General features: G+C 72.7%; 49 protein-coding genes, 1 pseudogene and 1 riboswitch (2 of these 51 cut by a window edge). Of the genes and pseudogenes, 29 read left to right on the top strand and 21 right to left on the bottom strand.

Features of this window, described 5'->3' with window-relative positions; genetic code table 11:
- Both ABZT47_RS19990 and ABZT47_RS19985 read left to right on the top strand, forming a co-directional pair.
- Positions 1–257 carry the 3' end of a helix-turn-helix domain-containing protein gene (locus ABZT47_RS19990; protein ID WP_354843836.1) on the top strand. It extends 1,027 nt beyond the left edge of the window, so only the last 257 of its 1,284 coding nucleotides appear in the window; its start codon lies off the left edge, out of view; its stop codon occupies positions 255–257.
- 204 nt (positions 258–461) lie between these two features.
- Positions 462–1,295, top strand: a complete 834-nt coding sequence (locus tag ABZT47_RS19985) for an alpha/beta fold hydrolase (RefSeq protein WP_354843834.1) — start codon at positions 462–464, stop codon at positions 1,293–1,295.
- 77 nt (positions 1,296–1,372) lie between these two features.
- Here the strand turns inward: ABZT47_RS19985 and ABZT47_RS19980 are convergent, their stop codons facing one another.
- Positions 1,373–1,693, bottom strand: a complete 321-nt coding sequence (locus tag ABZT47_RS19980) for a co-chaperone GroES (protein ID WP_354843831.1) — start codon at positions 1,691–1,693, stop codon at positions 1,373–1,375.
- A 105-nt stretch (positions 1,694–1,798) separates the two neighbouring features.
- Between ABZT47_RS19980 and ABZT47_RS19975 the strand changes: the two genes are divergently transcribed.
- The 3 genes from ABZT47_RS19975 to ABZT47_RS19965 all read left to right on the top strand — a co-directional run bounded on the left by ABZT47_RS19975 (position 1,799) and on the right by ABZT47_RS19965 (position 6,181).
- The gene (locus ABZT47_RS19975; protein ID WP_354843828.1) at positions 1,799–2,359 is read left to right on the top strand and encodes a DUF1349 domain-containing protein; all 561 of its coding nucleotides are present in this window, start codon (positions 1,799–1,801) and stop codon (positions 2,357–2,359) included.
- A 236-nt stretch (positions 2,360–2,595) separates the two neighbouring features.
- Positions 2,596–3,414 (top strand): SAM-dependent methyltransferase, encoded by an 819-nt coding sequence (locus ABZT47_RS19970; RefSeq protein WP_354843825.1) that lies wholly within the window; start codon positions 2,596–2,598, stop codon positions 3,412–3,414.
- A gap of 202 nt (positions 3,415–3,616) precedes the next feature.
- The gene (locus ABZT47_RS19965; protein ID WP_354843822.1) at positions 3,617–6,181 is read left to right on the top strand and encodes a penicillin acylase family protein; all 2,565 of its coding nucleotides are present in this window, start codon (positions 3,617–3,619) and stop codon (positions 6,179–6,181) included.
- Positions 6,182–6,193: 12 nt separating this feature from the next.
- Here ABZT47_RS19965 and ABZT47_RS19960 read toward each other — a convergent pair whose 3' ends face one another.
- From ABZT47_RS19960 to ABZT47_RS19950, 3 genes are all read right to left on the bottom strand, one after another.
- On the bottom strand, positions 6,194–6,451 hold the full coding sequence (locus ABZT47_RS19960; protein WP_354843819.1) for a hypothetical protein: 258 nt from the start codon (positions 6,449–6,451) through the stop codon (positions 6,194–6,196).
- Positions 6,452–6,600: 149 nt separating this feature from the next.
- A complete protein-coding gene (locus ABZT47_RS19955; protein ID WP_354843816.1) occupies positions 6,601–8,982 on the bottom strand; it encodes a helicase-associated domain-containing protein in 2,382 nt (793 codons plus the stop codon).
- A gap of 215 nt (positions 8,983–9,197) precedes the next feature.
- Positions 9,198–9,719, bottom strand: a complete 522-nt coding sequence (locus ABZT47_RS19950; RefSeq protein WP_354843813.1) for an ATP-binding protein — start codon at positions 9,717–9,719, stop codon at positions 9,198–9,200.
- Between the two features lie 205 nt (positions 9,720–9,924).
- Here ABZT47_RS19950 and ABZT47_RS19945 point away from each other — a divergent pair, with 205 nt between their 5' ends.
- From ABZT47_RS19945 to ABZT47_RS19935, 3 genes are all read left to right on the top strand, one after another.
- Complete coding sequence (locus ABZT47_RS19945; protein WP_354843887.1) at positions 9,925–10,746, top strand: helix-turn-helix transcriptional regulator; 822 nt, start codon at positions 9,925–9,927, stop codon at positions 10,744–10,746.
- Positions 10,747–10,983 (top strand): DUF397 domain-containing protein, encoded by a 237-nt coding sequence (locus tag ABZT47_RS19940; protein ID WP_248959591.1) that lies wholly within the window; start codon positions 10,747–10,749, stop codon positions 10,981–10,983.
- 133 nt (positions 10,984–11,116) lie between these two features.
- Complete coding sequence (locus ABZT47_RS19935) at positions 11,117–11,377, top strand: hypothetical protein (protein WP_354843809.1); 261 nt, start codon at positions 11,117–11,119, stop codon at positions 11,375–11,377.
- Between the two features lie 62 nt (positions 11,378–11,439).
- On the opposite strand, the gene ABZT47_RS19930 is transcribed toward ABZT47_RS19935, so the two are convergent.
- Entirely contained in the window at positions 11,440–11,991 is a 552-nt protein-coding gene (locus tag ABZT47_RS19930; protein WP_354843806.1) for a TetR family transcriptional regulator, read from the bottom strand.
- Positions 11,992–12,091: 100 nt separating this feature from the next.
- Here ABZT47_RS19930 and ABZT47_RS19925 point away from each other — a divergent pair, with 100 nt between their 5' ends.
- Both ABZT47_RS19925 and ABZT47_RS19920 read left to right on the top strand, forming a co-directional pair.
- Positions 12,092–13,243 carry an FAD-dependent oxidoreductase gene (locus ABZT47_RS19925; RefSeq protein WP_354843803.1) on the top strand — a complete coding sequence of 384 codons (1,152 nt, stop codon included), beginning with the start codon at positions 12,092–12,094 and terminating at the stop codon, positions 13,241–13,243.
- Between the two features lie 192 nt (positions 13,244–13,435).
- A complete protein-coding gene (locus ABZT47_RS19920) occupies positions 13,436–14,422 on the top strand; it encodes an LLM class flavin-dependent oxidoreductase (RefSeq protein ID WP_354843800.1) in 987 nt (328 codons plus the stop codon).
- 89 nt (positions 14,423–14,511) lie between these two features.
- Here the strand turns inward: ABZT47_RS19920 and ABZT47_RS19915 are convergent, their stop codons facing one another.
- Positions 14,512–15,099: a histidine phosphatase family protein gene (locus tag ABZT47_RS19915; RefSeq protein ID WP_354843798.1), complete on the bottom strand. Its 588-nt coding sequence runs from the start codon at positions 15,097–15,099 to the stop codon at positions 14,512–14,514.
- 202 nt (positions 15,100–15,301) lie between these two features.
- Here ABZT47_RS19915 and ABZT47_RS19910 point away from each other — a divergent pair, with 202 nt between their 5' ends.
- Complete coding sequence (locus ABZT47_RS19910) at positions 15,302–15,940, top strand: HD domain-containing protein (RefSeq protein WP_354843795.1); 639 nt, start codon at positions 15,302–15,304, stop codon at positions 15,938–15,940.
- 40 nt (positions 15,941–15,980) lie between these two features.
- Here ABZT47_RS19910 and ABZT47_RS19905 read toward each other — a convergent pair whose 3' ends face one another.
- On the bottom strand, positions 15,981–16,409 hold the full coding sequence (locus ABZT47_RS19905) for an ATP-binding protein (protein WP_354843793.1): 429 nt from the start codon (positions 16,407–16,409) through the stop codon (positions 15,981–15,983).
- Positions 16,410–16,932: 523 nt separating this feature from the next.
- Between ABZT47_RS19905 and ABZT47_RS19900 the strand changes: the two genes are divergently transcribed.
- Both ABZT47_RS19900 and ABZT47_RS19895 read left to right on the top strand, forming a co-directional pair.
- Positions 16,933–19,671 (top strand): AAA family ATPase, encoded by a 2,739-nt coding sequence (locus tag ABZT47_RS19900; RefSeq protein WP_354843790.1) that lies wholly within the window; start codon positions 16,933–16,935, stop codon positions 19,669–19,671.
- 3 nt (positions 19,672–19,674) lie between these two features.
- Positions 19,675–20,553: an alpha/beta fold hydrolase gene (locus tag ABZT47_RS19895; protein ID WP_354843788.1), complete on the top strand. Its 879-nt coding sequence runs from the start codon at positions 19,675–19,677 to the stop codon at positions 20,551–20,553.
- Between the two features lie 159 nt (positions 20,554–20,712).
- Here the strand turns inward: ABZT47_RS19895 and ABZT47_RS19890 are convergent.
- The 9 genes and pseudogenes from ABZT47_RS19890 to ABZT47_RS19850 all read right to left on the bottom strand — a co-directional run.
- Positions 20,713–21,141: pseudogene (locus ABZT47_RS19890) on the bottom strand (aldo/keto reductase); the annotation flags it as partial.
- 167 nt (positions 21,142–21,308) lie between these two features.
- On the bottom strand, positions 21,309–22,103 hold the full coding sequence (locus ABZT47_RS19885) for an SDR family oxidoreductase (protein WP_354843785.1): 795 nt from the start codon (positions 22,101–22,103) through the stop codon (positions 21,309–21,311).
- Positions 22,104–22,266: 163 nt separating this feature from the next.
- On the bottom strand, positions 22,267–22,875 hold the full coding sequence (locus tag ABZT47_RS19880) for an ATP/GTP-binding protein (protein ID WP_354843782.1): 609 nt from the start codon (positions 22,873–22,875) through the stop codon (positions 22,267–22,269).
- The gene (locus tag ABZT47_RS19875; RefSeq protein ID WP_354843779.1) at positions 22,856–23,245 is read right to left on the bottom strand and encodes a DUF742 domain-containing protein; all 390 of its coding nucleotides are present in this window, start codon (positions 23,243–23,245) and stop codon (positions 22,856–22,858) included. Before ABZT47_RS19875 ends, ABZT47_RS19880 begins: the two co-directional genes overlap by 20 nt.
- Positions 23,242–23,670, bottom strand: a complete 429-nt coding sequence (locus tag ABZT47_RS19870) for a roadblock/LC7 domain-containing protein (RefSeq protein WP_354843777.1) — start codon at positions 23,668–23,670, stop codon at positions 23,242–23,244. The genes ABZT47_RS19875 and ABZT47_RS19870 overlap by 4 nt, the downstream gene beginning before the upstream one ends.
- A gap of 112 nt (positions 23,671–23,782) precedes the next feature.
- Positions 23,783–26,158: a nitrate- and nitrite sensing domain-containing protein gene (locus ABZT47_RS19865; protein ID WP_354843774.1), complete on the bottom strand. Its 2,376-nt coding sequence runs from the start codon at positions 26,156–26,158 to the stop codon at positions 23,783–23,785.
- Between the two features lie 246 nt (positions 26,159–26,404).
- Positions 26,405–28,171, bottom strand: coding sequence for a prenyltransferase/squalene oxidase repeat-containing protein (locus tag ABZT47_RS19860; protein WP_354843771.1), 1,767 nt, complete (start codon positions 28,169–28,171; stop codon positions 26,405–26,407).
- On the bottom strand, positions 28,168–29,046 hold the full coding sequence (locus ABZT47_RS19855; protein ID WP_354843768.1) for a terpene synthase family protein: 879 nt from the start codon (positions 29,044–29,046) through the stop codon (positions 28,168–28,170). Before ABZT47_RS19855 ends, ABZT47_RS19860 begins: the two co-directional genes overlap by 4 nt.
- Positions 29,046–30,347: a cytochrome P450 gene (locus tag ABZT47_RS19850; protein WP_354843766.1), complete on the bottom strand. Its 1,302-nt coding sequence runs from the start codon at positions 30,345–30,347 to the stop codon at positions 29,046–29,048. Before ABZT47_RS19850 ends, ABZT47_RS19855 begins: the two co-directional genes overlap by 1 nt.
- Before the next feature lie 475 nt (positions 30,348–30,822).
- Between ABZT47_RS19850 and ABZT47_RS19845 the strand changes: the two genes are divergently transcribed.
- From ABZT47_RS19845 to ABZT47_RS19815, 7 genes are all read left to right on the top strand, one after another.
- A complete protein-coding gene (locus ABZT47_RS19845; protein WP_354843764.1) occupies positions 30,823–31,674 on the top strand; it encodes a Gfo/Idh/MocA family oxidoreductase in 852 nt (283 codons plus the stop codon).
- A 102-nt stretch (positions 31,675–31,776) separates the two neighbouring features.
- Positions 31,777–31,831, top strand: a riboswitch (cobalamin riboswitch).
- A 98-nt stretch (positions 31,832–31,929) separates the two neighbouring features.
- Entirely contained in the window at positions 31,930–32,886 is a 957-nt protein-coding gene (locus ABZT47_RS19840) for an ABC transporter substrate-binding protein (RefSeq protein ID WP_354843761.1), read from the top strand.
- 268 nt (positions 32,887–33,154) lie between these two features.
- Positions 33,155–34,159: an iron ABC transporter permease gene (locus ABZT47_RS19835; protein WP_354843884.1), complete on the top strand. Its 1,005-nt coding sequence runs from the start codon at positions 33,155–33,157 to the stop codon at positions 34,157–34,159.
- A gap of 16 nt (positions 34,160–34,175) precedes the next feature.
- Positions 34,176–35,156: an ABC transporter ATP-binding protein gene (locus tag ABZT47_RS19830; RefSeq protein ID WP_354843758.1), complete on the top strand. Its 981-nt coding sequence runs from the start codon at positions 34,176–34,178 to the stop codon at positions 35,154–35,156.
- A complete protein-coding gene (locus tag ABZT47_RS19825; protein ID WP_354843755.1) occupies positions 35,144–35,989 on the top strand; it encodes an adenosylcobinamide amidohydrolase in 846 nt (281 codons plus the stop codon). Before ABZT47_RS19830 ends, ABZT47_RS19825 begins: the two co-directional genes overlap by 13 nt.
- Before the next feature lie 101 nt (positions 35,990–36,090).
- Positions 36,091–36,336, top strand: a complete 246-nt coding sequence (locus ABZT47_RS19820; RefSeq protein ID WP_354843752.1) for a hypothetical protein — start codon at positions 36,091–36,093, stop codon at positions 36,334–36,336.
- Positions 36,333–36,746 carry a PIN domain-containing protein gene (locus ABZT47_RS19815; RefSeq protein ID WP_354843749.1) on the top strand — a complete coding sequence of 138 codons (414 nt, stop codon included), beginning with the start codon at positions 36,333–36,335 and terminating at the stop codon, positions 36,744–36,746. Before ABZT47_RS19820 ends, ABZT47_RS19815 begins: the two co-directional genes overlap by 4 nt.
- 42 nt (positions 36,747–36,788) lie before the next feature.
- On the opposite strand, the gene ABZT47_RS19810 is transcribed toward ABZT47_RS19815, so the two are convergent.
- Complete coding sequence (locus ABZT47_RS19810; protein ID WP_354843746.1) at positions 36,789–38,579, bottom strand: protein kinase; 1,791 nt, start codon at positions 38,577–38,579, stop codon at positions 36,789–36,791.
- On the bottom strand, positions 38,576–40,276 hold the full coding sequence (locus tag ABZT47_RS19805; RefSeq protein WP_354843743.1) for a hypothetical protein: 1,701 nt from the start codon (positions 40,274–40,276) through the stop codon (positions 38,576–38,578). The genes ABZT47_RS19810 and ABZT47_RS19805 overlap by 4 nt, the downstream gene beginning before the upstream one ends.
- Positions 40,277–40,564: 288 nt before the next feature.
- Between ABZT47_RS19805 and ABZT47_RS19800 the strand changes: the two genes are divergently transcribed.
- From ABZT47_RS19800 to ABZT47_RS19790, 3 genes are read left to right on the top strand one after another with little or no spacing between them, the layout of a single operon-like run.
- The gene (locus tag ABZT47_RS19800) at positions 40,565–42,625 is read left to right on the top strand and encodes a DUF6421 family protein (protein WP_354843740.1); all 2,061 of its coding nucleotides are present in this window, start codon (positions 40,565–40,567) and stop codon (positions 42,623–42,625) included.
- On the top strand, positions 42,622–43,302 hold the full coding sequence (locus tag ABZT47_RS19795) for an SDR family NAD(P)-dependent oxidoreductase (RefSeq protein ID WP_354843737.1): 681 nt from the start codon (positions 42,622–42,624) through the stop codon (positions 43,300–43,302). Before ABZT47_RS19800 ends, ABZT47_RS19795 begins: the two co-directional genes overlap by 4 nt.
- 47 nt (positions 43,303–43,349) lie before the next feature.
- Positions 43,350–44,411, top strand: coding sequence for a low specificity L-threonine aldolase (locus ABZT47_RS19790; RefSeq protein ID WP_354843881.1), 1,062 nt, complete (start codon positions 43,350–43,352; stop codon positions 44,409–44,411).
- Positions 44,412–44,458: 47 nt separating this feature from the next.
- Here ABZT47_RS19790 and ABZT47_RS19785 read toward each other — a convergent pair whose 3' ends face one another.
- A complete protein-coding gene (locus ABZT47_RS19785) occupies positions 44,459–45,091 on the bottom strand; it encodes a DUF305 domain-containing protein (RefSeq protein ID WP_354843734.1) in 633 nt (210 codons plus the stop codon).
- A gap of 124 nt (positions 45,092–45,215) precedes the next feature.
- Between ABZT47_RS19785 and ABZT47_RS19780 the strand changes: the two genes are divergently transcribed.
- Positions 45,216–45,947, top strand: coding sequence for a DUF3105 domain-containing protein (locus ABZT47_RS19780; RefSeq protein WP_354843731.1), 732 nt, complete (start codon positions 45,216–45,218; stop codon positions 45,945–45,947).
- A gap of 147 nt (positions 45,948–46,094) precedes the next feature.
- Here ABZT47_RS19780 and ald read toward each other — a convergent pair whose 3' ends face one another.
- Complete coding sequence (gene ald / locus ABZT47_RS19775) at positions 46,095–47,210, bottom strand: alanine dehydrogenase (RefSeq protein ID WP_354843728.1); 1,116 nt, start codon at positions 47,208–47,210, stop codon at positions 46,095–46,097.
- 371 nt (positions 47,211–47,581) lie between these two features.
- Here ald and ABZT47_RS19770 point away from each other — a divergent pair, with 371 nt between their 5' ends.
- Complete coding sequence (locus ABZT47_RS19770; RefSeq protein WP_354843725.1) at positions 47,582–49,093, top strand: excalibur calcium-binding domain-containing protein; 1,512 nt, start codon at positions 47,582–47,584, stop codon at positions 49,091–49,093.
- Positions 49,094–49,229: 136 nt separating this feature from the next.
- Here ABZT47_RS19770 and ABZT47_RS19765 read toward each other — a convergent pair whose 3' ends face one another.
- Entirely contained in the window at positions 49,230–51,485 is a 2,256-nt protein-coding gene (locus tag ABZT47_RS19765; protein WP_354843722.1) for a molybdopterin cofactor-binding domain-containing protein, read from the bottom strand.
- Between the two features lie 115 nt (positions 51,486–51,600).
- Between ABZT47_RS19765 and ABZT47_RS19760 the strand changes: the two genes are divergently transcribed.
- From ABZT47_RS19760 to ABZT47_RS19745, 4 genes are all read left to right on the top strand, one after another.
- A complete protein-coding gene (locus tag ABZT47_RS19760; RefSeq protein WP_354843719.1) occupies positions 51,601–53,292 on the top strand; it encodes a helix-turn-helix domain-containing protein in 1,692 nt (563 codons plus the stop codon).
- Between the two features lie 220 nt (positions 53,293–53,512).
- Entirely contained in the window at positions 53,513–54,814 is a 1,302-nt protein-coding gene (locus tag ABZT47_RS19755; protein WP_354843716.1) for a helix-turn-helix transcriptional regulator, read from the top strand.
- A 246-nt stretch (positions 54,815–55,060) separates the two neighbouring features.
- Positions 55,061–55,675, top strand: a complete 615-nt coding sequence (locus tag ABZT47_RS19750; protein WP_354843713.1) for a copper resistance CopC family protein — start codon at positions 55,061–55,063, stop codon at positions 55,673–55,675.
- Positions 55,672–56,398 carry the 5' portion of a cytochrome c oxidase assembly protein gene (locus ABZT47_RS19745; RefSeq protein ID WP_354843711.1) on the top strand. 1,265 nt of this gene lie beyond the right edge of the window, so only the first 727 of its 1,992 coding nucleotides appear in the window; it begins with the start codon at positions 55,672–55,674; the stop codon falls past the right edge of the window. Before ABZT47_RS19750 ends, ABZT47_RS19745 begins: the two co-directional genes overlap by 4 nt.

The raw sequence follows: 56,398 nt of genomic DNA, 5'->3' as shown, positions 1-56,398 counted from the left end.
CCCCGCTCCGCGCGCTGCGCCCGGCCCAGCGCGACCGCGTCGCCGAGACGCTGCTGGCGTGGCTGCAGTGCGGCCACAACGCCAACGAGGTGGCGGCCCGCCTGCACGTGCATCCGCAGACCGTGCGCTACCGCCTGCGGCAGGCCACCGAACTCTTCAGCGACCAGCTCACCTCTCCCGACGACCGTTTCGAGCTGGAAATAGCGTTGCGCGCCCGGGCCCTGGCCGCGCCGTCCACATCGCAAGCCATGCGCTGAGACCCGGGGAGAACGCGGCGGAAAAACGCGTCCGGGGCATGTGGTGAGTTCTTCTCGGCCTGCCCGATACGCGGTTTTGTCATCCACGTGACAGCCTGACGGGTGCGTTTCATCGCCACGGACAAGTCGTCCGGACCCTTTTCGATTTACTTTTCTGCCATTCACCCGAAACGCCCGCTCAATGGGTGGGAAGGCGGGAAAGTCATGCGTTTTCGAGCCGTCCTCTCGGTGCTGGCCGGCGCTGTGCTGATCACCTCAGCCCTCACCGGCACCGCGCGGGCCGAGACCTCGCCGCAGGGGGCGAACGACTGGGCCTGCCGGCCGGCCTCGGCCCATCCGCGCCCGGTGGTCCTGGTCCACGGCACCTTCGCGAACATGGCCGTCAACTGGCCGGCGATCTCGCCGGTGCTCAGGCGGGCCGGGTACTGCGTCTTCGCGCTGGACTACGGCGGCACGCCGGGGGCGCTCATCCAGGGCACCGGCGACATCGCCCGCTCCGCGCAGCAGCTCTCGGCCTTCGTCGACCGCGTGCTCGCGGCCACCGGGGCGCAGCGGGTCGACATCGTGGGGCACTCCCAGGGCGGCATGATGCCGCGCCACTACCTGAAGTTCCTCGGGGGAGCGGCCAAGGTGCGCAAGCTGGTCGGCATCGCGCCGTCCAACCACGGCACCACACTCAGCGGTCTGGTGACTCTGGGCAACCTGCTCGGCCTGACCGGGCCGATCACCGACGCCTGCCCCGCGTGCGGTCAGCAGATGGCCGGCTCGGCGTTCCTGGCGGCCCTGAACTCCGGGGGCGAGACCGTTCCCGGGGTGGAGTACGCCGTGATCGCCACGCGCTACGACGAGGTGGTCACGCCCTACGGTTCGGGCTACCTCAGCGGCCCGGGCGTGCGCAACGTGCTGTTGCAGGAGGTCTGCCCGCTGGACTTCAGCGCCCATCTCGGCGTCATCCTCGACCCCGTGGTGCAGCGGCTGGTGCTGGACGAGCTCGGGGCGCCGCGCGGGCGGATCAACTGCCTCAACCCCCTCGGCTGAGGCACCTCAAGTCCGGCCTCGCCGAGCGCGGCGAGGCCAGGCTCCAGATACAGACCGGGCTACAGATGCAGGCCGGGCTACAGATACAGGCCGGTGCCCTGCTCGGACTGCTGGGTGGCGATGGCGTGCAGGTCGCGCTCGCGCATGACCAGGTAGACCTGGCCGTGGACCTCGACCTCGTATTGGTCCTCGGCGTTGAACAGCACCTTGTCGCCCACCTTCACCAGGCGGGCGCTCGCGCCGACGCCGCACACCTCGCCCCAGATGAGGCGGTTGGCCATCTTGACGGTGGCCGGGATGACGATGCCCGCCGAGCTTCGGCGCTCCTCGGACTCCGGCTCGACCTTGACCATGACGCGATCATGGAGCATCTGGATCTCGAACTTCGGGTCAGCCACATCTGAAGCTTATTCGGCCCGGGCGTGAACGGTGACCCACAGTGCGGACCGACTCCAGGGAGCGCTCCCCCTCCGGTGATCGGTAAGGTGACCGCAGGAGGCACCATGAACCAGGATTTCAGCGGCTGGCAGTGGACCAACGAGCCCGCGAAGTGGTCGGCGGACCCGGCGGACGGCGTACTGCGGGTGACCGCGGACGCCCGCACCGACCTGTGGCGGGTCACGCACTACGGGTACAGCTATGACACCGGCCACGTCTTCGGCACGCCCGTCGCCGGGGACGTTCGCGTCGTCGCCACGTTCGCCGCCGACTACGCCGAGCAGTACGACCAGGCGGGCGCCGCGCTGCGCGTCGACGAGGAGAACTGGGTCAAGGCGGGCGTCGAGTATGTTGACGGGCGCCTCCACGTCGGCGCCGTGGTGACCAGGGGATTCTCCGACTGGTCGGTCACGCCGCTGGCCGGCCCCGTCGAGGCGGTGACGGTCGAGTTGGTCCGCGAGGGCGACACCGTGATCGTGCGGTACGGCGTCGACGGCGGCGAGCCCACCATCCTGCTGCGCCTGGCGTACTTCCCGCCGGGCGTCCCCGCGCTGGCGGGCGTCATGTGCGCCGCGCCCGAGGGCCAGGGCTTCGAGACCCGCTTCACCTCGGTGTCCGTCGCCTGAGACCTCGGGGCCCATCTGCCGGTGAGGTCCGCCCGTGCCTGGACAGCGGCCGTAACCCGGATTTAACCCGCTTTGTTCGGTCTTTCATGGCCAACCTGCCCAAGTGTCAGCCCGTACCATGTATATCGTGGTCTTCTGTGATGGCTTGGGAGTGACCGCCGGGTTTGCCGGATGAGTCACCGTGTGCGGCCCGTCGGGACGCCCGTGCCGGGCCGTCGGCGAGGGGAGGTGGCACCGTGACGGACGAGGCCCCGCGCTTGCGGGCGATCCTGGACACCACGGTGCCCAACCAGGCCCGCATCGCCAACTACTTCCTCGGCGGCAAGGACAACTTCGCCGCCGACCGTGAGGCCGCGGAGCAGATCCTGGCGGTCGCGCCGGAGATCCGCGTCATGGCGCGCGAGAGCCAGGCCTTCCACGCCCGCACGGTGCGGTACATGGTGGAGCAGGGCGTCACCCAGTTCCTCAACATCGGCGCCGGCATCCCGTCCGAGCACAACACCCACCAGATCGCCCGCTCGCTGGCCCCCGAGGCCCGGGTCGTGTACGTCTCCAACGACCCCGTGGTGCTCTCGCACTCCCGCGCGCTGCTGGCCACCGACGCGAAGACCGGGGTGGTGGAGGGCGACATCATGCACCCCGCCGAGCTCATGGCCGACGCCGGGCTGCGACGGGTGATCGACGTCTCGCGGCCGGTGGGCATCGTGGTGCTCAGCTCGCTGCAGTTCATCCCCGACGAGGACGACCCGTACAAGCGGGTGGCCGAGCTGCGGGACCTGCTCGCGGCGGGCAGCCATCTCATGATCGTGCACGCGGTGTTCGACTCCCGGCCCGAGGTGGCGCCGCCGATCGTGGACGTCTACCGGCGGGTTTTCGGCCGCATCGAGGACGCCTCACGCAGGCGCGCCGAGGTCATGGGCTTCTTCGACGGGTTCGAGATGGTCGAGCCGGGTCTGGTGTACATCCGCGCCTGGCGCCCGGACAACCCGCTCAACGTCCACAATCCGGACAAGGCGTGGCTGGTCGGCGGCGTCGGCAGGAAACCGGCCCCCTGACCCTGGCCCCGGACGCACCGGTAGGGGATGGACGTCCCGAACAGTGATCGATCAGCGGCCGGCCGGTGATCGACCGCACGGACGCGGTCCCTTACTGTGAGGTGCGTTTCCATGGTGAAAGGTCCGTGATTTGAGGTTCGCCCCCTTTGCTCGTCTGTCCCGTCCGCTCCGATGGGGGGCACGCTTCCTCACCGCCGTCCTCGTGCTCGCCCTCGTCCTGGCCGGCGCGGGCCTGTGGACGGTGCGGCGGTCCTTCCCCCAGGTCGACGGCGAGCTGCGGCTTCCCGGCCTGAGCGCGCGCGTCACGGTCGTCCGCGACGCCCACGGCATCCCGCAGATCTACGCGAGCACCCCGCGCGACCTGTTCATGGCCCAGGGATACGTCCACGCCCAGGACCGGTTCTGGGAGATGGACTTCCGGCGCAAGACCACCGCCGGCCGGCTGTCGGAGCTGTTCGGCCCCTCCACGCTGGAGGTGGACAAGGTGGTGCGCACCCTCGGCTGGCGGCGCACGGCCGAGCGGGAGCTGCCGCTGCTCGACCCGCGCACCCGCCAGGCGCTCGCCGACTACGCGGACGGGGTGAACGCCTGGATGCGGGCGAACGACGGCTTCGCCGCCAGGAGCCTGGAATACGCCGTGCTCAAGCTCACCAACGGCTCCTACGCCCCCGAGCCGTGGAGCCCCGCGGACTCGCTGGCCTGGCTGAAGGCGATGGCCTGGGATCTGCGCTCCAACATGGACGACGAGCTGGAGCGGGCCCTGGACGCCTCCGTCCTCCCCGTCGAGCGGGTGGACCAGCTCTTCCCGGGCTATCCCTTCGACCGGCACCAGCCCATCGTCACCACGGGCGCCGTCCACGACGGACGCTTCACCACCGCCCCGGCGGGCACGCCCGGCGGGAAGGCCGGCTCCAGGGCGGCGGGGCGGTCGGCGAAGCCCGTGTCGGCTCCGGCGCGGGTGCTGGCCGACGTGGCGCGCACGCTGCGGGCCGTGCCCTCCCCGCTCGGGACCGGCGGCGCCGACCGCGCCGGCATCGGCTCCAACTCCTGGGTCGTGGGCGGCGCGCACACCGGCACCGGCAAGCCGCTGCTGGCGAACGACCCGCACCTCGGGCCGCGCATCCCCTCCATCTGGTACCAGGCCGGCCTGCACTGCCGGGTGAAGTCGGCCGCGTGCCCCTACGACGTCGTCGGGTACACCTTCTCGGGCATGCCCGGGGTCGTCATCGGCCACAACGACCGGGTCGCCTGGGGGTTCACCAACCTCGGCCCCGACGTCACCGATCTGTACCTGGAGCGCACCAAGGGCGACACCTACCAGGCGGGGGACTCCTGGCGGCCCATGGAGACCCGCACCGAGGAGATCAAGGTCGCCGGGCGCCCCGCCGAGCGGTTGACCGTCCGGTCCACCCGGCACGGCCCGATCATCTCCGGGGTGCTCGGCGGCGCCACGAACGCCCTGCCGGGGGCCGCCGCCAGGGCCGAGGAGGGGGCGCCCGCCGGCGGCCGGCCGGAAAAGGACGGCAGACTCGCGGCCGCCGGGCACGACCTGGAGATCGCCCTGAGATGGACCGCTCTGGACCCTGGACGCACGGCCGACGCCCTGCTGCTGCTGGACACCGCGACCGACTTCGCGCACTTCCGCACGGCCGCGTCCTTCTTCGAGGCCCCCGCCCAGAACATGATCTACGCCGACGTCGACGGCAACATCGGCTACCAGGCGCCCGGGCGCATCCCCGTCCGGGAGGCGGGCGACGGCCGGTGGCCCGCGCGGGGCTGGACCGGTAAGGAGGAGTGGAAGGGGTTCATCCCCTTCGAGGAGCTTCCCATGGCCTACAACCCGCCCGAGGGCTTCATCGCCACCGCCAACAACGCCGCGACCGGCCCCTCCTACAGCCGCTTCCTCACCTCCGACTGGTCCTACGGCTACCGTTCGCAGCGCATCATCGAGCGCATCAGGCAGGCGACGGCCAAGGGAAAGATCACCTCGGCCGGCATGGCGGACATCCAGATGGACTCGGCCAACGGCCTGGCGCCCGTCCTGGTGCCGCACCTGCTGCGGGCCGGCGCGAAGGTGCCCGAGGCGCGGGAGCTGCTCGCGGGATGGGACTTCTCCCAAGGCCGCGACTCCGCGCCCGCCGCCTACTTCAACGCCGTCTGGCGCCACCTGCTCCAGCGCACCTTCGACGACGACCTGCCGGAGGGCGGCCGGCCCGGCGGCGGCGACCGCTGGTACGAGGTCGTGCGTCCCCTGCTCGACCGTCCCGGCGACCCGTGGTGGGACGACGTGCGGACCAAGGACAGGACCGAGACGCGGGACGACATGCTCGTGGCCGCCATGGGCGACGCCGCCGGGGAGCTTCGCGCCAAGCTGGGCGACTCACCCCGCGACTGGCGGTGGGGCGACCTGCACACCCTGGAGCTGACCAACGAGACGTTCGGCACCTCCGGCATCGGTCCCGTCGAGTGGCTGTTCAACCGGGGGCCGCTGCGGCTCGGCGGCGGCAAGGACGCCGTCGACGCCACGGGTTGGAACGCCACCACGGGCTACCAGGTGGACTGGGTGCCGTCCATGCGGATGGTCGTCGACCTGGCCGACCTGGACCGCTCGCGCTGGTCGAACCTCACCGGCGCCTCCGGGCACGCCTTCCACCGCAACTACGACGACCAGGCGCAGCTGTGGGCCGACGGCGCCACCACTCCCATGCGCCAGACCGAACGCGCCGTCCGCGCGGACGCCGCCGACACCCTCACCCTGACGCCCTGAGACCCCGGCGGATCAGCCGCCCTGGACGCGGACGCGGATGCGCCGGCAGGTGGCGCAGCGCTGGGTGACCACGTGGCCGATCGCCTCGACGGTGATCCACTGATGACGCAGGTGGATCTGCGAGGTGAGACCGGCCAGGACGCGGGTCACGCCCGCGCCGAGGCCGGGGGAGCCCTCCGTCTCAGGATGCTCGCTCGCCGGGCGGGGCGCCGAGCCGTCGAGGTGCCGCGATGTCCGGGCGGGTGAGCCTTCGTGCTGCACTGAGGACATGTCCTCGCCCCTCACGTAGGGCCGTCGGTGCACGGCGCGGCGCGCCGCCGTCCGGGCGGACTCTGCCCATGGATCGCGACCTCATGCATGACTGGGAAAAGTACCAGGCCAGGCGCCGCCTTCGGCTGAGGCGGCCCTGCGACCCGCCGTCAGCCGCTGGTGACCGAGGAGATCTCGGCCAGCGGGAACTCCAGGTAGTCGCCGGCCTCCTCGCACCAGGCGTCCAGCACCCCGCGCCGCAGCTCGCCGTGGCTGATCGTCGCGGTGAGGCCGTCGGACAGGGTGATGAGCGCGCGCACGCCCCGGTCGACGACGAAGCCGAGCAGGGACTGCTGGGCGGTCGGCAGCCGGGTGGCCAGGCGGCCGATGACGGCCCACGTCTGGCCGGTGTGCCGTTCCTCCGCGAGGGCGCCCGCCAGCCGCCGGGCGTGCTCGCGCGGGTCGGGCGGCGGCTCGGCCAGATGCACGTGCGGCTCCTCCAGCTCGGCCACCCGGCCGCCGGGCAGCAGGATGAGCCGCCCGCCCTGCGGCTCGCGCCTGACCGCGATCTCGCCGCTGTCGTCCACGGGAACCGGCGCGTACCCGGCGTCGCGCAGGGCGGCGAGCGTGCGCGCGGCCGGGGCGGCGCCGGCCAGGACGGTCGGGGCCAGCAGCCGCAGGCCGAGCCGGGCCAGGCGGCGGTGGCCGGCGATCTCGGCGAGCAGCGCCGGGTCGGAGCCCTGGATGATGCAGCCGACGGTGGTGACGGTGACCTCGCCGTACCGCCGGGCGACGTCTCTGACGAGGTAGGTGAGCGGCTGGGGGAGGGTGCCCGCCGCGCTGAGCTCCTCAAGGAGGGAGTCGGCGGTGTACCCGGCGTCCAGGGCCCGCCGCACGCTCGCGGGGCTGAACCGCCACACCGACGCGGCGCCCTGCGACTCGCGGTCGGCGGCGCGGTCGAGCAGGCCCGACAGCTCGGCGGCGGGCGGGCCGGTGACGACGGCGGTCAGGTCGGCGCCGAACAGGGCGGTGCGCTGCGCGCCCGCCAGCGCGTGGACCGAGGACTCGACGAGCCCGGGGGCCCGCTCGACCTCCGGGACGGTCTCGTCCTGCTCGTCTCCGGCCGAGGCCGAGCCGATCGCGGCCAGGGCCCGTCCGAGGGCGGTGAGGGTGTCGGAGGCGACCAGGCCGAGCAGGCGGGCCTCCGCCAGGACGGCCGGGCAGCACTCGGCGAGCAGGTCGCGGTCGAGGAGCGGCGCCCGCCAGTGCACGGCCTGCACCAGTTCGGGCATGCTCGCGAAGGCCGCGTCGGGCGGGAGGGTGGCCAGCGTGGCCAGCACGGCCCAGCGGATGCGCGCCACCGTCTCGCCGGAGGGGTCGTCGCAGAGCACGGTCGGGTATTTGCCGGCGGTGCGCCGCAGGGATGAGCGCTCCATGCGCCACCACGCCGCGAGGAGGGCGCGCAGCCGCGTGGGGGCGTCCTCCAGCCGCCAGGCGTCGAACCGCTTGGTCGGCACCAGGCCGCCCGCCGGCTCGTCCAGGGCGAGCAGCCGGGCGACGGCGCAGGCCTCCAGCAGCAGCCGGGACTCCTCCTCGGTGCAGCCGGTCTCCTTCACGACCCGGCGCACCTCGCGGACCCCGACGCCGCCGCCCTTGAGCAGCGGCAGCGGGGTCTTGTCGGTGTTCTCCAGCAGCGCGGCGGCCCGGTCGACGGCGTGCGGGGCGGCCAGGCACATCTGGTGGTCGACGGCCTCGGGCTCCACCGGGACCGTGCCGAGCTGCGGCGGCTCGGGGGTGAAGGGCGCGTGGTAGTCGGGGCCGCGCAGCGCGAGGGCGACCTCGCGGGGCATCTCGGCGATGTCCCACTGGGTGCGGTAGAGCAGGCCGTGGTCGGCGGCCCACTGCTCGGGGGAACCCGGGGCGACGAAGCGGTTGCCGTCCACCCCGCGCACCGGCCCGTCCCAGGCGAACTCGTCCAGCAGGCTGACGGTGCCGTCCGGGGCCTCGCGCAGCAGGGCCGACAACCGGTCGGCGTCGGACAGCACGCCGGTGATGCGGGTGATCAGCTGGCGCTTGCCGCCCTGCGAGGCCAGGCCGAGGCCGCGGCTCATGCGGCGCAGCCCGTCGGTGTTGAGCGTCCAGGAGTCCAGGTAGGACAGCAGGGGGTCGCCGAGCCCGCAGGGGGCCGTCCACCAGCGGGCGACGGCCCCGGCGAGGTGCAGGCGGCCGTCGGGGCCCGGCCATGCGAGGGCGTGGTCGAACAGGTCGTCCAGCCAGGGGAGCACCTCGGCGGTGGTGACGCCGAGGAAGCGGGCCAGCTCCTCGGCGTTGGCGCGCTCGCCGATGACCAGGCAGGCCTGCAGGATCTCGAGGGGAGGCAGGGGAAGGCCGCGCATGACCTCCATCACCGCGAAGGTGTCGTTCAGACGCCGGGCGAGGGTGTCCAGGCGGCGGGGCCAGGGCGCGGCGATCGCGTCCGGGCGGTTGGCCAGCAGGCGCGCGAGCCGGTCTTCATCGAGGGTCGTCAACCAGCCGAGCAGGTGATCATCCATCACAGCTCTTTCAAAGGTCTCGCGGGAGTCACCAAGAAGCAACCGTAATGCAGAGCACCCGCTTGACGGATCGACCTTGCGGAATACACCCCCGAATCCTTGACGCGTTTCCCACGGCGCGGGACGGTGCGCCGGCCATGGCGGTGGAGGGGACCGGGCCGCGTCGCCGGCGTCCGGCGCCGCTCACCTGCTCAGGAGGGCCCCCGCGACCTCGATCAGCTCTTCAGGACGGCCCACACGACCTTGCCGTAGGGCAGCAGGGGGTTCCACCCCCAGCGCAGGCTCATCGACTCGACGATGTGCAGGCCCATGCCGCCGACCTCCAGCGGCGAGGGGTCGCGCATCACGGGGGCCGCCGACCCCGGGTCGGCGAAGACGCAGCCGACCAGGGAGCCCATGCGGATCATCGACATGCGGATGGGCTCGCAGACGCTGTGGCGCGGTTCGCACGGGCCGGGCATGAGGCCGTGCCGCAGCGCGTTGGTCGCCAGCTCCGACACCACGAGCTCCATGTCCTGCACCAGGTCGCGCATGCGCCAGCCGATCAGGCTGCCGGCCGCGAAGCTGCGCGCGGAGTGGACGGACTCCGGGCGGGGAGGCAGCACGAACGTGGCACTCGACGTGCCCGCCTCCGGGGGAGCGAGATCGCGCGCGGGATGAGGCCACCAGCCGATGGGAGGCCACCAGTCGAATGCCGACCACTGGTTCGGCCCACGTGTCAGGTCCGTGGAGTGCACGAGATCATGATGGGCCAAACTCGTGTGCAGGTGCAAGAGCGAATGCACGTGCAGAAGGGGCGTGCAACCGCTACGGTTGCCCTTGGGAGTGAAACCGAAGGGGGACCTCACGCGCGATCTTTGACAGACTGTGAACCAGTCCACAACCGGAGGAAAGCACGTGTCCATCGATCCGCCTGGCTCGGGCTCAACGGTTCGGCGCATCATGCTGGGCGCCAGCCTACGCAGGCTGCGTGAGGAGCGCGGGCTAACGCGCGAGGTCGCGGGATTCCACATCCGCGCCTCCGAGTCCAAGATCAGCCGCATGGAGCTTGGACGGGTGGGGTTCAAGACGCGTGACGTCGAGGATCTGCTCACGCTCTATGGCGTCAACGACGACGCCGACCGCCGTGGGCTGCTCGAGATGGTCCGCGAGGCGAACACCCCTGGATGGTGGCACAAGTACAGCGACCTGCTCCCCGCATGGTTCTCGACGTACGTCGGGCTCGAGGAGGCGGCGTCGGTGATCCGCACCTACGAGGTGCAGTTCATTCCGGGGCTGCTCCAGACGGCCGCGTACGCCCGGACGGTGATCAGGCTCGGGTACCCGGATGTGTCCGACGACGAGATCGAACGCCGTGTGCATCTGCGCTTGCACCGGCAGGAGCGTCTCCTGCGCAACGACGGACCGAAACTCTGGGCCGTCATCGACGAGGCCGCGCTGCGGCGGCCCATCGGTGGCAAAGAGATCATGTACGAGCAGTTGCAGCACCTGATGGCCGTCGCCAGCCTGCCGGCCATCACTTTGCAGGTGATGCCGTTCCAGTTCGGTATGCACGCGGCCGAGGGTGGAGCGTTCACCATCCTGCGTTTTCCGGAGTCCGACCTATCGGACGTGGTCTACGTCGAGCAGCTGTGGGGTGCCCTTTATCTGGACAAGCGTGAGGACATCGATCCGTACCTCACGGCCATGGAACAGCTGTGCATCGAGAGCACAACGCCCGGGGGCACTGCCGAGATACTCGGCGACATACTCAGAGAGATCTAGATGAACCAGCCATACAACGGAATGCCGGCCACGAGCCTCACCGGCGTCGCGTGGCGCAAGAGTGTTCACAGCAACTCGCAGGGCAACTGCGTCGAGCTTGCGAAACTCCCCGACGGGGGCGTCGCCGTCCGCAACTCCCGATTCCCGGACGGCCCGGCCCTGATCTACACCGCTGACGAGATCCGGGCCCTGGTGCTCGGCGTCAAGGACGGCGAGTTCGACAATCTGGTCGCGTAACACCCTGTTCACATATCGCGCGTCCGGTTAACCGGAGAGCGCTGATCGCGTAACCGGGGTCGTCCATCGGCCCGGCACACTGGTCCCGTCCGCTTCTTCGTGAAGTTCGTGGGGGCCCGTGATGCTGGATCAGATGACTCTCTACCCCGTAGCCGATGATGTGCTGTTCGCGCCGGGGGGCCGCGTCGTGATCCGTACGTACGGCGTCGCGTCCGCGGCCTCCACCGAGGACGGCAGCCGCCCGGTCTCCTACCGCACCTGGGTCACCGGGGTCAGGGACCAGCCGAGATACTGGCGCTGGGGCCACTTCGAAGACGCCCGCCACGGCCACCGCAAGGTCCTTGAGTGGCTGACCGGCCGAGGCCCGCAGCCCAAGCCCGTCACCTCCTTCTGAGCGGCCCCTGCCCCGCTCCGTCCGGCCCGTCCTCCCTCTGACCCGCCCCGCCGCCGTGCCCCTCAGGAGGGGGCGGTGAGGTAGCGCTGGACCGTGGGGGCGAGCCAGGCGACGATCTCGTCGCGCGTCATCTCCACGACCGGCGGCAGGCACAACACGTAGCGGCACAACGCCATGCCCAGCACCTGGGTGGCGACCAGACCGGCCCGCCGCGCGGCGTCGGCGGGGTCGGCCGCGGGCACGGCGACCGTCGGCCCGAGCTGCCCGGCGAAGATCACCCGTAGCCGGCCGGCCGCCTCCGCGTTGGTCACGCTCGTGCGCAGCAGCACCATCAGGGCCTCGTCGGCCTCCCAGCGTTCCAGGAAATGGGCCACCAGCGTGGCGCCGAGCCGGTCGCGGGGGATCGCCGTGAGATCGGGGAGCCGGAGGTCGAAGTCCGCGGCCGCGGCGAAGAGCCGCTCCTTGCTGCCGAAGTAGCGCATCACCATCGACGGGTCGATGGCGGCGTCGGCGGCGATGGCGCGGATGGTGGCGCGCTCGTACCCGTCGGCCGCGAAGCGCTCGCGCGCGGCCGCCAGGATCGCGGCCTTGGTGTCCTCGGACGATCTCCTCATGCCAACAAGTGTAGGCCAACGCCTGTTGACATGACGATCCCGGCGACGCAGACTTATGCCAACGGTTGTTGACCAACAAGCGTTGACACAGGAGGTCGCCATGTTCCCCGCAGCCACCACAGACGTACTGGTCGTCGGCGCGGGCCCGACCGGGCTCACCACCGCCCTCGGCCTGGTCCATCAGGGACGCTCGGTCACCGTGGTCGACGCGCGCGCCGCGGCGGACACCACCACCCGCGCCGCCGTCGTGCACGCCCGCACCCTCGAGGTGCTGGAGCCCTACGGCGTGGCCGGCCGGCTCGTCGCGCGCGGCCTGCCGGTGCCCCGTTTCACCGTCCGCGACCGGGACCGCGTGCTGGTGCCGGTGCCCTTCGGCGGTCTGCCCACCCCCTACCCCTACACCCTGATGATCTCCCAGGAGGTCACCGAGGCCGTGCTGCTGGAACGGCTCACCGAACTCGGCGGCCAAGTCCTGCGCCCCTGCACGCTCTCGGCGTTCGAACAGGACGCCTCAGGGGTGACCGCCACCTTCACGACCGGCGAGACCGTCCGCGCGCGGTACCTGGTGGGCGCCGACGGCATGCACAGCACCGTGCGCGAGCAGGCGGGCATCGGGTTCACCGGCGGCGCCTACGCCGAGTCCTTCAGCCTCGCCGACGTGCGCCTGTCCGGCGGAGGGGTGCCGGACGACGAGGTGATCCTGTACTTCTCGCCCGCCGGGCTGGTCGTCGTGGCCCAGCTCCCCGGCGGTGTCCACCGCATCGTGGCGACCGTGCAGGAGGCGCCCAAGGAACCGGACGCCGCGTTCGTCCAGGACCTGCTCGACACGCGGGGGCCGCGGGCACGGCGGGCGATCGTCCGTGAGGTGCTGTGGGGGTCGCGGTTCCAGGTCCAGCACCGGATCGCCGACACCTACCGGGCCGGGCGCGTCCTGCTCGCGGGGGACGCCGCGCACGTCCACAGCCCGGCCGGCGGCCAGGGCATGAACACCGGCATCGCCGACGCGGCGGCCCTGGCCCGCACCCTGGACGAGGTCCTCGCCGGAGGATCGCCCGACCTGCTGGACGCCTACGGCGCGACGCGCAGGCCGGTGGCCGAGCAGGTCGTCTCCCTCGCCGACCGGCTGACCCGCCTCGCCACGGCGGACCGCCGCCTCACGCCGCTGCGTAACCTGGCACTCCGGCTGTTCACCCTGCACCCCGCGGTGCGCCGCGACCTGGCCTGGCGCCTGTCCGGCCTTCGCTACCGCTGATCTCCGCACCGCCCGCCGACCGCGCCTGACCAGGCGACCGCTCACCGCGTGCCCGCTCCAAGGTGGCGAGCCCGGGGGAGCCGGTCGATCGGCGACCTTCACGGGTGGGCCGGCCGGAGGGGAAATAGTCATGGCCGAGTGGCTGTTGCATACGTCCGTTCGTGCCGTCATCGGGTGAAAGGGCGTTTCTCCATGGCTCTGCCGCTGTCCATCCTGGATCTTGCGTACATCCGTGAGGGAGGGACGGCCTCCGACAGTCTCGCCGCCAGCGTCGCCCTCGCCCAGCGGGCCGAGGAGCTCGGATACCGGCGCGTCTGGTACGCGGAGCATCACAACATGAGGTACATCGCGTCCTCGGCGACCAGCGTCGTCATCGCCCACGTGGCGGCGCACACCCGGACGATCCGCCTCGGATCGGGCGGCGTCATGCTGCCCAACCACTCCCCGCTGACCATCGCCGAGCAGTTCGGCACCCTGGAGACCCTTCACCCCGGGCGCATCGACCTCGGCCTCGGCCGGGCCCCGGGCAGCGACCAGCAGACCATGCGGGCCCTGAGGCGCACGCCCACCTCCTCGGACGCCTTCCCGCAGGACGTGCTGGAGCTCCAGGGCTACCTGACCGGCGAGAGCCGCATCCCCGGCGTCCACGCCATCCCGGGCAAGGGCACCAACGTGCCGCTTTACATCCTCGGCTCCTCGCTGTTCGGCGCCCAGCTCGCGGCGGCGCTCGGGCTCCCGTACGCGTTCGCCTCCCACTTCGCGCCCGACGCGCTGGAGGAGGCCGTCGCCCTCTACCGCCGTGAGTTCAAGCCGTCCCCGCAGCTCGACCGGCCGTACGTCATGGCGGCGCTCAGCGTGATCGCGTCGGACACGACCGAGGAGGCGCGCGAGCAGCAGCTCGCCGCCCTGCGGCTCAGGGTGCACAACTTCCTCGCGGCGGGACGCCCGTACGACGAGCAGGAGGCCGACATGCTTCTGGCCTCGCCCGCGGGGCGCCAGATCGGGCGGATGACCAAGTACTTCGCCGTCGGCGACCCCGCGGAGGCCGCGGCCTACGTGGCCGAGTTCGCCGAGCACGCCCAGGCGGACGAGCTGATCGTCTCGCTCGCCTCACCGGACGCCAAGGCGTCGATCAGGTCGGCCGAACTCCTGGCGGAGGCGCACGGCCTGTCCGCCTGACGGCCCGGCCCGGGCGACCCGCGAAGCCGGAACTCAGCCGGGGGGCGCGCCGTCTCCGGGGAGCGCGCCCCCTCGCCGATGCCGGACGTTCAGGGGGTGACCTGGGCGTTCCAGCGGGTGAGGGCCGGCTCGCCGTGCTCGTACCCGAGGGCCGAGATGGTGCCGGTGTCGAGCACGAAGTGGCGGCCCTCCCGCGGCGGCAGTTCCAGCCACCGGGCGGTGAGGACACGCAGGAAGTGGCCGTGCGCGACCAGCGCGACGGTGCCCTCGACGCCCCTGACCCGGGCGATCACCCGGTCGGCGCGCTCGGCGACCTGCTCGATCGTCTCCCCGGGGTGCTCGGCGTCCCCGGGGATCACCCCGTCGCGCCACAGGTACCAGCCCGGCCGCTCCACGCGGATGTCCGCCGTGGTGATGCCCTCGTAGCCGCCGTAGTCCCACTCCCACAGGTCGGGGTCGGTCGCGACGCCGGTCAGGCCGGCCAGCTCGGCCGTGTACCGGGCCCGCTCCGCCGGGCTGACCAGGACGAGCGAGAAGGTCCTGTCCTTCAGCGCGGGCGCCAGAGCGCGGGCCTGGTCCTCGCCCTTGGGCGTCAGCGGGAGATCGGTGCGGCCGGTGTGCCGCCGGTCGCGGCTCCACTCGGTCTCGCCGTGCCGGAGAAGAATCAGCTCGTCCATATCGGTCCATCATCTACCGCCCGTGCACGTGCACGTCGGCGGGGGTGCCGGGCGGATCCCGCCGTGTCCTGATCTGTGGGGTGGAGGTCCAGGGGCGCGGGCGCGGCGGCGGGGATGAGTTGCGACAGTGGAGGGGAAGACGCCGGCTTCGCGGAGGGCGAGCCCCAGGGCCGGCTTCCGTCGAACACAAGGAGTCCCCGATATGAGCGAGATCATCGCAGGCGTCGCCATCCCGGACTCGGCGCTCGCCACCGAGGCGACCGAGCTGGTCCGTGACAGCGCGCCCGAGTTGTTGTACGACCACTCCCGCCGCGTCTACCTGTTCGGCGCCCTCCAGGGGCGCCGGCTCGGCCTCACGGCCGATCCCGAGCTGCTGTACGTGGGCGCGATGTTCCACGATCTCGGGCTGACCGACCGGCTCCGGAGCGACGACCAGCGGTTCGAGCTGGACGGGGCCGACGAGGCGCGCCGGTTCCTCGCCTCGCACGGCGTCCCGGAGGCCGACATCCGCAAGGTGTGGGAGGGCATCGCCCTGCACACCACCCCCGAGATCCCCTACCGGCTCGAACCGGAGATCGCCCTGGTCACCGCCGGGGTGGAGACCGACGTTCTCGGCATCGGCTACCGGGACCTGGACCCGGGCGACGTCGCGGCGGTCACGGCGGCCCATCCCCGGCCGGACTTCAAGCGGCGCATCCTCCAGGCGTTCACCGACGGCTTCAAGCACCGCCCGGACACGACGTTCGGCACCGTCAACGCCGATGTCCTGGAGCACTACGTCCCCGGCTTCCGGCACATCGACTTCGTCGAGGTCATCCTGAAGTCCGACTGGCCGGAGTGACGTGGATCGCGGGAGCGGGGACCTGGCCGGCGGCGGCCGGTCAGGCGGTGGAGTCGTCAGGCGGGCACTTCTTGCGGAACCAGACGGTCTTGGCGGGGCCCTCGGGGGAGGGCAGGACGCCCCATTCGTCGCAGAGGGCCTCGACGATGGTCAGCCCACGTCCGTGCTCGTCGTCGTCGATGCCGCTCCGGCGCTCGGGCCGTCCGGCCCCGTGGTCGGTGATCTCCGCGAGCAGCGTCTCCCCGGACACCCGGAGCGTGAACCGGATCGGCGGCAGCCCGTACAGGACGGCGTTGCTCAGCACCTCGGTCGAGGCGAGCACGATGTCGTCGGTGAGGTCGTCGCCCGCCCCGGCGAGCTGCCACTTGCTCAAGGTCTGCCGGATCATCTTCCGCACGTCCGCGAGGACGGTCGGATCCCGGGGGATGTCCCAGTACGCGGCGCGTTGCCCGTCCGGAGTCCCGCTCATGTGTGTCCTTGTCTATGCCGCATATGACCTGGAAGACCCTACTCTGTCCAGATTTGGGGTGTTCAGGCAGGTGGGTGGGGTCGCGCCCCTCGCCGCCTCGTCGGTACGGCGGTCCCGGAGCACGCGACCCATCCGATCGGCGGCCTCCGGGGCCACGGGCTCACACTGCCCATCGGCGGTCGTTCCAGTAGCCGGAACGCGAGGACGCGACCTCGATCCGAATACGAGCCCGCGCGCCTTCCGGTGGGCCGCTACTGCTCTTCGCGGCGGGGGAGTGGAGCGCGTTCCTCGCCGGGGTCAGGAACCGCGACCTCGAAAGCTGAGAGGTCCGGGTCTGGCGGGGGAGCGATCGGGTGTGGGGTTAGGGCACGTCCGTGGCAGCCGGCAGCCGAAACCGTCGGTCGACACGTGGATGACGGTCCTGGCCCTGGGGGTGTGTGAAGGATGAGGGCGCGACAACTCATCACCAGGGTCGGTCGGCCTGGCTTGTCGGCCCTGTGGACATGGAGGCCTCCTACAGTGGGTGTTCGTGCTTTACGGAAGATCTGCGGAAATCAGCGCGCTCGATGAGGTGATCGCGCGGGCTCGCGACGGCTTCGGCGGCGCGGTGGCGTTGCGAGGCGAGGCGGGGGCGGGCAAAACCGCTCTGCTCAACGCGGCGGCTGCGTGCGGTGGCGCGATGCGAGTGTTGCGGACCACTGGCGTTGAGTCCGAGTCCGACCTCGCGTTCGCGGCGCTGCACCAGGTGCTGCGGCCGGTGACCGGCTCGCTCGATGCGTTGTCAGAGCCGCAGCGCCTCGCCGTGCGCGCGGCCTTGGGGCTGGCCGCCGGCGGCGGCGGCGATCGGTTCCTGCTGGGCGCCGGCGTGCTCTCGCTGCTGGCCGAGGCTGCCGCGCCGGACGGGCTCATGTGCGTGGTCGACGACTTCCAGTGGGTCGACCGCGCTTCGGCCGATGCGCTGCTGTTCGCCGCCAGGCGGTTGGGGACGGAACGGATCGTGATGCTGCTCGCCGTGCGCGGAGACGCTCCCGTCAAGGGAGTGCCGCTGACGGTGGACGTGCGGGGCCTGCCCGAGTCCGCTGCAGCCGAGCTGCTGGAGTCCCGCCACGGTGTGCTGCCCGCCCAGGTGAAACGGGAACTCATCACACTGACCGGCGCGAATCCGCTCGCCCTGGGCGAGATCGCCGCCCGCCTGACGCGCCCGCAGCTCGCCGGACGCGAACCACTGCCCGACCCGCTGCTCGGTGGCGCCAGCCTCTTCGGCGATCGGGTGACCGGGTTGTCCGGCCCTGCCCGGCTGGTCGCCCTGGTCGCCGCCGTCGAGGCAGACCTCGACCTGGTCCTGCGCGCCACCGACCGGTTGTTCGGCGAGCGACCGGTACGGCCCGTCGCGATCGCGGCCCGATCGGCCTCATCCGCGACCGGGACGGACGCCGGAGCCGGGCGGGTGGCATTGGCCGAGCTGGAGGAGAGCGGGCTGGCCGAGCTGTCCGGCACGAGCGTGCGCTTCCGTCATCCGCTCATCCGATCAGCGATCCACGAGATCGCCGCCCCCGCCGACGTCCGCCGCGTACACGCCGTCCTGGCGGAGCTGACCGAGGGCGACCGCCGCGCCTGGCACCTGGCCGGAGCCGCTCTGGGCCAGGACGAGCAGGTCGCCGCCGCGCTGGTGGCCGCCGCGGAGCGGGCGCGCGACCGTGGCGGGTACGGCGCCGCCGCCACGGCCCTGGCCAGGGCCGCCGAGCTGACCCCCGAGCCGCGCGCCCGGGCCGTCCGGCTGAAGGACGCCGCCGTCGCGGCCTGGCTCGGCGGCCGCCCGGGACAGGCGCAGTCCCTGCTGGCCGAGGCGCGTGAACGGGCCGACGGGGACGCGACCCTCGCCATGGAGATCGCCCAGTTGCGGGGCCGGTTCGAGCTGAACGCGGGCAACGCCGCCGAGGCCGTACGGATCCTGGCGGCGGGCGACAGCTTGGACATGCTGGCCGACGCCGTGGAGGCGGCCTCGTACGTCGGCGACACGGCGGCCATCGTCGGGTTCGGCCGGCGCGCGGCGGCGCACCCCGAGGGGTTCTTGCGGGACACGGTGACCGGGATCGGCCTGACCGCGGACGGCGACGCTACCGGGCCGGTCCTGCTGCGGCGGGCGCTGGCGCGGGCCGGAGAACTGGAGGATGCGGCGGGGTACCTGTGGGCGGCGGCCGCGGCCAGCGCTCTGGGCGAGCCGGATCTGGCCACCGAGATGGCCGACCGAGCTGGACAGGTGGCCAGGGTGTCGGGGATGACCGGGCAGTTGCCCGTCGTGCTGGAGTTCGTGGCGACCGCCGAGCGCCTTGCCGGGCGGCTGGCACGCGGCCAGGCCGTCTCCGAGGAGGGCCTGGCGCTGGCCCGGGAGGCCGGGTACGAGAACACCGTGGCGGCGCACCTGGCCAACCTGGCGGTGCTGGCGGCGCTGCGGGGCGAGGAGGAGCCCTGCGAACGGCAGGCCCGCGAGGCGCTGGCCATCGCCATCCCCCATCGGGTGGGGTTGCGCGCGGGAGTGGCCGCGTACGCGCTGGCGATGCTCGACCTGTGCCTGGGCCGCCACGCGGCGGCGCACGGCCGTTTCGAGGCCATCGCCGCGGCGGGACCGGGCGCCGGGCACCCGACCGTGGTGTGGCGGATGGCGCCGGACCACGTCGAGGCCGCCGTGGGCGCGGGTGACGAGGCGGGCGCGCTGGCCGTGCTGCAGGCGTACGAGCGGTGGTCGGCGCACGCGACGACGCCTGAGTCCCGCGCGCTGCTGGCCCGCTGCCGGGGCCTGGCCGACTCCTCCGTGGACGCCTTCGGCGAGGCGCTGCGGCTGCACACCAACCCGTTCGAGGCGGCCAGGACGGCCTTGCTGCTGGGCGAGTGCCTGCGCCGCGCGCAGCGGCCGGGCGAGGCGCGGGCGCATCTGCGGACGGCCTGGGAGACGTTCGAACGGGCGGGTGCCCGGCCGTGGGCGCGGCGCGCGCAGAGCGAGTTGCGGGCGGCGGGTGGCCGCGGGCAGGCCCCGCCCGCCGCCGTGCTCGACGCGCTGACGCCGCAGGAGCTGCGCATCGCGGGCCTGGTCGCCGACGGATTGTCGAGCAAGCAGATCGCCGCCCGGCTCTTCCTGAGCCCGCGCACGGTCGAGTACCACCTGTACAAGATCTATCCGAAGCTGGGCATCGGCTCCCGTACGGATCTGGCGCGACTAGTAGTTCTACAGAAGGCGCCCGTAGCCCACGACGCCATGCTGTGAGACATGCAAAACGTGACCATCTGGAGTGAAGAGTTCGGCGCGGAGACGGACACGCCGATCCTGCTGATCATGGGTTCGATGTCGCAGGGCATCCTGTGGCCGGACGAGCTCGTCGGCCGCCTGACCGCCGGAGGCCGCCGGGTGATCCGGTACGACCACCGTGACACCGGCATGTCAGGCACCGTCGACTTCGCGGCGGCGCCGTACACGTGGGACGACATCAAGAACGACGTCTACCGCGTGATGGACGCCCACGGATTGGAGAGCGCGCACCTGGTCGGCCACTCGGCGGGCGGGCTGCTCGGCCAGTTCGTCGCCGTGGAACGGCCGGAGCGGGTGCGCTCGCTGACCGTCATCGGCTCCTCGCCGCTCGGCGGCGGCGAGGGCCAGGTGCTCATGCGGGCCCTGACGGGGCAGCTGCACCCCGAGGGGAGCCTGCCGGAGCCGGCGCCGGAGTTCGTGTCCTTCTACCGCGCGCTGATGGCCGCCCCGCCGCCGCAGGACCGGCGCGCGCTGATCAACGGCATGATCGCCGAGCAGCGCGTGCTGCACGGCACCGGGCTGCCGTTCGACGATGACGCGGCGCGCCGGCTGCAGGAGCGGATCCACGACCGGGCCCGCGACCTGTCGGCAGTGGCCAACCACCGGCTGGCCGCGGCGGCCAAGGCCGACTTCGAGCCGGTGGGCGTGCTGCATCAGGTGAAGGCGCCCACGCTGGTCATCGAGGGCAGTCACGAGCCCGTCAAGCCGGGCCACGGCGCGATCATCGCCGAGCGGATTCCGGGCGCGCGGCTGATGATCGTGGCGGGCATGGGGCACACGCTGCCGCCGGAGGCACACGAAGAACTGGCCGCCGCCATCCTCGCGCACACGGCCGAGTGACGTGTAGCCGATGCTCACCATCGACCCCGGCTTCGCCGCACGCGTTCCTGATCGACGGCGAGCTGCTCGACAACGACCGGGCACGTCTCCGATTCTGCGAAACAGCGGGCGGCCCGCGCTCGCCCACCAACGGCAGGGCCTGAGCGGGACGGCCGGGAGTCAGTTGAAGGTGTCGGGGTCGGGGCCGGTGCGGGTGGCGGTGTCGAGGGTGGCGATGGCGGCCATGTCGTCGCCGGTGAGCTCGAAGCCGAACACGTCCAGGTTCTCGCGGATGCGCTCGGGCGTGACGGACTTGGGGATCACGATGGAGCCGAGCTGGAGGTGCCAGCGGAGGATGACCTGAGCCGGGGTCTTGCCGTGCCGCTCGGCGATCGAGGTGATGGCGGGGTCCTTGAGCAGGCCGCCCTGGGCGAGCGGGCTCCACGCCTCGGTGGCGATGCCGTGCTCGGCGTGGAAGGCGCGCAGCTCCGCCTGCTGCAGGTTCGGGTGCAGCTCGATCTGGTTCAGGACCGGGGGTACCTCGCAGTGGTCGAGCAGGCGCCGCAGGTGGCCGGGCTGGAAGTTGGACACGCCGATGGCGCGCACCCGGGCACGGGCCCGAGTGTGGTGAGAGGACACGGGTGTTTCTCGATGGAAATGCCGATCGCCGCCGGCTCGGCACTCCGATCGTCCGGGCACTCCGATCGTCCGGGCACCCCGATCGTCCGGGCCCACCGGTCGCCCGGGCCTGCCGGTCGCCCGGACGGGGGGGTCTGTCAGGGGATCAGGGTGGGGACGACGCCGCCGTCGGCGCGGAGGGCGGCGCCGGTGGTGGCCGAGGCGAGGTCCGAACTGAGGTAGGTCACCAGGTTGGCGATCTCCTCCGGGCGGATCAGGCGGCGCAGCAAGGAGGTGGGGCGTCCCTCGGCGATGAAACGGCGCTCGGCCTCCTCGAAGGGCACCTCGTCGCCGAACAGCTCGCCGATGAACTTCTGAACCCCCTCGGTGAGGGTGGGCCCGGCGAGCACGGAGTTGACGGTGACGCCGCTGCCTGCCACCGACTGGGCCATGCCCCGCGAGACCGCGAGCTGCGCCGTCTTGGTCATGCCGTAGTGGACCATCTCGGTGGGCGTCATCATCGCCGAGTCGCTGCTGATGAAGATCGCGCGGCCCCAGCCCCGCTCGACCATGCGCGGCACGTACAGCCGCGCCAGGCGCACGCCGCTGAGGACGTTGACCTCGAAGTAGCGCCGCCACTCGGAGTCGGGGATCTCGAACACCGGCGCCGGGCCGTAGACGCCGGTGTTGTTGACCAGGATGTCGACCTCGGGCGCGGCGGCGAACAGCGTGTCCGCGCCTTCCTCGGTGGCCACGTCGGCGGCCACGGCCCGGACGCCGGGGTTGCCGCTCGCCTCGCCGATCGCGGCGGCGGCCTCCTCGGTGCGCCGCTCGTCGCGGCCGTTGACCACGACGCCGGCGCCGGCCCGGGCGAGGGCGGTGGCGATGGCCTGGCCGATGCCCGACGTGGACCCGGTGACGAGTGCGGTGCGGCCGGTCAGGTCGATGTGCATGGCGAGGCTCCAGACGATCGCGTTCAGCGGTACCGTCCTGACGGTAGTTGCGCGCGCCGCCTATTGCAAACGCCGACATTCGGCGTACACCATCACATGTCCGGACATGGGGACCGGGCCGTGGCCGCCGTCCGCCACGCCCGGCCAGGAGCCGTGGTGCCGGTCAGCCGGCGACCGGCTCCTCGGCGCCGGTGCGGGTGCGCATCGCGTGCTGCACCAGTGTGACCAGCACGTTCTTGCTCGACTCCCGTTGCCGCGCGTCGCAGAGGACCACGGGTGTGGCGGGGCCGAGGTCGAGCGCCATGCGGATCTCCTGCAGGTCGTAACGCCTGGCGCCCTCGAAGCAGTTGACCGCGACGATGAACGGCGTGCCGCGCCGCTCGAAGTAGTCCACCGACGGGAAGCAGTCGGCCAGGCGGCGGGTGTCGGCGATCACCACGGCGCCCATCGCGCCCAGCGCCAGCTCGTCCCACACGAACCAGAACCGCTCCTGGCCCGGGGTGCCGAACAGGTACAGCACGTGGGCGTCGCCGATGGAGATGCGGCCGAAGTCCATCGCGACCGTGGTGGTCTTCTTCTCCTCCACCCCCGACAGGTCGTCCACGCCGACACCCCGGTCGGTGAGCGTCTCCTCGGTGCGCAGCGGGCGCGTCTCCGACACCGAGCCGACCATGGTCGTCTTGCCTGCCCCGAACCCGCCCGCGATCAGGATCTTGATCGCCGTGGGCAGCTTGGCGCGCGCCGCGCCGACGTCAGAGCGTACGGAGTCCATTGAGCACCGCCTTGTAGGTTTCCAGGTCGAGAACGTCCGTCTCCCGCGCGGGCTCCTGGATGGCGACGAGCCCTCGGTCCACGAGGTCGCCCAGCAGGACGCGGACGGTGCCGGCCGGCAGGTCCAGGTGGGCGGCGATCTCGGCGACCGACAACGGCCGCTCGCACAGCCTGACGATGGTGTGGTGCTCGGGGCCGAGGCCGGGCTCGGCCGCGGGCGCCGTGTTCAGGGTCACCACCAGGGTGATCAGGTCGATACGGCCCCGGCTCGGCTCGGTGCGCCCGCGCGTCATCACGTACGGGCGGACGATGCGCCCGGCCTCGTCGTCGAGCCACTGCTCCTCGGCCGGGTCGTCGGACAGGTGCGTCATGTGCCGCCCCCTTCCCTTCTGGCGGCGCCGTCGGAGCGGGCGGGCGAGGTGAGGTACTGCCCGACGCGGGTCACCAGCATGGCCATCTCGTAGGCGACCAGGCCCACATCGGCGTCGCCGGCGCACAGGACGGCCAGACAGGCGCCCTCTCCGGCCACGGTCACGACAAGGTAGGCCGACTTCATCGCGATGATGGTCTGCCGTACGGCTCCGCCCACGAAGCGCTCGCTGGCCCCCTGGGCCAGGCTCTGGATCCCCGCCGCCACCGCGGACAGGTGCTCGGCGTCGGCCCGCGTGAGGCCTTGCGATGTGGCCAGGAGCAGCCCGTCGGTGGACAGAACGATCCCGTGCTCGGCTTCCCTCACCCGCTCGACCAGGTCGTCCAGCAACCAGGCCAGGTCGGCGGGGGAACTCGTCCTTTGCATCACTCGCTGTCCTCTTTTACCGGCTCACACTGTTCACTACGTCGTCTCCATTGCTCTCCGGCGGTCACCTGGCGAGGCGGAGTTCGGTCACCCGCGGCCGTGGTCCGCGGGCTCACGGGGATGCGGTCGGAGGTTCGTCCTCCCGTGTCGGGGTGGCGTCCAGGCGGCGCGGCAGCCTGGCGGCGTCGGAGCGGCCGCGTTGCGTGCCGCTCTGGAAGGAGCCCATCAGCCGCCGCAGGTCCTCCGGCGACAGCTCGTCGTCCTCCTCGGCGGCGGCCGGGACCGGCGGCGGGGGCTGCTCGCGCAGCTCCGGCGCCAGGTGCGCCTGCGCGACGCGCCTGGGCAGCCCGGAGGGGGTGTAGGCGGGCCGCTCGGGCGGGGGCGCCGGCAGGTCCGGCAGCTCGTGGACGGGCGGGTCGTCCCACCGCGGGGCCACCGTCAGCAGCGGCGGACGGGAATCCTCGGGATCGTCGGCGGCGTGCACGGGAACCTCCCCGGTCGGACCGTGCCCTCCCTGCCGGGGCTCCGGCACGCCGTTCAGCGGCACGCCGGCGGGCGCCGCGTCCGGCTCGATTGCGGGCTCGATGTCGGGCTCGATGTCGGAGTCGGACTCGATCAACTCGCGGGGGATCAGGACGACGACGGTCGTGCCGCCGTACGGAGAGGACTTCAGCGTGACCCTGATCTTGTGCCGCGAGGCCAGGCGGCTGACCACGTACAGGCCGAGGCGGGGCGTGCCGCTCAGCTTGAACTCGGGCGGGTCGGCGATGCGCTCGTTGGCCGCGGCCAGCTCGTCCGGGGGCATGCCGAGACCGCGGTCCTCGATCTCCACGACGTACCCCTTGGCGACCTCCTGGCCGCTGACCTGCACCGAGGCGTACGGCGGGGAGAAGGAGACGGCGTTCTCGATCAGCTCGGCGAGCAGGTGGATGACGTCGCCGATGGCCCGGCCGGCGAGCTGCGCCTCGCCCATGGGCATCAGCGTGACCTGGGTGTAGTCCTCCACCTCGGCGAGCGCGCCGCGGACCACGTCGACCATCGGCACCGAGCGCCGCCAGGCGCGGCCGGGGGAGGCGCCGGACAGGACGATGAGGTTCTCGGCGTTGCGCCGCATGCGGGTGGCCAGGTGGTCGACCCGGAACAGGTCGGCCAGCTCGCCCGGCTCGGTCTCCCGCTTCTCCATGGCGTCGAGGATGGTGAGCTGCCGGTGGACCAGCGACTGGGTGCGCCGGGCCAGGCTGAGCAGGATGCCCCGGTAGCCGCGCCGCAGCTCGGCCTGCCCCACCGCGACCGCGATGGCCGTCTCCTGGACGATGTTCAACGCCTGGCCCACCTGCCCGATGGCGTCGTTGCCGACCGCGAGCGGCGGCGCCTCGGCCTTGACGTCCACGTCGTCGCCCCGGCCGAGACGCTCCACGACGCTCGGCAGCCTCTGCGAGGCCAGCTCCAGGGCGGCGGCGCGCAGCTCCTCCAGCCGCCGCACCAGCGCGCGGGCCGTGGTGATCGACAGCATGATGGACGCGATGACCGCCAGCAGGCCGAGACCTCCCATGAGCACCAGGCGGACGATGACGCCGACCGCCAGGGGCGTGGCCCGCTCGACCAGGGCGTCTCCGCTGTCCTGGATGAGCCGGTCGAGCTGGGAGAGGATGCTCTCGGCCGACGACCTCCACGTCTCCGCCCCGACGGGCGGCGGGCCGCCGCCCATGCCTTCCCGGATGAGCTGGTCTTCGGTCGAGCGGAAGCGCTTGAAGGTCTCGCTGTTCTCCAGCCGCTGGAAGGCGGCGTGCTCCACGGTGGGGAGCTCGGAGGAGGCCCCGGCCAGGGTGTACCGCCGGGCGCCGACCATCTGGCTGAAGGTGACCGCCTCGGCCGGGGTGAGCCCGCCCGCCGCCAGCGCGCCGGCGACGAACGCGTCCTCCTGCGAGATCAGCTCCTTGGCCCGCGCCATCGCGACGAGGGTGCGGGTGTCCTTGGCGAAGTCCTGGTCGTCCAGGCCGGCCAGCGCGTCGTAGATGTTGTAGACCGACTCGACGAGCTGGGTGAAGGCGTCGCCCGCGGCGTGGCGGTCGATCTGGCCGGCGTCGATGCGCTTGCGCAGGGGCACCAGGCGCTGGAGCGACTGGTCGGCCGCCGCGATGCGGCGCAGCACGATGTCGCTCGCCGCGCGGCGCACGCTGGCGTCGCCGATCAGGCGGTGGAAGGTCTCTCCCGCCGCCAGCGTGCGCGCGCGCTGGGTGGTGAGCGTCCCGCTCGGACGGTCGCGGAGGTCGTCCTCGCCCAGCGCGACCGTGGTCAGCAGGCGCTCGCGCTGGAGCTCGGTGATCAACCGCTCGGCCGGCTGGGACACGTTGGTGTCGAGTGTGTTCACCCACAGCAGGTTCAGGCCCTCGCGGAAGGTCACCCACGCGGCGAAACTCCAGAGCGCCACGAGTGATATCAGCAGAGCCGTGACCTTGGCACGTACCCGCGGATTGTGGAAGCGCATAACTCCATCCCTGGCCAAAGTCAGGAAGCCCTCCGTGCCGTCAGGGCGCATGATATCGGTGAAACCGCTGTGGAAGCATGTTATTGCATGGGTATCGCGTCGAAGCGGGCATTTCGCCGTGTCGACCCCGGAACCTTAGCATGGAGGAAAACCGGTCACACGCTCCTGCTGTCAGCACCAGTAAACATGGCAGTTAAGGATGGTCCTATATGGTGACGTCTCCCGTATGGTGTCCCGTTAGTCGCATTAATGGGCGGATTTCAGATGCGGTGCCACCGTCGCGTCACGCCCCGCGAGATGCAGTGCGCCGATGATCGCCGCGCGGACGACCGCGAGCGGCGTGTACAGATCCTTGTCGTGCCACATGGGCGTGCACGGCTCATCCTCGCCCGCGCGCAGCAGGTAGGCGTGCCCGGAGGCGACCGCGCGGTCGCGTCCGGGCTCCTCGCGCGCCGACTCGCAGAGCAGCAGCGTCTGCATGGCATAGGCGGTCTCCTCCGCCGTGCCCCGCCACAGCCCCCACGCGCCGTCCGCCCGCTGCCCTGACAGCACCCAGCGCACCGCCCGCCGCACGCGGTCGCGCTCGACGCGCCCGCCGCCGGCCGCGTCGAGCGCGACCGCGCAGCACATCGTCGCGTAGTAGGGGGACGCGTGCCACCGGTCCGACCAGCTCCCGTCGGCCGCCTGCCGTTCGAGCAGCCAGCCCGCGACCTCCGCCACCGCGGCCGCGTATCGGGGGGAGGCGTCCGGACGGCCGGTGGCGTACTCGCGAAAGCAGTCCAGGACGTGCGCGTTGGTCGTCGTCGAGAACCCCTGCTCGCCCTGCCAGGTCGCGAAGTGCGTCCCGGCCCGGTACCCCCACAGACTGGAGGGCTCCCCGGGCGCGCCGGCCAGGGCGAGGGCGTACAGGGCGACCGAGGTGGTGTCCGCGTCACCGGGCAGTCCCGCTCCCGCCGAGATGCCCTGCGGGCCGAGCCCCTCGTTCAGGCTCCGCAGCACCCGCGCCGGCATGGCGACCGGGACGCCCGCGCGAAGCAGCCAGCTCACCACCCAGCCGCGTTCGAACACGGTGATCGGCATCCCGCACGGCACCGGCCCGCCGTGCAGGCGCGCCACCGCCTCCAGGTGGACGCGCGCCGGATGGCCCGGCTCGGGAGCCCTCCCGGCGCCCAGCCACGCGGCCGTGGCGGCCGGCGAGGCCCCGACCGTCCCGGCCGGCGTGATCGGCACTCCGCGGGCGCCGGCCGCGGCGTCGCCCGCCACCTCCAGGGCGTGCATCAGCTTGTCCGGCAGCACGGCGCCCGCGCGCAGCGCCGAGCGGACGCCGGCCAGCTTGTCGGTCCGCATGCCCGACGGCAGGGACAGCGACGCCGCCCCGTCAATTAGGGCGGAGGGGGCCAGGCCGGCCGCCCGCAGAGCCTCCAGATGCCCGTTCATCGCCTCCACCAGGTACGGGACGATCAGTTCGACCGCCGGCATGTCGGGGCGCGGGCCCGGGTACCCGCCGCGCGACCACCGCAGCAGCGCCCGCAGCCCGCGCCCGGCCGCCGCGGCCGGCGTCCCGTGCTCGCCGTCCAGAGTCGTGGTCGGCGGGCCGCCGCCGGTGGCGCCGCCCGCCGTGCGGCCGCGCCGCAGGTCGGCGAGCAGGGCCTCGGTGGCGCTCAGCGTGGGCACCAGCGCGTAGTCGTCATGCACGCCCCACGAGCCGTCCGGTCGCTGGGCGCCGGTCAGGAACGCCACGCGCTCGGCGTGGCCGGTCAGCCAGGGGGCCAGCGTGACCAGCCGCCCGGTCTCGTAGACCGACGCGGTGACCTCGCCCCAGGGCCGCTCCGTCAGCCCCCGCACCAGCGCGCCGGCCCGCGCCGCCAGGTGGCCTGCGGTGTTCCCCGGCGTGTCCCCCGCGGTGGGGGAGGCGTACCCGTTCGCCGAGCCGCCGCGGCTCATGGCCGCGCGGCCCTTGACGTGAGGGGTGGTGCGGTCCGATGCGCCGGGGGGCGGGAGGAGGGCGCTCACAGCCGCCCCCAGTACTCGCCGAGCGCGTAGAAGCCGGCGCAGAAGTCCATCTGGCGCTCCAGGTAGTCGGCCAGCCGCGGGTGGACGTCCCGCACGCCGCCGATCAGCTTCCCGGCCTCGGCGGTGAGCTCGGCGACGCGGTCGCCGACCTCTTCGCGCGTGGCGCCGATCAGCAGGGCGTTGACGTCTCCCCAGCTCCGGTCCCGCTCATAGCTGCTCAGGTCGTTGAGCAGCCGCATCACCCGCTGCACCGCGCGGGCCGCCTCGCGCACCTGCTGGGCGGCCGTCGGGGCGTCCGGGCCGCCGGTGGCGATCCAGTGGCAGGTGAACACCAGGCTGAAGGCGTGGTTGTCGGCGTTGGCCAGGTACTCCTCCAGCGACGGGGTGGCATGGGCGGCCTTCCAGTCCCACTCCCGCACCATCGCCTCGAGCGTGCGCCGCACTTCGTCCTGCCAGATGTCCTCCATCGCCGGCCACGCCGGCGCCCCGGCCAGCCCGGCGCGGATGTCGGCGAGCATCCGGGCAAGGTCGTCCCCGGGTGGCGGCCCCTCGCCGGCCGCCACCTCCAGGCAGACCCGCGCGTGGCCGCGGACCTCCTCCGCCGAGGTGAGCGCGTAGTCGATCAGCCAGTCGAGCGCGAACGCCCACAGGCACGCCTTGTTGGCCGTCCTCAGCTCCTCGGCGGTGTGCCGCGGTCCGCTGAACGCCATCGCCATCGCCACCGTGCCGTACAGCGCGGCGTCGAACGGCTTGGCGGAGAACAGGGCGGGGTAGGCGGCCGCCCACTCGGTCATGTGCCGCTGCGATCGTCCGGCGACCGCGGCGGCCCGCCCGCATTCCACGGCGCTCAGGCCGTGCGCGAAGGACGCCGCCATCACAGCGCCCCACGCAGCAGGTGGGGGGCGCGTACCAGTGCCAGCTCCACCTTCTCCTTCGGGCGCAGCGACCCGGCCGCGGCCGGCGTGAACGGCCCGCCGCCGCGCACCACCGGACGGAATCGGCTCAGCAGCGCCGCCACGATGAGCGGCGCGGCCATGTCGAACAGATGCCGGCCGAGGCACTGGTGGGGTCCGCCGCCGAAGGGGAAGTAGGCGTACCTGTGCCTGCGCTCCTGCCGGCCGGGCGCGAACCGCTCGGGGTCGAACTCCAGCGGGCGTTCCCAGAACTCGTCCAGCCGGTGGGTCGCGTAGGGGGTGATCAGCACCTGCGCTCCGGCCTCGATCTGCACCCCGCCGACCAGGTCGGCCCGCTTGGCCATGCGCGGGAACAGCCAGCCCGCCGGCCGCAGGCGCATCAGCTCCTGCAGGACCATCTTGGTGTAGCGCAGCTCGGGCAGGTGGGAGGCCCGGACCGGCCCATCGCCGACGACCCGGCCGACCTCCTCGTAGAGGCCGGAGGCGACCTCCGGATGGGCGGCGAGCGTCGCCCACAGCCAGGTCAGTGTCGTGGCCGTGGACTCGGCCGCCGCCCCGTAGACGCTGACGACGTCGTCGCGCACCTGTCGCTCGTCGGCCCCCTGCTCCTCGCGGGCCCGGACGAGCGCGGAGAACACGTCGGTGCCGGACCGCCGCCGGTCCCGGTCCTGCCTGATCATCGGCAGGACGACGTCGTCGATCCGCTGGACCGCGTCCATGAAGGCCCGGTCGCCGGGGAGCCGGACGCTGTACGGCATCGACGGCAGGAGCAGGCGGAAGGCGATCGAGCGCGCCGCGCGGTCGTAGGCGGGGGACAGGCGGCGCCCGCCCTCACGCGACAGCCGCCCGGCGAACAGCACCTTGATCACTGTCTGGTTGACGACGTCGGCCAGTTCCTCGCCCGCGTCGAACGAGCGCCCCGCCGCGGCGTACGGCTCCAGTTCGGCGATCCGCTCGTCCACCGCCGCCGCCATCTGCTCGGCGAGGGAGGCGACGTACCTGGCGGTGAACAAGGGCTGCAGGATCTCGCGGCTGCTCTGCCAGGCGGCTCCGTCGTCCAGGACGCTCGCGCCGAGCAGCCGCTGGAGGGGCCGCCAGAACATCCCCTGGCGCTGGTAGTTCTCCCAGTTGCCGCGCAGGACGTGCTGGACGTCGTCGGGGTGGCTGACGAGGTAGATCGACGGGGTGCCCACGGGCAGCCGGACGATGCCTCCCGCCGACTCCCTCCCCAGTTCCGCCAGCATGTTCACCGGGTCGCGCACGATTGGCGCGAGTATCCGGCGGAGCGGAATTGTTCGGGCACGCCGGGGGGAAGCGACGACCGACATCGTGACTACTCCAATTGTGAGCTGCTTGTGGGGTATCCGGGGTCATGTCTTGACGGCGTGGACTGTTCCGTCTTGCGACGCGGGCACCGGCCCAGACGAGGTCAGGCGTCGGTCGACGGGGCACGTCCGGCCTGTTCGGAGCACGTCTGTGTCGGGCACCGCTCGCCGCATGACCACGAATGCGACAATTGCTTACTCTCCTGGCAAATTGGTGCAGGCCCAATGAGCTATCACGATCTACGACTCCGATCAAGTTTCCGGGCAACTAATGATTTTTTTCGTCAGATATGGTATTTGCTGGTCTTTCCGGGCCCCCGCATCCAAGCGGTCGGCCGGAGATGCCGCGCGCCCGGCTGAGGCTCGGCTAGTCTCGCCACGATTGATCTGATAAGTCGGGAGCTGATGCGTCGTGGAACCGGTGTCGGTGGGCCTGATCGGAGCGGGGCCGTGGGCGGAGGCCGTCCACGCCCCCACCATCGCCGCGGGGCCGCACACGCGGCTGACCGGCGTCTGGGCCCGCAGGCCGAGAGCCGCCGCCCGGCTCGGCGTCCCGGTGTACGAGCGCCTGGAGGAGTTGTTCGAGGTCTGCGAGGCCGTCGCCTTCTGCGTGCCGCCCGCCGTGCAGGCCGAACTGGGCGTCCTGGCCGCCCGCGCCGGCAAGGCGCTGCTGCTGGAGAAGCCCCTCGCCGCCGACCTCGACGGGGCCAAGCGCCTGGCCGACGCCGTGGGCGAGGCGGGGGTCGCCTCCCAGATGGTGCTGACCTTCCGCTACTCGGCCACGACCAAGGCGTTCCTCGAACGCGTGCGCGCCATCGAACCGTTCGGCGGATACGCGATGAACGTTTCAGGAGCCCTCTACACCATCGACTCCCCGTGGCGGCAGGAGCGGGGAGCCATCCTGGACGTCGGGCCGCACATGATCGACATGCTGGACGCCTCCCTCGGGCCGGTCACCGGCGTGCGCGCCCACGGCCACACCCTCGGCTGGGTGGGCCTGCTGCTGGAGCACCAGAGCGGCGCGGTGAGCGAGGCGTCGCTGTCCATGGCCGCCCGAGTCGACCACGGCGCCTCCCAGGTCGCGGTGTTCGGCCGCCAGGGCACCGAGACCCTCGACGGCGGCGATCTCGGCTACGACGTCTTCCCCGACATGGTCGCCGAGTTCGCCCACACCGTCCGCCGCGGCGGGGGCCACCCCCTCGACGCCCGCCACGGCCTGCGCCTGCAGGAGATCATCGCCGCCGCCGAGGCCCAGCTGCGCTGATCACCGCAGGTCAGGGGCCTCGGGCACGGGCGGCTTCCGACCCCTCGTGTCCGATCCCGCCGGGGGTTGGTACCGTTCCCCTGACGCGCGCAGCGCAGCGAAGCCGGTGAGAGTCCGGCGCTGTCCCGCAACTGTGAGGCCCTCCGGCCGAGCCAGGTCGCCTGCGTGCCGCGCCGACGCCATCAACCCTCGTGGAAAAGGGTGATCCGTCATTTCGCGGGTCTCTCGATTCCCGGCAACTGGAGGAATCCCCTCGTGAGGCCCGTGCACACGGCCTTGGCGGGCGCGTTGCTGGGTGCGCTGACGCTGGCCGCATGCGGCCAGTCCGGCGGCACCGCAGCAGGCTCCGCCACCCCGGCCACCCCCGCCCCCGCCGTCTCTTCACAGGCGCCCGGCTTCCCGGTCACCGTCCAGGCCGGCAACGGCGCGGTCACCATCCCCGCCAAGCCCGCGCAGATCGTCTCGCTCTCGCCCACCGCGACCGAGAACCTGTTCGCCATCGGCGCCGGCCCGCAGGTCGCCGCGGTCGACGACCAGTCGACCTACCCCGCCGACGCCCCGAAGACCGACCTGTCCGGCTTCAAGCCGAACGCCGAGGCGATCATCGCCAAGAAGCCCGACCTGGTCGTGCTCGCCAACGACACCGGCGGCGTCGTGGCCGCGCTCACCAAGGTCGGCATCCCCGTCCTGCTCGAACCGGCCGCGACCAAGCTGGAGGAGAGCTACGACGAGATCGTCGACCTCGGCGCCGCCACCGGGAACCCCGACAAGGCCGCCCAGGTCACCTCGGACATGAAGGCGCAGATCGAGCGGCTCGCCGCCGCCGCGCCCAAGGACGCCGGGCTGACCTACTTCCACGAACTGGACAACACCCCGTACTCGGTCACCTCCGGCACCTTCATCGGCCAGATCTACGGGATGTTCGGCCTGACCAACATCGCCGACAAGGCCCCGGACGCCGCCGGCGGCTACCCCAAGCTCTCCAGCGAGTTCGTCGCCAAGGCCGACCCGGACCTGATCTTCCTCGCCGACACCAAGTGCTGTGGTCAGTCCAAGCAGACCCTGGCCAAGCGGCCCGGCTGGGGCGGCCTGTCGGCGATCAAGAAGGACCAGGTGTTCCCGATCGACGACGACATCGCCTCCCGCTGGGGCCCGCGCGTCGTCGACTTCGCCAAGGCCGTCGACGCGGCGGTCAAGAAGGCCGCCGGCTGACCGGCCCGGCCCCGAACCACCTGCGAGAACCATGACCGGCACCCGCCCGGACCCCTCCCCGCCCTCCGTGCCCGCCCCTCCCGGCGCCGCGGAGGACCACCCCGCCATCTCCCCGGAACCGGCCGCCTCCGGGCAACCGGCCACCGGGGAACCGGCCGTGTCCGCGGAACGGGCCGCCTCCGCGGAACGGGCCGCCTCCGCGGAACGGGCCGCCTCTCCGGAACGGGCCGCCTCTCCGGAACGGGCCGCCTCCGCGGAGCCGGGGAGGATGCGGCCGGTGGTGCCGTTCGTCGCGGCCGGCCTGCTCGCGGTCTGCCTGCTGGCCGGGCTGATGATCGGCGCGGCCGGGCTGCCGCTCAAGGGCGTCGTGCTGGAACTGCTGGACCGGCTGCCGTTGGTCTCGGTGCACTCCGGGCTGTCCCCGGTCGAGCGCGGGCTGCTCTTCGAGCTCAGGATGCCCCGCGTCGTGCTGGCGGCGATCGTCGGCGGGCTGCTGGCGATGGCGGGCGCCGGCTACCAGGGCGTGTTCCGCAACCCGCTCGCCGACCCGTACCTGCTCGGCGCCGCCGCCGGCGCGGGTCTCACCGCCACTCTGGTCATCGTCCTGGTCCAGGCCGAGGGGCTGGTGCCGCTGGCGGCCTTCGGCGGGGCGATCGGCGGCGTGCTGCTGGCGTACGCGCTGGGCAAGACGGCCGCGCGCGGCGGCGGCACCGCGACCCTGGTCCTGGCCGGGGTGGCGGTGGCCTCCTTCCTGTCGGCGTTGCAGGCGTTCGTCCAGCAGGTCAAGGTCGAGCAGCTCCAGCGCATCTACTCGTGGATCCTCGGCGGCATCGGCGGCGACTGGTCGCAGGTGTGGCTCGTCGCCCCCTACGCCCTGGTCTCGGCGGCCGTGCTGATGGCGCACGGCCGCCTGCTCGACGTGCTGTCGGTCGGGGACGACGAGGCCGGCAGCCTCGGGGTGAACGCGGCTCGCGTCCGGCTCGTGGTGCTGTGCGCGGCCTCGCTGGCCACGGCGTCGGCGGTGGCCGTCAGCGGGCTCATCGGGTTCGTCGGCATCGTCGTGCCGCACGCCGTCCGCCGCCTCGCGGGCGGGTCCTACCGGGTGGTGCTGCCGATCTCGCTGCTGGCGGGGGCCGCGTTCCTGGTGCTCGCCGACCTGGTCGCCCGCACCGTCCTGGCCCCGGCCGAACTGCCCATCGGCGTGGTCACGGCCTTCATCGGCGCCCCCTTCTTCGTCGCGGTGCTGCGCGCCACCAGGGCGGTGGAGGCATGACCACGAGGAGACGGCCGTGAGCGCGATCGAGGTGAGCGGGCTGTCGGTGTCGCTCGGCGGGCGGACGGTGCTGTCGGACGTCGGGCTGTCGGCGCGCGACGGCGAGTGGCTGGCGGTCATCGGCCCGAACGGCGCCGGCAAGTCCACGCTGCTGCGCGCGATGATGGGCCTGCTGGACGCGCGGGGCGAGGTGCTGGTGGACGGGCTGCCCGCGCGCTCGCTCAAGCCGCGGCAGCGGGCCCGGCTGATGGCCTACGCCCCCCAGAACCCCCTGCTCCCGCCCGGCCTGACCGTCCTGGAGTACGCCCTGCTGGGACGCACCCCCTACATCTCCTACCTCGGCCGCGACGGCAGGCACGACCGCGAGGTCACCGAGTCCGTCCTGGAACGCCTGGACCTGGCCGGCCTCGCGCGCCGGCCGCTCGCCCACCTGTCCGGCGGCGAGCGCCAGCGGGTCGTGCTCGCGCGGGCACTGGTCCAGCGGGCGCCCGTGCTGCTGCTCGACGAGCCGACGACCGCCCTCGACCTCGGGCACCAGCAGCAGGTGCTCGAACTGGTCGACCGGCTGCGCCTGGCGGACGGGCTGACGATCGTCACGACCGTCCACGACCTCAGCGTGGCCGGGCAGTACGCCGACCGGGTCCTGCTGATCGCCGACGGCCGCGCCGTCGCCTCCGGGCCGGTCGGCCGGGTGCTCACCGAGCCGCTGCTGGCCGCCACCTTCGGCGCTCACGTCCGCGTCGCCCAGGGCGAGGACGGCCGCCCCCTGGTCAACCTCGTCCGCCCCGCCCCCATGACGCCCGACCGGGCGAACGGTCCCGTGGAGGTGCGCCCGGCGGAGGCCCACCCCGGCGCCGAACCTGACAACCCACGACCAGGCGGCGCTCCCGAGCGGCCTCGGCCAGGGGACGATTCCGAGCAGTCTCGGCCGGGAAGTCATTCCGAGCAACCTCGGCCGGGGGATGATCCCGGACAGGGTGACGCATGCTCTCCCTGAGCCATCGGCACGAGGACGGCGCCCGTCTGGCCTCCCTGCTATGGGATCTCGGGCCCGGATGGCGGGCCATCTCCTCGGCCATGCTGGGTGGCGGCATCGGCCCGGTGGAGTGGGTGCTGAACGCGCAGGTCGTCGGCGCCTACTCGCGGATGGACCCGGTCGCGCACCTGCTCGAACTCGCGCCGCCCGGACGCGGGGTCGGCATGCTGACGGCGGCCTCGGTCGCCGACCACACCCGCGCGCACGACGGGGGAGTGGACGCCGTGGCCACCGTCGGCCTGCGCGTCCCCACCTGGGCCGCCTCCCCCGAAGGCACCCCCGACCCCGAACTCCGCCCCGCCCCCGAACACCGCTCGCCCTCGGGGCACGGCCCCGCCCCTGAACCTCGCTCCGCCCCGGAGTCCGGGCCGGCCTCCGGACCCCGTCCGGCCCTTGGGCCGTATCCGGACCTCGACTCCGGCATCCGGGGAGGGCCGGACACCCGGCCGGTGTTCCCGGCGCCGGGGACCATCAACATCATCGTGGCCGTCCCGGTGGCGATGAGCGACGCCGCCCTGGTCAACGCCGTGATGACCGTGACCGAGGCGAAGACGCAGGCCCTGGCCGAGGCGGGGTACGCCTGCACGGGCACCGCCTCGGACGCCGTGTGCGTCGCGGTCCGCGCCGAGGGCCCGGAGGAGCCGTTCGGCGGCCCGCGGTCCACGTGGGGCGCCCGCCTCGCCAGAGCCGTCCACCGCTGCGTCCTCGCCGGCGCCCACGCCTGGCCCACCCTCGACCACACCCCCGCCTCCGCCTCCCGCCCGTTGCCTCCACATCCCTGGCCCACCTTCTGAAACGACCGGCTCGCCCCACTCCCAGACCCATGCTGGGCCGTCGTCAATGCGGATGACCGGCAACGCCGATCTGCGGATGGGGCGCGGCGTACACTCATGATGTGGACGCCGCGCGTGATTACGACGACCTGCATGCCCTGGTGGACCGGCTCAAGCCAGACCAGGCACGCCGGTTGCGCGCGGTCGCCCTGCGTCTGGTCCAGTCCGGCGACGTCCCCGAAGGGGCGAGTGCGGAGCAATCGGGCAAACGCCGGCTCTCTTTCATCGGCATGATGAACTCCGGGGTGGGCGATCTCGCCGAACGGCATGAAGAAGTCCTCAAGGAGGGCTTGGATCGTCCGATGTGACGACCCTCCTCGATACCGGCCCGCTCGTGGCGGCCCTCGACGCCGACGACAAGAGCCACCACCGCTGTGCGGAGTTCCTGGAAACGGCTCCCGGCCCCCTCCTGGTTCCCGCGCCTGTCATGGTCGAGGTGTGCTGGCTGCTCGAGAAGTACCGTGGTGCCCGCGCCGAGGCCGCTTTCATCGACTCTCTCGTCACCGATCAGATGACCTTGCTCGATCTGGCCGAAGGCGATCTCGCCCGCGTGGCCCACCTGGTGCGGACGTACGCGGACCTGCCGCTCGGCGTGGTGGACGCCTCGGTCATCGCGATCGCCGAGCGGCTGGGGCTTCGGGAGATAGCGACGCTCGATCATCGCCATTTCCGCGTGGTGCGACCGGTTCATGTGCCTGCGTTCAAGTTGCTTCCTTGAGCGCCGAGCCGGTGCCGCGGGCCGTGGCGGGGGCGGGGGCGGTCAGGAGGTGAAGGCGACGGTGGTGAGGGTGTGGTCGATGGTGGGCTGGTGGCATTTGCCGGGCGGGCAGAAGAAGGCGAGCAGACCGACGGGCTGGCCCTGGCCGCGGCCGATGATGTAGACGATCAGATCGAGGCGTCCCTGCTGGGCCGGGTCGTTGACCACGCCGGTCAGGCGGAAGGCGGGCTTGCCCGCCACGGTGTCGGTGGTGAGCGCCGAGGCGAAGTCGGCCGGGCCCGGCAGCACGAAGCTCAGGCTGCGTTTGAGGGTCTCGGGCGGGTCTGAGGTGGTGATGGCGTCGTTGAGCTCGGCGAACACGCCCGTCGCCCGTTCGGGGTGGGCGCCGAGCAGCGCGTTGACCGCCGTCCAGTCGGAGGCGATCGGCACGGAGAAGAGCGCGTCGAACTCCGCCGCCGCCGGGGAGACGACCGCGTACTCGTCGGCGTGCGTGCGCGCCTCCCACCCGCCCGGGTACTCGAAGGTCATCGGCGCCGCCGTGCTGCCGGGATAGCGCTTGGCCCCCAGGGGAGCCGTCCCCTGGTTGAGCAGCAGGGTGGCGGCGACCGCGACCGCGACCACCGCCGCGCCGGCGCCCACCAGCGCGCCCGCCAACCGGCCGCGCCGGCGCCGGGGCGCGGCGGGACGCGGGCCGGTGGCCACGCCCGGCCGGGTGGCCGGGCCGAGGGAGGCGTGCTGGGACCCCGCAGGGTCCGCCGCGGCGAACGCACGCAGGGAGGTCGTCGGCTCGGCCGAGCCCACGGCATCGCCCCGCGGCCCGTAATGGCCGTCGTACGGGCCGTCGTACGGCCCGGCGGGCGCGTACGGCGGCTCGCCGCCTGCGTGCGGGCCGGGGTGGGCGTACGGGGGGTCGGTCGCGGGCGCGGCGTGCCGGCCCGGACTCGCCTGCTGCACGCCGGTGGGCTGGTCGTCGGAGCTGATCGCGTCCCGCAGGGCGGCGACGAACTGGCGGCAGGTGACGTACCGCTCGTTCGGCGACTTGGCCAGGGCGCGGAGCATCACCTGGTTGACCGAGTGCGGCAGATCGGGCCGGTAGGGGGTGAGCGGCGGCGGGTCGTGCGATACGTGTGCGTACAGCAGGGCCAGTTCGGTGTCCCGCTGGAACGGCGGCGACCCGGTGAGCGCCTCGTAGACGACGCAGGCGAACGCGTACAGGTCGCTGCGGCCGTCCACGGGCAGCCCGCGGATCTGCTCGGGCGCCACGTAGCGCGGGGTCCCCATGAAATGGCCGTGGCTGGTCAGCCCCGCCTCGGAGAAGGTGCTCTTGGTGAGCCCGAAGTCGGTGAGGTAGACGTGCTCGGGGTCACGTTCGGACCCGTCGGCGACCAGGATGTTGGCCGGCTTGACGTCCCTGTGCACGAGCCCGTGCTGGTGGGCGGCGTCCAGCGCCGAGGCGATCTGGGAGAACAGGCGGTAGGCGCGGGCCACCGGCAGCGGGCCGCTGCCCTGGATGAGTTTGCGCAGGTCGGCTCCGTCGACGTACCGCATGGCGATGAACAGCAGGTCGCCGTTCTCGCCCGCCTCGTAGATCGGGATGATGTTGGGGTGGTCGACCGCCGCGACCAGGTGCGACTCGCGGACGAACCGGTCGCGGAAGCGCTGGTCCGCCGACAGTTGCGGCGCCAGCACCTTCAGCGCCACGGCGCGGCCGAGCCGCCGGTCGCGCGCCCGGTAGACGGTCGCCATGCCGCCGCGCCCGACGACCGCCTCGATGAGGTAGTCGGCCACCTGGGTGCCGATCAGCGGCGGCATCGAGAAACCCTGTTCGCTCATTGGTCCACCGGGTTCCCGCAGAAGCCGCAGAAACGGTGCGCTTTCTGCAACCGCATGCCGCACTGCGTGCAGAACCGCGCCTGCGCGCCGGACGCGCTCCCCTCAGGGCCGCCGGCCGGCGTACCCGGACCCCCGGCGGGCGTGGCGGGGCCGGCGGTCGGCGTGCCCGATGCGCCGGTGGGCGTGGCCGGGCCGCCCGCGGGCGTGCCGGCGACACCGGCGGGCGTTGACGGCCCGCCGGCCGGGGCCGGGCCCGCCTGCTGGCCTGTGCCGGGCGCGCCGAACGGGGACTGGCGGTACGGGGGGAAGGAGCCGTCGCCCGGGTGCGGCGGTTCCATCGCCTGGGTGCCGCCCGCCGGCCTCCCGGAGCCGCCCCCGGGGCCCGCCGGGGCGAGAGAGCCGAGCGAACCCGCCGGGCCCGCAGTCGTACCGGAGACCCCCGAGACCGCGGGGAACGATTCGAGAACGCCGTCGCCCGCCGCCTCGCCGGCCGTCCGGCGGCGCCGCCGCAGCATGAGCGGCACCGCGACGGCGACCGCGGCGGCGACGGCGACGATGCCGGCGGACACCGGCAACAGCAGCGGCGCGAGGCCGGAGGCCTTCTGGGCGACGGCCGGAGCCTTGCTCTGCCCGGCCGAAGGGGTGCCCGCGCGGTTGGCCCGGGCGGTGCGCAGGTGGTCCTGGGCGACGGCGTGGTCGGGACGCAGCCGCAGCACCTGCTCCAGGACCGGGATCGCGTTGGCGTAGAACTTGTTGTGGAACGGCGCGAGCGCCGTCTCGTACACCACGTCCACCGGCCCCCGCCGGGCGGTCACGTCGGCGGCCACCAGCGCGGCCCGGATGTCGTCCACCGGGGTCAGCGTCGCCGCGTCGCCGCTGCCGGTGAGCAGGCCGATGACCTCGCTCCTGCCGTCGTCGATCACGGCGCCGCCGTCGCCGTCCTCGCTCAGGAACGTGGCGAGCTTGGCGCGTTCGGCCTCTTTGAACGTGCGCCCGCCCGGCGGGTCGAGGTGGGCCGTCTGGACCTTCGGCGGGGCCTTGGCGCTGGGCCGGCTCGGCAGGCCGATGGTGTCCACCGACTCGATGCCGCTGCCCAGCGTCGTGCCGAGCGGCACGGTGGGCAGCGTGCCGTCCTCGCCGCCCTTGGTGAGCTTGAGCACGGCGGGCGAGCCGGGCGAGGCGCCGGTGCGCAGCAGGTCGGCCGGGTACCCCTCGGGCACGGGCGGGTCCGCGTACGGGAACACCGTGATCTTGGGGGCTGTGGTGGCGATGCAGTTGGAGTTCTGCCGGTGCGGCGGGTAGCAGGCCTGCAGGCGGGCGTTGAGCTCGGGGTTCTTCAGCTTGTGCCGGGAGAAGTCGGCCGGGATCTTGACCTTGAAGTACTCAGAGAAGACCCGGTTGGCGGCGTAGACGGCGGGGTCCTTGCTCGGCCGCACGACGCCGGTGGCGGTGACCACGACGCCTTCGGGGGAGACGGTGAACCCGCTGCCGGTGCCGACCGGCGTGTCGTACTCGCGCACGACCTGCTGGATGACCCCTCGGTCGTCGAGCAGGTTGATGGTCACGTGGGCCTTCGCCTCCACGCGGACAGTTCCAGGGGTCACTCGGTCGGTGGAGCCGCTGGGATGGGGGTGCATGGGAAGGATGAGCGATCCGAGGACGCTCAGCCCCGCGACGAGGTGGTGCAGGCGGGGCATCTCCGCCTCCTGTTCCGGACCTGGTTGAGTCCAGAGTCTCAGCGCGGACAGCCTCGTTCAAGGCTCCTCCGGCCGCCGTCACGCACTTGCAATCGGTCGTTGAACGATCTGCGACAGCCGTTTCGCGATCTTGAACGACTTGGAGGCCGCTTGGAGGCGGCGGCGGCGCGGACGCTCACGCGAAGGTCGCGTGCCGGGTTTCCCGTCAGGTGGCGCCAAGCATGTATATTTTTCGTACATAACCGGACATTGGTGGAAGATATTTAACCGACGAAGGGATGGGGCGGTATGAGGGCCTTTCCGCGGGTGCTGTTCGACGAGGCGCACAACGAGTCGTGGACGATCCGCCGCGAGGTCGCCGAGGCGATCAACCCGGCGCACCCCGACGACAACAGCTACGCCCGCGCCGCGCAGGTCCTGCGCCGCCTCGGCCACACCGTCACCGCGCACACCGAGGGCCCGGTCACCCCAGCCGTGCTCAACGCCCACGACGTCTACGTCGTCGCCCACCCCTCCGCCGACCGGTGGGAGCGCACCACCGGGCTCGGCAGCCCCGCCTTCCCCGCCGAGGAGATCGACGCCATCGAGCGGTACGTCTCCGAGGGCGGCGGCCTGATCGTGCTCGCCGAGTGCGAGCAGGAGAAGTACGGCAACAACCTCGGCGAGCTGCTCGCCCGCTTCGGCGTCGGCGTCGAGCACACCACCGTCCAGGACCCGGGCAACTCCTACAACGGCGTGGCCACCTGGGTGCTCGGCGCCCCGGTCCCCGGAGCGGGGGACGACCTGACCGCCGGCGCCCGCGAGGCCTGCTTCTACCGGGCGGGCGTGCTCACCGCGCCCGAGGGCGCGACCGTCCTGTTCGCGACCTCGCCCTCCGCCGACCCGGCCGGACGCCCCCTCGCCCTGGCCCTGCGCCACGGCGAGGGCCGGGTGGTCGTCTTCGCCGACTCCGACCTGTTCGGCGACGACTCCATCGACGACCTGCGGCACGCCCGGCTGTGGGGCAACGTCGTCACCTGGGCCGCACGGGTACCGGCCAGCACGGGCGGCGCGAGCTCCTCCGACGAGGCCTTCGCCGAGCTCAAGGACGCGGTCGAGGCACTGCGCCCCCTCACCGCCAAGGACGGCTCGGTCGCCGACGCCGCGGCCGCCTCGCCCCTCGTCGACCGCGTCGTCACCGCCGTCGAGACGCTGGCCCCGCGCTTCCCGCACGACCGGGACTACCTCGCCGCCGTCGTCGCCGACCTGCGCGCCTGGCAGGCAGGCGGGTTCGGCGTGCCCGACTTCCTGGACTCGCTGAACGCCTTCCACCCCGACACCCAGCGGGTGGACGGGCTGGAGCACCTGGTCGTGTTCCCGATGTACACCCAGAACGGCAACCCCGGCCGCAACCTGGAGGCCGTCTGGATCCGCACGGTGTGGCCCGACTGGCTCGCCGAGCTGGAGAGCGGGCAGTACGACAACCCCATGTTCGTGCCGATCGCCTTCGTCGACTTCACCGCCGGGTACGACACCAACAGCGCGGTGCTGTTCCCCGAGACCGTCGCCGTCCGCGAGACCCCGCCCCGGTTCACCTGGGGCGCCATCTTCTGCGACCGCGAGGCCGCGCGGTTCCGCGGCGTCAGCCGCGCCGCCGCCGACACCCTCAAGCTCGCCCTGCCGCCGGACGCCGCCCGCCTGCTCTCCAGCCAGGAGCTCGCCCAGGACACCTTCGTGCTCTGGGACCTCATCCACGACCGGACCCACAGCCACGGCGACCTGCCGTTCGACCCCTTCATGATCAAGCAGCGGATGCCGTACTGGCTGTACTCGCTGGAGGAGCTGCGCTGTGACCTGACCGCGTTCGGCGAGGCCGTCGCGCTGGAGGGGCGGGGCGTGCCGCACGCCCGGTACGTGCAGTACGCGATCCTGTTCGACCGGCTGTTCCGCTTCCCGATCACCGGCGAGCGGGTGCGCAACTACGACGGCCTCGGCGGCCAGCTGCTGTTCGCCTACCTGCACCGCAACGACGTCGTCCGCTGGACCGACAACCGGCTGTCCATCGACTGGGACCGGGTCGCCGACTGCGTGGCCGACCTGCGCGGCGAGGTCGAGAAGCTCTACCGCGACGGCATCGACCGCTCCAAGCTCGCGCACTGGCTGGCCGCCCACCAGCTCGTCGCCTCCTACGTCGCCCCGCACCCCGCGTCGGTGTGGAACCGCGGCGCCGACGCCCTGCCGGTCGAGGGTTTCCCGAAGGCCGTGGTGGACGCGGTGCTGCCCGACGAGTTCCCCCTGAGCATGTTCTACGAGGCCCTGCGTCGTAAGCTTTCCGGAGTCATCGAGGCGACGAAGGGAATCCGCGCGTGAGCCAGGGCGACCAGGGCGGGCCGGCGAGCAGAGTGGTGGTCGTCGCCGGGGCCGGCGGGCCCACCGGCCGGGCGGTCACCGCGCGGCTCGCCGCGCGCGGCGACACCGTGATCGGCCTCGGCCGGCGCGCCTCCGACGGCGTGACCGCGGTCGACCTGACCGACGGCGAGGCCGTCCGCGAGGCGGCGCGCCGCATCGGCGCCGAGCACGGCAGGGTCGACGGGGTGGTCCACCTCGTCGGCGGCTGGCGCGGGTCCAAGACCTTCGCCGACACCGACCTCGCCGACTGGGACGCCCTGCACGAGGCGATCGTCCGCACCCTGCAGAACGTCTCGCTCGCCTTCGAGCCGCTGCTGCGCGACAGCGACGACGGCCGGTTCGCCATCGTCTCGGCCAAGGCCGCGCGGGAGCCCACCCAGGGCAACGCCGCCTACGCCGCCGCCAAGGCCGCGGCCGAGGCGTGGACGCTCGCCCTGGCAGACGCGCTCCGCGGCACCCGCAGCGCCGCCGCCATCCTGGTGATCAAGGCGCTGGTCAACGACGACATGCGGGCGGCGAGCCCCGACCGCAGGTTCCCCGGCTTCACCGACGTCGACGACCTGGCCGCCGCCGTCGCCGGCCTGTGGGACCGCCCGGCCGCCGAGGTCAACGGCCTGCGGGTCGACCTGACGACGTGACCGACCACCAGCAGCACCACCAGCACGACACGCGGGGGCACGACCACATGACCCAGGCACGGCGCCGCCACGACCCAGAGGTCAAGGCGTTCGCGAGCGACAACTACGCGGGCGTCCACCCGGAGGTCCTCCAGGCGGTCGCCCTCGCCAACGGCGGCCACCAGATCGCCTACGGCGAGGACGTCTACACCGAGGCGCTCCAGGAGGTCTTCCAGCGGCACTTCGGGCCGCAGGCCCAGGCGTGGCCGGTGTTCAACGGCACCGGCGCCAACGTCGTCGGCCTGCGGGCGATGACCGCGCCGTGGGAGGCCGTCATCTGCGCCGAGAGCGCCCACGTCAACACCGACGAGGGCGGCGCGCCCGAGCAGATGGCCGGGCTCAAGCTGCTCACCGTGCCCACACCCGACGGCAGGCTCACCCCCGAGCTGATCGACCGGCAGGCATGGGGCTTCGGGGACGAGCACCACGCCCAGCCCAAGGTCGTGACGATCACCGAGAGCACCGAGCTCGGCACCGTCTACACCCCCGAGCAGATCGCGGCGATCTCCGCGCACTGCCGCGAGCTCGGGCTGCTGCTGCACCTGGACGGGTCACGCCTGGTCAACGCCGCGGCGGCGCTGGAGGTGCCGCTGCGGGCGCTGACCACCGACGTGGGCGTGGACGTGCTGTCCTTCGGCGGCACCAAGAGCGGGCTGATGTTCGGCGAGGCCATCGTCGTGCTGAACCCCTCGGCCGTCCGCGGGCTGATCTACCTGCGCAAGAGCTCGATGCAGCTCGCCTCGAAGATGCGGTTCGTCTCGGCGCAGTTCGAGGCGCTGCTCGCCGGCGACCTGTGGCTGCGCAACGCGCGCAACGCCAACGCCATGGCCGCGCGCCTGGCCGCCGCCGTGCGCGACATCCCCGGCGTCACCCTGACCAGGGCGGTCGAGGCCAACGCCGTCTTCGCCGTCCTGCCCCGCGAGGCGGCCGACCGCCTGCGCAAGAGGTTCCGGTTCTACACCTGGAACGAGGCCACCGGCGAGGTCCGCTGGATGACCGCCTTCGACACCACCGAGACCGACGTGGACGCCTTCGCCGCCGCCGTCGCCGAGGAGCTCTCCGCGTCCTGACGCCCCTGACGCCCGCCGCGCCCGGGCCGCCTACGCCTCGACGAGGGTCAGGGCTTGGCGCCCCGGGCGGTGAGCAGTTCGGTCATGTAGCCGATCTCGCCGTTCTGCGTGTCCACGATGCTCTGCGCCATCGTGCGCACCTCGTCGCGGGTGGTCAGCTTCAGCACCGCCTTGGCCATGTCCACGCCGCCCTGGTGGTGGCGGATCATGAGCTGGAGGAAGAGGACCTCGGCGTCCTTGCCCTTGGCGGCCTTCAGGCGCTTCAGCTCCTCCGGCGTCGCCATGCCCGGCATCATCGCCGCGCCGCCCGCCGCCGCGACGGGGGCCGCGGACCCGCCGTGTCCGCCGTGGCCCGCCATCCAGGCCATCACCGGCCGCGAGCCCGCCTGGTCCAGGCCCCACTGCTGCAGCCAGCCCATGAAAATTCCACGCTGCGCGGTCTGGGTGGTGATGATGTCGTAGGACAGTCCCCGGATCGCGGAGTCGGCGGTCTCGTCGCGCACGGTGAAGCTCATCTCGACGGCCTGCGCGTGGTGTACCGCCATGTCACGCGCGAAACCGGCCTCGGGGGAGGCGTCTCCCGGCGGCGCGGACCTGCCGAACAGCAGGAAGGTGGCGACGGCCGTCACCGCGCAGGTGAGCAGCGCGACCAGGACCAGACGTGAGCGTGAGTTGACCATTGCCAGCCAATATGAGGGGTCGTGCTAGACGTTGAACGCAAACGTTATTACCTACCCACTATCCTCCACATAAGTATCGGCAGCTTGACCACACACGTCCTGAACGGCCGTTGGAGGAAACGCGATGGGCAAGGAGAGGACGCAGGCACGGCGGGAGCATCTCGCCACGATGCGCGCCGCGCAGAAGCGCAAGGAACGGCGCACGGCGATGCTCATGTGGGGTGCCGGCGCCTTCGTCATCGTCCTCGTCGTGGGCCTGGTCGGCTTCTACGTGATCAGGGAGAACGCCGCGGGCTCGCTCGACGCGGTGAAGACCTTCAGCTACAAGGCCTCCCAGCACACCGCGATCAAGGTCAACTACAAGGAGACGCCGCCGGTCGGCGGCGAGCACAACCCGCAGTGGCAGCAGTGCGGCCCCTACGACGGGCCGATCAACCCCGAGAACGGCGTGCACTCCATGGAGCACGGCGCGGTCTGGATCACCTACCGGCCCGACCTGCCCAAGGCCCAGGTGGACAAGCTCAAGGCCATGGTGACCTCTGACTACATCCTGCTCAGCCCGTACCCGGGTCTGACGGCGCCGGTCGTGGTGAGCTCCTGGAACCACCAGCTCGCCCTCACGGGCGCCGACGACGCGCGCCTGCCGCGGTACATCACCAAGTACAAGCAGAACCCGAGCACGACGCCCGAGTACGGCGCCACCTGCAGCGGCGATCAAGCCACCTCGGCGCTGGCCGCCGACAACCCGATCCCCACCACGTCGCCGACCCCGGCGCCGAACGCGTCGGCCGCTCCCAGCGAGTCGCCGGCCCCGGCCGAGTCGTCGGCCATGCCGAGCGCGACGCCCGGCTCCTGACCCGTCCCGCGCGAGCGGCGGCGGAACCGGGCCGGCCCGCGGAGGTTCGCCTCCGCCGGCCGGCCCTGTCATGTCCGTGTCACCGCCGCCCCCGCCGCCCCCGCCGTCCGGTGCGGCGCCGGGCCCTCGCGGCCGGCGCGGGGCCGGTCAGCGAAGGACGTCCTCGGGGTCCACGGCCTCCAGCGCGTGGGCCTCGCCGACCGGGCGGCTGGTCAGGGTGCCCGCGTGGGCGTTGAGCCCGAGCGCCAGCGCCGGGTCGTCGCCCAGCGCATCCCGCCATCCCTTGTCGGCGATCGCGAGGGCGTACGGGAGGGTGACGTTGGTCAGCGCGTACGTCGAGGTGTGCGGGACGGCCCCCGGCATGTTGGCCACGCAGTAGAACACCGAGTCGTGCACGCGGTAGGTCGGGTGCGCGTGGGTGGTCGGCCGGGAGTCCTCGAACGCCCCGCCCTGGTCGATCGAGATGTCCACCAGCACCGAGCCCTCCTTCATGCGGGCCACCATCTCGTTGGTCACCAGCTTGGGCGCCTTGGCCCCCGGGACCAGCACCGCTCCGATCACCAGGTCGGCGGAAAGGACGGCGCGCTCGATCTCGTAGATGTTGGAGGCGACCGTCTGCAGGTGCCCCCGGTAGATGGTGTCGGCCTGGCGCAGCCGGTCGATGTTCTTGTCCAGGAGCAGCACCTCCGCCTGCATGCCGAGGGCGATCGTGGTCGCGTTCATGCCGGTCACCCCGGCGCCCAGCACCACCACCTTGGCCGGGTACACGCCGGGGACCCCGCCCATGAGCACGCCCCGGCCGCCGCCCTGGCGCATCAGGTGGTAGGCGCCGACCTGGGGCGCCAGGCGTCCGGCGACCTCGGACATGGGCGCGAGCAGGGGGAGCGCCCCGTTGGCCGTCTGCACGGTCTCGTAGGCGACGGCCGTGACCCCCGACTCGATGATCGCGAGCGTCAGCTTCCGGGACGCCGCGAGGTGGAGGTAGGTGAACAGGACCTGGCCCTGCCGCATGAGGGGGTACTCCGAGGCGATGGGCTCCTTGACCTTCAGGATCATCTCGCCCTCCCCCCAGACCTCCTCCGCCGAGGGGAGGATCTCCGCGCCCGCCGCCCGGAAGTCCTCGTCGGGGATGGAGGAACCGGCGCCCGCGCCCTGTTCGACGAAGACCTGGTGGCCGTGGCGGACCAGCTCGTTGGCTCCGGCGGGGGTGAGGGCGACCCGATGCTCCTGGTCCTTCACCTCTCGGGGTATTCCGACCTTCATGAGATCCTCCTTCGACCCGGGGCGGCGGCTACCCGCTCGTCTCCCGTTACCGCCGTTCGCGTGCCGGTGACGGTGTGATCAGCGGAGCACTGCCCAGGAGCGACCCCGCCTCACCCGGCCCGGCGCCCGAGCCGGCGGCCGTGGCGTCCCGCCGGCCGCCGCAGGCGCCCAGGCCCTCGGGATATCGGGGCCGATCTCGGCGCGCGGGCGAATTGTCAGGTTCTCTTCAGCGTAGGACCCCCTCTCCGACGTCCATCCTGCGGTTAGCTCGTACGGGCGAGCCTCGATAGGCTCGGCCGAGCGATGTCGGTCACCGGACATCAAGGGCGGACGCCCCGCTCCTGGGGCGAGGCGATGTCGAAGGGGTGAGGATGCGCAACCGTCGGGCGGCCGGCGATCACAGTGATCCGGCCGGCGTGCTGCCGGGTCTCGGCGATCCTCCTCCGGCCGACCCCGGCGACCCGCCGGTGCTCATGGACGACCTCCGCTCCGCCGAGGACGAGACCATGGTCGACATCCGGCCCGTGCCCGGCGAGCCCGAGGAGACGCCCCTTGCGGCGGTCCCGCCGGAGGCCGTGCCTCCGCCGGCCGGCGAGGAGGACCTCCCGCCCGGGTCCGGCGGCATTCCCCCCGGCCCCGAAGGGCCCGCCGTTCCCGGTGAGCCGCCGCCCGGACCCCCGAGAGCCGGGCGCGGCACGACCATCGCCCTGATCGCCGGCCTGTTCGTGGCCATCGTCGTCACCGGCGTCCTCGGCACGATCGCGGTGCTGATGACCCGCGAGCCCGACCTGCCGCTCGGCGCCGACCCGCCGAGCCGCCTGGCCACCCCCATCCACTTCGCGCCCGTCACCGGCGTGCGCGCCGCGCCGTGCCCGGGCGCCGAGGCCGTGCTCGACGACGCGGGGACGACGTGTTACCAGGTCGCCCGGGGGGTCACCGTCACCTCCGTGGTGAGGATCTCGACCGTCGCCGCCCAGGACGGCACCTATGCCGTGCGCGTCGTGCCCGCGCCCGACAGCCGCGCGCGGCTGGCCGACCTCATCAAGGACACGCTCAACCAGCAGCTCGCCGTCGTGGTGGACGACAAGGTCGTCACCGCGCCCCGGGTCGCCCAGCCCATGACCCAGGACAGCCTCAGCATCGCGGGCCTGTCCAAGGAGACCGCCGAGGCGCTGATGTCGCGCCTGCTCGGCGGCGTCGGCACGGTCACCGGCAGCGGCGCTCCGACCCCCACCCCATCCTGCCCCCCGACCGGCGTCCCCGGCACCGGGACGACCGGCGACCCGGGCACCGGGACGACGGGCGACCCGGGCACCGGTACCACCGGCAACCCCGGCACCGGTACCACCGGCAACCCCGGCACCGGGACGACGGGCGACCCGGGCACGGGCACCACCGGCACCCCCGGAACCGGCACCACGGGCGGCCAGGGGACGGGCGGCACGATCGGCGACCCGGGCGCCGGAACGGTCGGCGGCTCCCCGGTCTGCCCGCCCACCGCCGCGACGACGGCCGCACCGCCCCCCGGCGGCGTTACGACCGGGGTGCCCTCCGGCCCGCCCGCGACGGGCGTGCCCTCGGCGCCGGCCTCACAGCCGGGCTCGGTGCCGCTGGTCCCGCCCGGCGCCACGCACACCCCCGGAACCGGGACCGGCGCCACGCCCGCCGGGAAGGGCGCGCAGCCGGCGGGCTCCGCGAGCCCCCATGCGACCGGCGTCTCGGCGCGTGGCCCGCGCCGCACCCTCGACCCGCGGTTCTCCAGTTGCAAGCAGGCCCACGCGGCCAACTACGGGCCCTACACCAAGGGAGTCCACCCCGAGTACGACTGGTACGTCGACGGCGACCACGACGGCGTGGCCTGCGAGCGCGGCGACATCACCTGACCCGCCGCGCCGTGTCGTGCCGGCCCTGGCCTTGGCATGCGCACCGTGTCCCGCCGTGCCGCGCCGTGTCCCGCCGTGCCGCGCCGTGTCCCGCCGTAGCCGCCGGGCGGCGGGCGCGTCCCTGCGGCGGGGCCGATCACGGGGAGGCGGGGGACAGGGCGATGTCCTCGGGGCGGATGGGCACCCGCGACAGGGGCAGGCCCGTGGCGGCGCGGACGGCGGCGACGATGGCGGGGGTCGAGGACAGCGTGGGCGGCTCGCCCGCCCCGCGCAGGCCGTAGGGCGCCGCCGGGTCCGGATTCTCCAAGATCGACAGTTTCATGGGGGGCATGTCGAGGATGGTGGGGATCAGGTAGTCGGTGAACGACGGGTTGAGCACTCGTCCGTCCCGCACCTGGATCTCCTCCATGAGCGCCAGCCCCAGCCCCTGCGCCGACCCTCCGTGGATCTGCCCCTCGAGCGCCGTCGGGTTGATCATTTTACCGACGTCCTGGACGGCGGCCAGCTCGACCACCTTGACCAGGCCGAGGTCCACGTCCACGTCCACGACCGCCCGGTGGACGCACAGGGCGAGCTGGGTGTGGGAGTCGCCCTGCCCGGTGAGCGGATCCATGGGGCGGGTCGGCCGGTGGCGGTACTCGCGGGTCTCCTCGACCGGGCCGTGCTCCCGCAGCAGGTCGGCGAGCGCGAGGCCGGGGCGCTCGGCGAGCAGCGCGTTAAGGCGCTCGCGCACCGCCTCGCACGCGGCCTTGACCGCGCCTCCGGTGACGTAGGACTGCCGTGAGGCCGAGCTGGACCCGGCCGAGCCGACCGTCGTGTCGGCCGGGGCGACCGTCACCCGCCCGGCGCCCAGCTCGGGGAACTCGGCGAGCTCGGTGCGGGCGATCTGGGCCTGCACGGTGACCAGGCCCTGCCCGACCTCGGCGGCGGCGGTGTGGACGAGCACGTGCGGCTCGTCCCCGAGCAGCTCGACCCGGACGCGGGCCGTGCTGTAGTCGTCGAAGCCCTCGGAGAAGCAGATGTTCTTGATGCCGACCCCGTACCCGATCCCGCGCCGCACGCCCTCGCCGTGCGTCGTCTGGGCGACCCCGCCCGGCATGGACCGCAGATCGGACGAGCGCGCCGCGCCGGGCAGCGGCATGGCGGCCAGTTCGCGCAGCATCCCGGCCAGCGGCGCCGGAGAGTCGATCACCTGGCCGGTGGCCAGGCGCGACCCCTGCGACACCGCGTTGCGCAGGCGGATCTCCACCGGGTCGAGCCCGCACGCTTCGGCGAGCCGGTCCATCTGCGACTCGTAGGCGTAGCAGGCCTGCACCGCGCCGAAGCCGCGCATCGCCCCGCAGGGCGGGTTGTTGGTGTAGGCGCCGTAGGCGTCGATCGCGATGTTGGGCACCTCGTACGGCCCGACGCCGAGCGAGGCCGCGTTGCCGACGACGGCGAGGGAGGAGGAGCAGTACGCCCCGCCGTCCAGCACGATCTCGGCCTTGACGTAGACGAGCCTGCCCTCGCGGGTGGCGCCGTGCTCGTACCGCATGCGGGCGGGATGCCGGTGGACGTGGCCGAAGAACGACTCCTCGCGGCCGTAGACGATCTTGACCGGCCGGCCGGTGCGCAGGGCGAGCATGCTCGCGTGGATCTGCATCGACAGGTCCTCGCGAGCGCCGAACGCGCCGCCGACCCCCGCCAGCGTCAGCCGCACCTTGTCCTTGGGCAGGGCGAGGCAGGGGGCGATCTGGTCCTGGTCGACGTGCAGCCACTGTGTGGCGACGAACAGGTCGACGCCACCGTCCTCGGCCGGGACGGCCATCCCCGACTCGGGGCCGAGGAACGCCTGGTCCTGCATGCCGACCTCGTACTCGCCGGTGACGACGACCTCCGCGGACGGCGGGACGCTCCCCACGCGGACGGGCTGGTGGCGGACCAGGTTGCCGCCCGGCAGCACGTGCGGGCAGGCGGGGTCGAACAGGGCGCGTCGCGCGTCGGTGACGGCCTCGCGCGGCTCGTACACGACGACGATGGCGGCGGCCGCCCGCCGCGCGGTCTCGGGGTGGTCGGCGGCGACGATGGCGACCGGTTCACCCTGGTAGCGCACCTGGTCGATGGCCAGCACCGGCTGATCCTTGTGCTCCAGGCCGTAGAAGCGCTCGCCGGGGACGTCCTCGTGGGTGAGCACGGCGTGCACGCCGGGGATCGCGAGCGCGGGGCCGACGTCGACGGAGCGGATCCACGCCGAGGGGTGCGGGCTGCGCAGCGTGGCGCCCCACAGCATGTCCGCGAGGTACAGATCGGAGGAGTAGGCGAACTCCCCGGTCACCTTCAGGATGCCGTCCGGCCGGATGGCGCCGGTGCCGACGCCTTCGCCGAGGCTGCGCCCGCGCGCGGTCTGGGTCACACCGGCAGTACATCAGCCCAGCTCAGGGGCGCCAATAGGCGCGGGTGTGAAACGCCGGGGGCCGGTCGGGCGATGAGTTGGAGGTTCATCCAAATCGAGTGGTTAGCCTTGATAAGTGCGTATACGTGATCTCATCGCGGTGGACGGGCTGCGCCTCACCCTGCTGTCGGACCAGAGCCACCTGGACCGGCGGTTCACCGGCGCGCACATCACCGACCTGCCCGAACCCGGACGTTACCTGTCCGGGGGAGAACTCGTGCTCACCGGGTTGACCTGGCATCGCGGCCCAGGGGACTCCGCGCGGTTCGTCGGGGCCCTGGCCAAGGCCGGAGTGGCCGCGCTGGCCGCGGGACGGGCGCTGCTCGGCCACGTGCCCGACGACCTGGTCGAGGCGTGCCGGGAGCACGACCTCCCGCTGCTGGACGTGCCGGAGGAGGTGTCCTTCCGCGCGTTGAGCGAGGTCGTCGAGGCGCGCCTGGGCATCGGCGGCGCCGCCGACCTGCGGGGGGCGCTCGGCCGGCACCGCCGCATCGTCGCGGCCGTCGCCGAGGGCACCGGGCTGGACGAGCTTTTCACGGTGATCGCCCAGGAACTCGGCATCACCGGCGCGGTCGTCTCGGCGAGCGGCGCGGTGGTCGCGGGACGGCTGGAGGAGGATCTGCCGGCCTTACTCGCCCGCGAGTACCTGTCCGCGCCGCGCCTGCCCCACCTGGTGCGCACTCCGCGAGGGCCGTTCACGCTGTTCGCCGTCGACCGGTCGCACCGGGCGGCCGGCTGGGCGCTGGTCCTCGGTTCGGACCTGCTCGACCACGCCGACACCGGCTTCGAGCTCGCGGCCTGCGTCGCGCTGCAGCGCGGCCGCACCGAGGAGGGCCGCAGGGTGGAGCGGCGGCTGGCCGAGGAGCTGATCGGGCTGGCCATCACCGGGTCGGGGAGCGGGCCGGAGCTGGTGGCCCGCCTGCGCACCTGCGGCATCGGACCCGAGGAGCCGTACGCGGTGGTGACGGCGGCCGTCGTCAGGCCCGGAGCCACCGACGGACCCGACGCCGCCACGCTCGGCGGCCAGGTTCTGGAGGAGTTGCTCGACCGGCGGATCGTCGCCGCGCGGGGAGCGGACGGGGCCGTCGCCCTCGTGCCGCTGCGGATCATGGGGGCCGAAGCGCGGGCCATGACAGCCGATTCGGCAGGGGAGATGGCCTCTGACCTGGGCCTGAGCACACAAATCGACCGGGACCGCGGACCTCGTGTCAGGTCCGCTGCCGAATCGATGCACATTCATCCGCAAGTGCGGGCGCAAGTGCATGGGCAAATGCAGTCTCATGTGCAAGCATTGGTACACGCGATAAGGGAACGTGTGACGGCCCTCTCGGCCGGGATGCCGAGAGCGCAGGTGGCCATAGGCGTCAGCGCCTGGCTCACCGGTGCCACGGGCATCCGGGGCGGTGCCGAGGAGGCTGGTCACGCGCGGCGTCTGGCGGAGGCGCGGGGTGGAGGGGTGGTGACCAGTGACGAGATCTACACGCACGCCTTGTTGCTCGCCACCGTGCCCGCAGAAGTCCGCAGGTCCTTCTCCGACCGCATCCTCGTGCCGCTCTTCGCGTACGATCGGCGGCACCGGTCGGAGTTGGTCCGTACGCTGGACGTCTTCCTCGAGTGCGCCGGCTCGTGGAACAACTGTGCCGAACGTCTGCACGTGCATGTGAACACGGTGCGGTATCGCATCCGGAGGGTCGAGGAGCTCACCGGACGTGATCTCGGTTCCATGGCGGACCGGGTGGACCTTTTCCTTGCGCTACGTGCGAACTGAATATCGAGTCAGCGGTTCAGGAAGACCGAATGGTGAATCAGCAGCAGTACAAGTCCGCACGCGAGTTCTGGGCGGCGGGGGACATGTTAATGTCCGTACCATTGCCGGCAACACCGAAGACGGCCGAAAAAGCTACGGCCAGGGTGAGAAGTGCGAGGCGGCGGCGACGCATGGCTGACTCCTGTCGGTCGGGGATTGTCGGGGCTTACATCTTGAAGGGGTGCCGGTGAGCGGTCAAGATCTTATTGGTCAGCGAATCAGAATGACCCGCCGCCAGCGCGGTCTTTCCCAGGCGCAATTGGCACATCCGGAACTCTCGGACAGTTATGTATCACTGATCGAGAGTGGAAAGCGTACGCCCACCGCGGCCGTTCTGGAACTGCTGGCCGCCAAGCTCGAATGCTCCCTAACGTACCTGATCAACGGCGTCACGGCCGAACAGATGCAGGATCTCGAGCTTCGCCTGGGCTACGCCGGCCTGGCGCTCAACAACGGCGAGGTCGCCGAGGCCAGGCGGCGTTACGCCGAGCTCCTCGAGGACGGCAGCCTCACCGGGCTGCGCTCGCTGCTCCAGCAGGCCGAGTACGGCTACGCGCTGGCCAGCGAGGCGTGCGGCGACCTCGACGAGGCGATCGAGGTGCTGCTGCGGCTGCGCAGGTCCTCCGGCGACTCGATGCCCTCCGACCAGGCCGTGGCGATCGCGGTCGCCCTGACCCGCTGCTACCGCGAGCGCGGCGACCTCGCCGCGGCGGTGCAGGTCGGCGAGGACACGCTGCTCGGCGCCGGCCGGCCCACCTGGAACGACGCCCTGGTCGAGCTGGGCGCGACCCTGCTCAGCGTCTACGACGTGCGAGGCGACCTGCTGCGCGCCCGGCAGTTCTCGATGGAGCTGCTGGCCGCTGCTGAGATGCTCAACACCCCCCGCTCCACCGTCGCCGCGTGCTGGAACGCCGCCATCGTCGCCGAGAAGACCGGCCGTGGCGACGAGGCGCTCTCTTTGGTCGAGCGGGCGCTGGCCGTGCAGTCGGAGACCGGCGAGGCGCGCAACCTGGCCAGGCTCCGCGTCGAGTACGCCATCCTGATGCTGCGCACGCGTCCCGCGGAGGCCGCCGCCTGCCGTGACCTGATGCTGCGTGGCGAGCGCGAGCTGATGTCGACCTCGGCGAGCACCGTCGACCTGGCCGTGGTCTCGATCTACCTGGCCAAGGCCGAGCTGGTGCTCGGCAACGCCGCCAAGGCCGTCGAGTACGCCCGCCGGGGCAGGGACATGCTGGGCGAGCGCACCCCGGCGCTGCTGGACGAGGCCCGCCTCACGCTGGCCCACGCCCTGCTGCTCCAGGAGGAGACGGCGGAGGCGACCGTCGAGCTGCTCGCCGTGGAGGAGTCTCTGGAGCACTCGCCCGCCTCGCGCAAGGCGGCCGAGGGCTGGCTGGCCACCGCCACGGTGCTGGAGCGTCTCGACGACCGGGAAGAAGCCAGCGTCGCCGCCTACCAGCGCGCCCTCGCCAGCGTCGGCCTCTGACCGGCCGCCTCCGCGCTTCCGCGCGCCGGGGGCACCCGCTTCCGCGCCCTCGGACCACCCGGTCCGAGGGCGCCGGCGTGCCCGGCGGATGACGATTCGCGGGAACGCCGACGTGGCCGGAGGGCGGGGGACCTGTGAGGTTCGTGTCAGGGCGGACGGCGGGCGGGCGGTCATCTCGTCGGGGTTTTCCACAGGCGGAGACGTGCGGTGAGGACCGGCCCGTCACGTGAGTAGCCTTAGGGTGCTATGAGGACTTCCCCGCTCGCCGCCGCGCTGGCGATCCTGGTCGCCGCCGTCCTGGGCACGGCGTTCGCCGCGCCCGCCCTGGCCCACACGGCGCTCAAGAGCAGCAACCCCGAAAAGGGGGCCACGGTCAAGAGCCTCGACTCGGTCATGCTGACCTTCACCGAGTCCGTGCGCCTGCCCGTGGTGCTCGTCCGCGATGCCGCGGGCCAGGAGCACCACGACGGAAAGCCCAAAGCCGACGGCCCGACGGTGACCCAGAAGGTCGCCGGCCCGCTGCCCTCCGGGAAGTACACCATCGCCTGGCGGGTGGTCTCCGACGACGGCCACCCCATCGAGGGCGAGATCCCCTTCACGGTGAAGGCGCCGGAGGCCGCCGCGTCGCCGTCGGCGTCCTCTTCGTCGAGCACGCCCTCCGCCTCTCCCTCGACGAGCGTCCTGCCGGCGCCCGCGACCTCCGCCTCCCCGGGCGGGGGAGCGGCGGCCGATCCGGCCGCCACGCCGGTGTCCGACACCGGGGGCCAGGGCGGCGGCATCGCCACCTGGGTGTGGATCGTCATCTTCGGTCTGTCCGGCATCGGCATCGGCATGGCCCTCACCCTGCGGAAGAAGTCGTGAGCAAGACCCTTCGCCTCGCGGTCGCGGGGACGTGCCTGGCGCTCGGCGCCCTGGCCGTCGCCATGGTCGTGGGGGGCGCGGCCACCCCGCGCGTGATCCCCGGCCTGCCCGACGAGGGCCTGCTGACCCGCTGGGCGCTGCCGGTGTCCAAGCTCGCCATGGACACCGCGGGCGTCCTCAGCGTGGGGCTGCTGCTCTTCGCCGCCGCGCTGCTCCCGAGCGACAAGGGCCTGCTGGGCGCCTCCGCCCTCACCTACGTCAGGGCCGCCTCGTGGACGGGCCTGCTGTGGGCGGTCGCCGCGGCCTCCACCCTGGTCTTCAGCCTCTCCGAGACCCTGGGCACCCCGGTCGGCGACGTCCTCGGCGGCGACGAGCTGACCAGCTTCGCCAGCCAGGTCCCTCAGGGCATCGCCCTCACCCTCGTCGTGCTGTTCGGCACGGCCATCGCCCTGTTCGCGCGGGGCGCCATCACCGCCGGCTCCGCGGGGGGGCTGCTGGTGCTGTCCCTGGCCACGCTGATGCCGCCCGCCCTCACCGGCCACTCCGCCTCGGCGCCCAACCACGGCCTGGCCACGACGAGCGTCGCGCTGCACCTGCTGGTGCTGGCCCCGTGGGTGGGCGGCCTGCTGCTGCTCTGCGTGCACGCCTTGCGGCGCGGTCCCCACCTCGACCTGGCCGCCCAGCGCTTCTCCCGCGCGGCCCTGTGGTGCTTCATCGGCGTGG

The organism is Sphaerisporangium sp. NPDC005289, assembly GCF_040607455.1.
Taxonomy (GTDB): Bacteria; Actinomycetota; Actinomycetes; order Streptosporangiales; family Streptosporangiaceae; genus Sphaerisporangium; species Sphaerisporangium rhizosphaerae.
This window is presented reverse-complemented; position numbering and strand designations above follow the sequence as displayed.

Excerpts from the sequence above, each read along its gene's own strand:
- ABZT47_RS19985 (WP_354843834.1), top strand. The coding sequence starts at position 462 with ATGCGTTTTCGAGCCGTCCTCTCGGTGCTGGCCGGCGCTGTGCTGATC.
- ABZT47_RS19975 (WP_354843828.1), top strand. The coding sequence starts at position 1,799 with ATGAACCAGGATTTCAGCGGCTGGCAGTGGACCAACGAGCCCGCGAAG.
- ABZT47_RS19960 (WP_354843819.1), bottom strand. The coding sequence starts at position 6,451 with ATGTCCTCAGTGCAGCACGAAGGCTCACCCGCCCGGACATCGCGGCAC.
- ABZT47_RS19955 (WP_354843816.1), bottom strand. The coding sequence starts at position 8,982 with ATGGATGATCACCTGCTCGGCTGGTTGACGACCCTCGATGAAGACCGG.
- ABZT47_RS19945 (WP_354843887.1), top strand. The coding sequence starts at position 9,925 with ATGCTGGGCGCCAGCCTACGCAGGCTGCGTGAGGAGCGCGGGCTAACG.
- ABZT47_RS19940 (WP_248959591.1), top strand. The coding sequence starts at position 10,747 with ATGAACCAGCCATACAACGGAATGCCGGCCACGAGCCTCACCGGCGTC.
- ABZT47_RS19935 (WP_354843809.1), top strand. The coding sequence starts at position 11,117 with ATGACTCTCTACCCCGTAGCCGATGATGTGCTGTTCGCGCCGGGGGGC.
- ABZT47_RS19930 (WP_354843806.1), bottom strand. The coding sequence starts at position 11,991 with ATGAGGAGATCGTCCGAGGACACCAAGGCCGCGATCCTGGCGGCCGCG.
- ABZT47_RS19925 (WP_354843803.1), top strand. The coding sequence starts at position 12,092 with ATGTTCCCCGCAGCCACCACAGACGTACTGGTCGTCGGCGCGGGCCCG.
- ABZT47_RS19920 (WP_354843800.1), top strand. The coding sequence starts at position 13,436 with ATGGCTCTGCCGCTGTCCATCCTGGATCTTGCGTACATCCGTGAGGGA.
- ABZT47_RS19915 (WP_354843798.1), bottom strand. The coding sequence starts at position 15,099 with ATGGACGAGCTGATTCTTCTCCGGCACGGCGAGACCGAGTGGAGCCGC.
- ABZT47_RS19910 (WP_354843795.1), top strand. The coding sequence starts at position 15,302 with ATGAGCGAGATCATCGCAGGCGTCGCCATCCCGGACTCGGCGCTCGCC.
- ABZT47_RS19905 (WP_354843793.1), bottom strand. The coding sequence starts at position 16,409 with ATGAGCGGGACTCCGGACGGGCAACGCGCCGCGTACTGGGACATCCCC.
- ABZT47_RS19895 (WP_354843788.1), top strand. The coding sequence starts at position 19,675 with ATGCAAAACGTGACCATCTGGAGTGAAGAGTTCGGCGCGGAGACGGAC.
- ABZT47_RS19885 (WP_354843785.1), bottom strand. The coding sequence starts at position 22,103 with ATGCACATCGACCTGACCGGCCGCACCGCACTCGTCACCGGGTCCACG.
- ABZT47_RS19880 (WP_354843782.1), bottom strand. The coding sequence starts at position 22,875 with ATGGACTCCGTACGCTCTGACGTCGGCGCGGCGCGCGCCAAGCTGCCC.
- ABZT47_RS19875 (WP_354843779.1), bottom strand. The coding sequence starts at position 23,245 with ATGACGCACCTGTCCGACGACCCGGCCGAGGAGCAGTGGCTCGACGAC.
- ABZT47_RS19870 (WP_354843777.1), bottom strand. The coding sequence starts at position 23,670 with ATGCAAAGGACGAGTTCCCCCGCCGACCTGGCCTGGTTGCTGGACGAC.
- ABZT47_RS19865 (WP_354843774.1), bottom strand. The coding sequence starts at position 26,158 with ATGCGCTTCCACAATCCGCGGGTACGTGCCAAGGTCACGGCTCTGCTG.
- ABZT47_RS19855 (WP_354843768.1), bottom strand. The coding sequence starts at position 29,046 with ATGGCGGCGTCCTTCGCGCACGGCCTGAGCGCCGTGGAATGCGGGCGG.
- ABZT47_RS19835 (WP_354843884.1), top strand. The coding sequence starts at position 33,155 with ATGCGGCCGGTGGTGCCGTTCGTCGCGGCCGGCCTGCTCGCGGTCTGC.
- ABZT47_RS19825 (WP_354843755.1), top strand. The coding sequence starts at position 35,144 with ATGCTCTCCCTGAGCCATCGGCACGAGGACGGCGCCCGTCTGGCCTCC.
- ABZT47_RS19810 (WP_354843746.1), bottom strand. The coding sequence starts at position 38,579 with ATGAGCGAACAGGGTTTCTCGATGCCGCCGCTGATCGGCACCCAGGTG.
- ABZT47_RS19805 (WP_354843743.1), bottom strand. The coding sequence starts at position 40,276 with ATGCCCCGCCTGCACCACCTCGTCGCGGGGCTGAGCGTCCTCGGATCG.
- ABZT47_RS19800 (WP_354843740.1), top strand. The coding sequence starts at position 40,565 with ATGAGGGCCTTTCCGCGGGTGCTGTTCGACGAGGCGCACAACGAGTCG.
- ABZT47_RS19790 (WP_354843881.1), top strand. The coding sequence starts at position 43,350 with ATGACCCAGGCACGGCGCCGCCACGACCCAGAGGTCAAGGCGTTCGCG.
- ABZT47_RS19785 (WP_354843734.1), bottom strand. The coding sequence starts at position 45,091 with ATGGTCAACTCACGCTCACGTCTGGTCCTGGTCGCGCTGCTCACCTGC.
- ABZT47_RS19780 (WP_354843731.1), top strand. The coding sequence starts at position 45,216 with ATGGGCAAGGAGAGGACGCAGGCACGGCGGGAGCATCTCGCCACGATG.
- ald (WP_354843728.1), bottom strand. The coding sequence starts at position 47,210 with ATGAAGGTCGGAATACCCCGAGAGGTGAAGGACCAGGAGCATCGGGTC.
- ABZT47_RS19770 (WP_354843725.1), top strand. The coding sequence starts at position 47,582 with ATGCGCAACCGTCGGGCGGCCGGCGATCACAGTGATCCGGCCGGCGTG.
- ABZT47_RS19750 (WP_354843713.1), top strand. The coding sequence starts at position 55,061 with ATGAGGACTTCCCCGCTCGCCGCCGCGCTGGCGATCCTGGTCGCCGCC.